Annotated in this window: 55 protein-coding genes and 1 riboswitch (2 of these 56 only partly in view); of the genes, 32 read left to right on the forward strand and 23 right to left on the reverse strand. The window is 72.3% G+C overall.

Features of this window, described 5'->3' with window-relative positions:
• On the reverse strand, positions 1-395 hold the 5' portion of the coding sequence (locus tag KDN32_RS09380; RefSeq protein WP_211731721.1) for a carboxymuconolactone decarboxylase family protein. The gene continues 31 nt to the left of window position 1, outside the view; only the first 395 of its 426 coding nucleotides appear in the window; the start codon lies at positions 393-395; the stop codon falls past the left edge of the window.
• A gap of 160 nt (positions 396-555) precedes the next feature.
• Between KDN32_RS09380 and KDN32_RS09385 the strand changes: the two genes are divergently transcribed.
• On the forward strand, positions 556-1092 hold the full coding sequence (locus KDN32_RS09385; RefSeq protein WP_211731722.1) for a TetR/AcrR family transcriptional regulator: 537 nt from the start codon (positions 556-558) through the stop codon (positions 1090-1092).
• A 70-nt stretch (positions 1093-1162) separates the two neighbouring features.
• On the opposite strand, the gene KDN32_RS09390 is transcribed toward KDN32_RS09385, so the two are convergent.
• From KDN32_RS09390 to KDN32_RS09415, 6 genes are read right to left on the reverse strand one after another with little or no spacing between them, the layout of a single operon-like run.
• Positions 1163-2266, reverse strand: a complete 1104-nt coding sequence (locus KDN32_RS09390) for an alcohol dehydrogenase catalytic domain-containing protein (protein WP_211731723.1) — start codon at positions 2264-2266, stop codon at positions 1163-1165.
• The gene (locus KDN32_RS09395; protein WP_211731724.1) at positions 2263-3114 is read right to left on the reverse strand and encodes a 3-hydroxyacyl-CoA dehydrogenase family protein; all 852 of its coding nucleotides are present in this window, start codon (positions 3112-3114) and stop codon (positions 2263-2265) included. Before KDN32_RS09395 ends, KDN32_RS09390 begins: the two co-directional genes overlap by 4 nt.
• A complete protein-coding gene (locus KDN32_RS09400; protein ID WP_211731725.1) occupies positions 3111-3848 on the reverse strand; it encodes an enoyl-CoA hydratase/isomerase family protein in 738 nt (245 codons plus the stop codon). Before KDN32_RS09400 ends, KDN32_RS09395 begins: the two co-directional genes overlap by 4 nt.
• A complete protein-coding gene (locus KDN32_RS09405; protein WP_249216397.1) occupies positions 3845-5008 on the reverse strand; it encodes a thiolase family protein in 1164 nt (387 codons plus the stop codon). Before KDN32_RS09405 ends, KDN32_RS09400 begins: the two co-directional genes overlap by 4 nt.
• 43 nt (positions 5009-5051) lie before the next feature.
• Positions 5052-6260 (reverse strand): CaiB/BaiF CoA transferase family protein, encoded by a 1209-nt coding sequence (locus KDN32_RS09410; RefSeq protein ID WP_211731726.1) that lies wholly within the window; start codon positions 6258-6260, stop codon positions 5052-5054.
• Positions 6260-7435: an acyl-CoA dehydrogenase family protein gene (locus KDN32_RS09415; protein ID WP_211731727.1), complete on the reverse strand. Its 1176-nt coding sequence runs from the start codon at positions 7433-7435 to the stop codon at positions 6260-6262. The genes KDN32_RS09410 and KDN32_RS09415 overlap by 1 nt, the downstream gene beginning before the upstream one ends.
• Positions 7436-7506: 71 nt before the next feature.
• Between KDN32_RS09415 and KDN32_RS09420 the strand changes: the two genes are divergently transcribed.
• The gene (locus KDN32_RS09420; RefSeq protein ID WP_211731728.1) at positions 7507-8460 is read left to right on the forward strand and encodes a LysR family transcriptional regulator; all 954 of its coding nucleotides are present in this window, start codon (positions 7507-7509) and stop codon (positions 8458-8460) included.
• On the opposite strand, the gene KDN32_RS09425 is transcribed toward KDN32_RS09420, so the two are convergent.
• Entirely contained in the window at positions 8400-8795 is a 396-nt protein-coding gene (locus tag KDN32_RS09425) for a helix-turn-helix domain-containing protein (protein ID WP_211731729.1), read from the reverse strand. The two genes, KDN32_RS09420 and KDN32_RS09425, sit on opposite strands and share 61 nt — an antisense overlap.
• Positions 8796-8896: 101 nt before the next feature.
• On the opposite strand from KDN32_RS09425, the gene KDN32_RS09430 reads away from it, so the two are divergent.
• Together KDN32_RS09430 and KDN32_RS09435 are read left to right on the forward strand one after the other, a co-directional pair.
• On the forward strand, positions 8897-9214 hold the full coding sequence (locus tag KDN32_RS09430) for a hypothetical protein (protein WP_211731730.1): 318 nt from the start codon (positions 8897-8899) through the stop codon (positions 9212-9214).
• An 85-nt stretch (positions 9215-9299) separates the two neighbouring features.
• Positions 9300-10115 (forward strand): alpha/beta fold hydrolase, encoded by an 816-nt coding sequence (locus KDN32_RS09435; RefSeq protein WP_211731731.1) that lies wholly within the window; start codon positions 9300-9302, stop codon positions 10113-10115.
• A 9-nt stretch (positions 10116-10124) separates the two neighbouring features.
• On the opposite strand, the gene KDN32_RS09440 is transcribed toward KDN32_RS09435, so the two are convergent.
• Complete coding sequence (locus KDN32_RS09440; RefSeq protein ID WP_211731732.1) at positions 10125-11906, reverse strand: sigma-54-dependent Fis family transcriptional regulator; 1782 nt, start codon at positions 11904-11906, stop codon at positions 10125-10127.
• A 207-nt stretch (positions 11907-12113) separates the two neighbouring features.
• Between KDN32_RS09440 and KDN32_RS09445 the strand changes: the two genes are divergently transcribed.
• Genes KDN32_RS09445 through KDN32_RS09455 form a run of 3 tightly spaced genes read left to right on the forward strand, consistent with a single transcriptional unit; the run spans position 12114 to position 15006 of the window.
• Positions 12114-12419, forward strand: coding sequence for a hypothetical protein (locus KDN32_RS09445; RefSeq protein WP_211731733.1), 306 nt, complete (start codon positions 12114-12116; stop codon positions 12417-12419).
• 35 nt (positions 12420-12454) lie between these two features.
• Positions 12455-13510: an alpha/beta fold hydrolase gene (locus KDN32_RS09450; RefSeq protein WP_211731734.1), complete on the forward strand. Its 1056-nt coding sequence runs from the start codon at positions 12455-12457 to the stop codon at positions 13508-13510.
• Positions 13507-15006 carry a long-chain-fatty-acid--CoA ligase gene (locus KDN32_RS09455; protein ID WP_211731735.1) on the forward strand — a complete coding sequence of 500 codons (1500 nt, stop codon included), beginning with the start codon at positions 13507-13509 and terminating at the stop codon, positions 15004-15006. Before KDN32_RS09450 ends, KDN32_RS09455 begins: the two co-directional genes overlap by 4 nt.
• On the opposite strand, the gene KDN32_RS09460 is transcribed toward KDN32_RS09455, so the two are convergent.
• Complete coding sequence (locus tag KDN32_RS09460) at positions 14987-15907, reverse strand: alpha/beta fold hydrolase (protein ID WP_211731736.1); 921 nt, start codon at positions 15905-15907, stop codon at positions 14987-14989. The two genes, KDN32_RS09455 and KDN32_RS09460, sit on opposite strands and share 20 nt — an antisense overlap.
• Before the next feature lie 159 nt (positions 15908-16066).
• On the opposite strand from KDN32_RS09460, the gene KDN32_RS09465 reads away from it, so the two are divergent.
• From KDN32_RS09465 to KDN32_RS09480, 4 genes are all read left to right on the forward strand, one after another.
• Positions 16067-16981 carry an alpha/beta hydrolase gene (locus KDN32_RS09465; RefSeq protein ID WP_211731737.1) on the forward strand — a complete coding sequence of 305 codons (915 nt, stop codon included), beginning with the start codon at positions 16067-16069 and terminating at the stop codon, positions 16979-16981.
• A 40-nt stretch (positions 16982-17021) separates the two neighbouring features.
• Entirely contained in the window at positions 17022-18674 is a 1653-nt protein-coding gene (locus KDN32_RS09470) for a flavin-containing monooxygenase (RefSeq protein ID WP_211731738.1), read from the forward strand.
• 98 nt (positions 18675-18772) lie between these two features.
• Positions 18773-19843 (forward strand): alcohol dehydrogenase, encoded by a 1071-nt coding sequence (locus tag KDN32_RS09475; RefSeq protein ID WP_211731739.1) that lies wholly within the window; start codon positions 18773-18775, stop codon positions 19841-19843.
• Positions 19840-21216 (forward strand): NAD-dependent succinate-semialdehyde dehydrogenase, encoded by a 1377-nt coding sequence (locus KDN32_RS09480; protein WP_211731740.1) that lies wholly within the window; start codon positions 19840-19842, stop codon positions 21214-21216. The genes KDN32_RS09475 and KDN32_RS09480 overlap by 4 nt, the downstream gene beginning before the upstream one ends.
• 582 nt (positions 21217-21798) lie before the next feature.
• On the opposite strand, the gene KDN32_RS09485 is transcribed toward KDN32_RS09480, so the two are convergent.
• The 4 genes from KDN32_RS09485 to KDN32_RS09500 all read right to left on the reverse strand — a co-directional run bounded on the left by KDN32_RS09485 (position 21799) and on the right by KDN32_RS09500 (position 26188).
• On the reverse strand, positions 21799-22509 hold the full coding sequence (locus KDN32_RS09485; protein ID WP_211731741.1) for a hypothetical protein: 711 nt from the start codon (positions 22507-22509) through the stop codon (positions 21799-21801).
• A gap of 107 nt (positions 22510-22616) precedes the next feature.
• On the reverse strand, positions 22617-23555 hold the full coding sequence (locus tag KDN32_RS09490; RefSeq protein ID WP_307853889.1) for a threonine/serine dehydratase: 939 nt from the start codon (positions 23553-23555) through the stop codon (positions 22617-22619).
• Positions 23556-23580: 25 nt separating this feature from the next.
• On the reverse strand, positions 23581-24654 hold the full coding sequence (locus tag KDN32_RS09495) for an ArsB/NhaD family transporter (RefSeq protein WP_211731742.1): 1074 nt from the start codon (positions 24652-24654) through the stop codon (positions 23581-23583).
• 4 nt (positions 24655-24658) lie between these two features.
• Positions 24659-26188, reverse strand: coding sequence for a sulfatase family protein (locus KDN32_RS09500; protein ID WP_211731743.1), 1530 nt, complete (start codon positions 26186-26188; stop codon positions 24659-24661).
• 254 nt (positions 26189-26442) lie between these two features.
• Between KDN32_RS09500 and KDN32_RS09505 the strand changes: the two genes are divergently transcribed.
• The 18 genes from KDN32_RS09505 (at position 26443) to KDN32_RS09590 (ending at position 43880) form a co-directional block, all read left to right on the forward strand.
• Positions 26443-27795: a hemolysin family protein gene (locus tag KDN32_RS09505; protein WP_211731744.1), complete on the forward strand. Its 1353-nt coding sequence runs from the start codon at positions 26443-26445 to the stop codon at positions 27793-27795.
• Positions 27792-28856 carry a hemolysin family protein gene (locus KDN32_RS09510; protein WP_211731745.1) on the forward strand — a complete coding sequence of 355 codons (1065 nt, stop codon included), beginning with the start codon at positions 27792-27794 and terminating at the stop codon, positions 28854-28856. The genes KDN32_RS09505 and KDN32_RS09510 overlap by 4 nt, the downstream gene beginning before the upstream one ends.
• A 21-nt stretch (positions 28857-28877) precedes the next feature.
• Positions 28878-29477 (forward strand): cardiolipin synthase ClsA, encoded by a 600-nt coding sequence (gene clsA, locus KDN32_RS09515; protein WP_211731746.1) that lies wholly within the window; start codon positions 28878-28880, stop codon positions 29475-29477.
• Complete coding sequence (locus tag KDN32_RS09520) at positions 29470-30354, forward strand: DUF881 domain-containing protein (RefSeq protein WP_211731747.1); 885 nt, start codon at positions 29470-29472, stop codon at positions 30352-30354. Before clsA ends, KDN32_RS09520 begins: the two co-directional genes overlap by 8 nt.
• On the forward strand, positions 30351-30683 hold the full coding sequence (locus tag KDN32_RS09525) for a small basic family protein (protein ID WP_211731748.1): 333 nt from the start codon (positions 30351-30353) through the stop codon (positions 30681-30683). The genes KDN32_RS09520 and KDN32_RS09525 overlap by 4 nt, the downstream gene beginning before the upstream one ends.
• Entirely contained in the window at positions 30676-31458 is a 783-nt protein-coding gene (locus KDN32_RS09530; protein ID WP_211731749.1) for a DUF881 domain-containing protein, read from the forward strand. The genes KDN32_RS09525 and KDN32_RS09530 overlap by 8 nt, the downstream gene beginning before the upstream one ends.
• Before the next feature lie 67 nt (positions 31459-31525).
• The gene (gcvH, locus tag KDN32_RS09535) at positions 31526-31912 is read left to right on the forward strand and encodes a glycine cleavage system protein GcvH (RefSeq protein ID WP_307853892.1); all 387 of its coding nucleotides are present in this window, start codon (positions 31526-31528) and stop codon (positions 31910-31912) included.
• A 144-nt stretch (positions 31913-32056) separates the two neighbouring features.
• Positions 32057-32569, forward strand: coding sequence for a zinc-ribbon and FHA domain-containing protein (locus tag KDN32_RS09540; protein WP_211731751.1), 513 nt, complete (start codon positions 32057-32059; stop codon positions 32567-32569).
• A 3-nt stretch (positions 32570-32572) separates the two neighbouring features.
• Entirely contained in the window at positions 32573-33313 is a 741-nt protein-coding gene (gene ftsR, locus KDN32_RS09545; RefSeq protein ID WP_211731752.1) for a transcriptional regulator FtsR, read from the forward strand.
• Positions 33314-33356: 43 nt separating this feature from the next.
• The gene (locus KDN32_RS09550; RefSeq protein ID WP_211731753.1) at positions 33357-33824 is read left to right on the forward strand and encodes a bifunctional nuclease family protein; all 468 of its coding nucleotides are present in this window, start codon (positions 33357-33359) and stop codon (positions 33822-33824) included.
• 241 nt (positions 33825-34065) lie between these two features.
• Positions 34066-34635 carry a MerR family transcriptional regulator gene (locus KDN32_RS09555; RefSeq protein WP_372446521.1) on the forward strand — a complete coding sequence of 190 codons (570 nt, stop codon included), beginning with the start codon at positions 34066-34068 and terminating at the stop codon, positions 34633-34635.
• Between the two features lie 108 nt (positions 34636-34743).
• Positions 34744-34849: riboswitch (glycine riboswitch) on the forward strand.
• Positions 34850-34912: 63 nt separating this feature from the next.
• Positions 34913-37768 (forward strand): aminomethyl-transferring glycine dehydrogenase, encoded by a 2856-nt coding sequence (gene gcvP, locus KDN32_RS09560; protein ID WP_211731755.1) that lies wholly within the window; start codon positions 34913-34915, stop codon positions 37766-37768.
• Positions 37769-37797: 29 nt separating this feature from the next.
• Positions 37798-39072: a serine hydrolase domain-containing protein gene (locus tag KDN32_RS09565; RefSeq protein WP_211731756.1), complete on the forward strand. Its 1275-nt coding sequence runs from the start codon at positions 37798-37800 to the stop codon at positions 39070-39072.
• Between the two features lie 39 nt (positions 39073-39111).
• Entirely contained in the window at positions 39112-40443 is a 1332-nt protein-coding gene (locus KDN32_RS09570) for a glycoside hydrolase domain-containing protein (protein WP_211731757.1), read from the forward strand.
• A gap of 87 nt (positions 40444-40530) precedes the next feature.
• The gene (locus KDN32_RS09575) at positions 40531-41712 is read left to right on the forward strand and encodes an SHOCT domain-containing protein (protein ID WP_211731758.1); all 1182 of its coding nucleotides are present in this window, start codon (positions 40531-40533) and stop codon (positions 41710-41712) included.
• Between the two features lies 1 nt (position 41713).
• Complete coding sequence (locus KDN32_RS09580; protein WP_211731759.1) at positions 41714-42991, forward strand: TFIIB-type zinc ribbon-containing protein; 1278 nt, start codon at positions 41714-41716, stop codon at positions 42989-42991.
• The gene (locus tag KDN32_RS09585) at positions 42988-43263 is read left to right on the forward strand and encodes a hypothetical protein (protein WP_211731760.1); all 276 of its coding nucleotides are present in this window, start codon (positions 42988-42990) and stop codon (positions 43261-43263) included. The genes KDN32_RS09580 and KDN32_RS09585 overlap by 4 nt, the downstream gene beginning before the upstream one ends.
• A 284-nt stretch (positions 43264-43547) precedes the next feature.
• Positions 43548-43880 carry a hypothetical protein gene (locus tag KDN32_RS09590; protein WP_211731761.1) on the forward strand — a complete coding sequence of 111 codons (333 nt, stop codon included), beginning with the start codon at positions 43548-43550 and terminating at the stop codon, positions 43878-43880.
• 9 nt (positions 43881-43889) lie between these two features.
• Here the strand turns inward: KDN32_RS09590 and KDN32_RS09595 are convergent, their stop codons facing one another.
• The 5 genes from KDN32_RS09595 to KDN32_RS09615 form a co-directional block, all read right to left on the reverse strand.
• On the reverse strand, positions 43890-45278 hold the full coding sequence (locus tag KDN32_RS09595) for a metallopeptidase TldD-related protein (protein ID WP_211731762.1): 1389 nt from the start codon (positions 45276-45278) through the stop codon (positions 43890-43892).
• Positions 45278-46798 carry a TldD/PmbA family protein gene (locus tag KDN32_RS09600; RefSeq protein ID WP_211731763.1) on the reverse strand — a complete coding sequence of 507 codons (1521 nt, stop codon included), beginning with the start codon at positions 46796-46798 and terminating at the stop codon, positions 45278-45280. Before KDN32_RS09600 ends, KDN32_RS09595 begins: the two co-directional genes overlap by 1 nt.
• Before the next feature lie 25 nt (positions 46799-46823).
• Complete coding sequence (locus tag KDN32_RS09605; RefSeq protein WP_211731764.1) at positions 46824-49835, reverse strand: AAA family ATPase; 3012 nt, start codon at positions 49833-49835, stop codon at positions 46824-46826.
• Positions 49832-51001, reverse strand: a complete 1170-nt coding sequence (locus KDN32_RS09610; RefSeq protein WP_211731765.1) for an exonuclease SbcCD subunit D — start codon at positions 50999-51001, stop codon at positions 49832-49834. Before KDN32_RS09610 ends, KDN32_RS09605 begins: the two co-directional genes overlap by 4 nt.
• Before the next feature lie 77 nt (positions 51002-51078).
• Positions 51079-51906 carry a formate dehydrogenase accessory sulfurtransferase FdhD gene (locus KDN32_RS09615; RefSeq protein WP_307853895.1) on the reverse strand — a complete coding sequence of 276 codons (828 nt, stop codon included), beginning with the start codon at positions 51904-51906 and terminating at the stop codon, positions 51079-51081.
• A 171-nt stretch (positions 51907-52077) separates the two neighbouring features.
• Between KDN32_RS09615 and KDN32_RS09620 the strand changes: the two genes are divergently transcribed.
• Positions 52078-52221, forward strand: a complete 144-nt coding sequence (locus KDN32_RS09620; protein WP_211731766.1) for a hypothetical protein — start codon at positions 52078-52080, stop codon at positions 52219-52221.
• Between the two features lie 42 nt (positions 52222-52263).
• Entirely contained in the window at positions 52264-52725 is a 462-nt protein-coding gene (locus KDN32_RS09625) for an OsmC family protein (RefSeq protein WP_211731767.1), read from the forward strand.
• Here the strand turns inward: KDN32_RS09625 and KDN32_RS09630 are convergent.
• The 3 genes from KDN32_RS09630 to KDN32_RS09640 are packed head-to-tail and all read right to left on the reverse strand — an operon-like array spanning position 52718 to position 55806.
• Complete coding sequence (locus KDN32_RS09630) at positions 52718-53443, reverse strand: peptidylprolyl isomerase (protein ID WP_211731768.1); 726 nt, start codon at positions 53441-53443, stop codon at positions 52718-52720. The two genes, KDN32_RS09625 and KDN32_RS09630, sit on opposite strands and share 8 nt — an antisense overlap.
• 24 nt (positions 53444-53467) lie before the next feature.
• Positions 53468-54307: an aldo/keto reductase gene (locus KDN32_RS09635; protein WP_211731769.1), complete on the reverse strand. Its 840-nt coding sequence runs from the start codon at positions 54305-54307 to the stop codon at positions 53468-53470.
• Positions 54232-55806, reverse strand: a complete 1575-nt coding sequence (locus KDN32_RS09640; RefSeq protein ID WP_211731770.1) for an MFS transporter — start codon at positions 55804-55806, stop codon at positions 54232-54234. The genes KDN32_RS09635 and KDN32_RS09640 overlap by 76 nt, the downstream gene beginning before the upstream one ends.
• Positions 55807-55907: 101 nt before the next feature.
• Between KDN32_RS09640 and KDN32_RS09645 the strand changes: the two genes are divergently transcribed.
• Positions 55908-56564, forward strand: coding sequence for a TetR/AcrR family transcriptional regulator (locus tag KDN32_RS09645; RefSeq protein WP_211731771.1), 657 nt, complete (start codon positions 55908-55910; stop codon positions 56562-56564).
• 4 nt (positions 56565-56568) lie between these two features.
• Here the strand turns inward: KDN32_RS09645 and KDN32_RS09650 are convergent, their stop codons facing one another.
• Positions 56569-56818, reverse strand: partial view of a cation:proton antiporter gene (locus tag KDN32_RS09650; protein ID WP_211731772.1) — the 3' portion only. Its footprint extends 1466 nt past the window's final position; 250 of the gene's 1716 nt are visible here — the last part of the coding sequence; its start codon lies off the right edge, out of view — the gene reads right to left on this strand; the stop codon is at positions 56569-56571.

Genomic DNA, 56818 nt, shown 5'->3' on the forward strand with positions numbered 1-56818 from the left:
TCGGTCATGACCTGCCGGAGCAAGGTCAGGGCGTTGAGCACGCGCGGGAACCCGACGTAGGGGATGCCGTGGATCAGGGCACCGACGATCTGCTCCTGGGAGAGGCCGACGTTGAAGCCGACGTTGATGTGCAGCTTGAGCTGCGGCTCGATGCCGAGAGCCGTGAGCATGGAGATCGTCACTAACGTCTGCTCCTGCTGCGTCACGGAGTCGCGGGAGTAGATGTCGCCGAAGGCGAACGAGACGATGTAGTCGGCGAGGTGCTCGTCGAGGTCGCGGTAGGACTCGACCAGCTTGGCGTGGTCGAAGGTGCCGGCGTGCTCGGTGGAGACGAGCTCCATCATCCGGTCCAACCCTCGCTGGTAACGGTCGGTGGGTGTGTTGATCTCGGTCACGGGGTGCTCCTCAGAAGTAGGGGTTGTGCTATCGCTAGAAAAACGCTACGTTGCGTAGCATTATTCCGTAACATCTGGAGGTCTGCCATTGAACGTGCACCCTGATGCACCCGCGACGCCCACTGGTCACGATCGGCGCCGCGCGAGGTCCGAGCGCCTGGTGCTCGGCGCCGCCCGGGAGGTGCTCGCCGAGAGCGGGTTCTCCGGCCTGACCGTCGAAGGTGTTGCCGCGAGGAGCGGGGTGGCCAAGACGACGATCTACCGCCGGTACCGCTCGAAGTCCGATCTTGCGCTCGGTGTCCTGCTCGACATGGTCGGAGAGGTCAGCACCCAGCCCTACCGGCGAGACACCCGGACCGAGCTGGTCGGTCTGGTGGGCAGAACGGCGGAGCTGATGAGCACCACGGTCCTGGGGCGTGTCATGCAGGGCCTTGTCCCTGAGATCGCGGCGGACCCCGAGCTCGCCCGGACCTACCGCGAGCAGGTCGTAAGCCGACGCGTCGCCGACGTCACTGCACTCGTCGAACGAGGTGTGGCTCGGGGGGAGCTGCGCCCGGACCTCGACCCCGAGCTGGTGACCGACATGCTGCTGGGACCGCTCTACTACCGACTCTTCCTCAGCGGCGAGTCCCTCGGTCCCGGCTTCGCGGAGCAGCTCGTCTCGACCCTGATGCCCGTGTTCGCAGCGCAATCATGAGCTGGAACCCGACAGCGTCGGGAAGCTCAGTCGACTGCGGCATCCTGCGTCGCGGGGTGGGGTGGTGCGCTCAGAGCTCGACGATCTGGCGCAGCGCTGTGCCGGCGGCGAGATCGTCCATGGCCCGGTTGATGTCATCGAGCGTGATGCGCGACGAGACCAGTTCTTCGACGGGGAGGCGGCCTTCGCGCCACCACTGGGCGAACACCGGGATGTCCCTGGCCGGGACCGCTGACCCGAGGTAGCTGCCGACCACGGTTCGTGCCTCGGCGACCAGCTGCAGCGGCGAGATGCGCGCCAGCGCGTCGGGCGGTGGAAGGCCCACGGTCACCGTGCGCCCACCCGGCGCGGTGGCGGCCAGTGCTGCCTCGAACGCCCGGGCGTTGCCGGCCGCCTCGACGACGACGTCGCACCTGATGCCGCTCGACGCGAGGTCGCCCGGGTCGAGCACGGTGGACGCCCCCAGCTGACGGGCCTGATCACGCTTGGCGGGCACCCCGTCCACCGCTACGACGTCCCCGCGGCCGAGGGCGATCGCGGTGAGCAGCGCCGCCATGCCGACGCCCCCGAGTCCCACCACCATGACGCTCTGGCCCGGCTCCGGCGGGGCCGCGTTGAGAAGGGCACCGCCCCCGGTGAGGACGGCACAGCCGAGTACCGCAGCGACGTCGGGCGGCACGTCGTCCTCGACCGCGACGACCGATCGGGTGTCCACCACGGCATGGGTGGCGAAGGCTGACACGCCGAGGTGGTGATGCACCGGGACCCCGTCGCGGGTCAGCCGTCGGCCGCCGCCGAGAAGCTCACCGGCAGCGTTGCTGGCCGAGCCGGCGACACATGGCATCCGCCCGTCCGTCGCGCACCCTTCGCAGTGTCCGCAGCGGGGGAGGAAGGTCATGACCACCTGCTGACCCACGCGCAGTTCGGTCACGCCGTCGCCCAGTGCGACGACCCGGCCGCTGGCCTCGTGGCCCAGCAGCATCGGGACGGGGCGAGGCCGGTTCCCGTTCACCACGGACAGGTCGGAGTGGCACACCCCGGCAGCGGCGATCCGCACGAGCACCTCACCGGGGCCAGGGCCCTCGAGCTCGAGCTCGCTCACGGTGAGCGGTCGGGTCTCCGCCCACGGCCCCGGGCGGCCGAGCTCTTCCAGAACGGCGCCGGTGATCCTCATGCAGGGGGCCAGCTGTAGAAGCCCTGGCCGGACTTGCGTCCGAGGTGCCCGACCGCGACCAGCTCCCGCAGGATCGAAGGTGGCGCGAACCGCTCACCCACCTCCCGAGCAAGATGCTCGGCGATCGCGAGACGTACGTCGAGCCCGACGAGGTCGGTGGTCCGCAACGGACCGACCGGGTGCTTGTAGCCGAGCTCCATGGCGGTGTCGATGTCCTCGGCAGTGGCGACGCCCTCCTCGAGCATGCGCATCGCCTCCAGGGCGATGGCGACGCCGAGACGCGAGGAGGCGAACCCAGGAGAGTCCGTCACCGTGATCGCGGTCTTGCCGAGATCGGCGATCCACCCCCTGGACAGGTCGACGAGCTCCGGGACGGTCTTGGCCCCGACGACGATCTCGACGAGCCGGCTGGCCGGCACCGGGTTGAAGAAGTGCAGGCCGATGAAGCGCTCGGGTCGGGCCAGCGTGGAGGCGAGCTCGTCCACGGACAGGCTCGAGGTGTTGGTGGCGACCCAGGCACCCGGAGCTGCGACCTCGATCGCGGCCAGCACCTGGCGCTTGAGCGCTACCTGTTCCGGCACCGCCTCGACGACGAGGCCGCACCCCGACAGCTGGGCCGGCTCCGTGGAGACCGCGAGCCGTGCGACGGCCGAGGGTGCACCCTCCGCGAGATGGCCCCGTTCGGCCGCGCGCGCCAGCGAGGTCTCGATGCGCTCCCGGGCGGTGTCGGCGGACTCGGTGGATGACTCGATGACCGTGACGTGTGCTTCGGCGACGAGGAACGCGTGGGCGATCCCGGCGCCCATCCGGCCTCCGCCGTAGACGCCGACCTGGGTGGGTAGGGTCATTTCTTGTTCCTCTCCAGGAACGCGGTCATGCGTGCCTGCTTCTCGTCGGTCTCGAAGAGCACGGCCTGGGTCAGGTCGTCGATGTACGGGTGAGCGTCGCGCGGAGCGTGAAGAGCCGACTTGGTGAGGCGTACGGCGAGGCCGGCCTGCCGGGTGATCCGATCCGCCCAGCCGTGGCCGGCCTCGAGCAGGGAGTGCGGTTCGACGATCTCGTTGACCAGTCGCAGGGCCAGCGCCTCCTCGGCGTCGAGGAGCCGGCCGGCGAGCAGGATCTCCTTGGCCACCGGCTCGCCGACGAGCTCCCTGAGCCGCCAGGTGGCGCCCGCCGCTGCGAGGATCCCGAGTCCGGGCTCCGGGTTGCCGATGCGCAGGCGCGGGGTCCCGATGCGGAAGTCGCAGGCGTACGCCAGCTCGGCGCCGCCGCCCAGCGCGTAGCCGTCGAGCAGCCCGACCACCGGCATCGGGAGGCGGTGGATCCGGTCGAAGAGACCGGAGTTGATGCCGCGGAGCGCGTCGTCGCGACGTCGCTCCCGCAACTGGGAGATGTCCGCTCCGGCCGCGAAGTTGTCGCCCTTGCCTGCGAGCAGCAGTACCCGCGGGTCGGCCTCGAGTAGGTCGCACACCGCGTGCAGCTCGGTGACCATCTGGTGGTCGATCGCGTTCCGGACCTCGGGGCGGGCGAGGTGTACGACGACACGGTCGGCGTGCTCCTCCACCTCCACCGAGGCCGTCACGGCCGTTCCACCAGTAGCGCGGTGCCCTGTCCCACCCCGACGCACATGGTGGCCAGACCACGGCTCACGTCGCTGCGCTCCATCCGGCCGAGCAGGGTGAGCAGGATCCGGGCTCCCGAGGCGCCAAGCGGGTGCCCCAGCGCGATGGCCCCACCGTCGGCGTTGACGGTCTCCGAGTCGAGCCCCAGCTCCCGGATGCACGCGAGCGACTGGGAGGCGAACGCCTCGTTGAGCTCGACCGCGCCGAGGTCGGAGGTCGACCAGCCGACGCGCTCCATCACCTTGCGGGTGGCGGGGACCGGGCCGATCCCCATGATCTCGGGGGCGACGCCTGCCGAGGCGGAGGCGACGACCCGGGCGCGGGGCCGGAGGCCGTGCCGCTCGACGTACGCCTCACTGGCGATCACCAGCGCAGCAGCCCCGTCGTTGAGCGAGCTGGAGTTCCCGGCGGTGACGATGCCGTCCGGACCGTTGACCGGGCGGAGACCGGCGAGCCGTTCCAGGCTCGTGTCGCGCCGCGGCCCTTCGTCGGTGTCGACCGCTCCGACGGGCACGATCTCGTCGGCGAAGTGGCCGCTCTCGATGGCCTTGACGGCCCGCTGGTGGGACGCGAGGGCGAACTCGTCGAGCTCGGACCGGGTGAGTTTCCACTGCTCGGCGACCCGCTCCGCGGTCTGCGGCATCGACAGCGTCGTGCTCGCGTCGAACCGGGGGTTGGAGAAACGCCAGCCGATCGAAGTGTCGAAGCTCGCCCCGGGCTTGGCCCATGCCTTCGCAGGCTTCTCCGTCACCCACGGGGCGCGGGTCATCGACTCGACCCCGCCGGCCACCACCACGTCGGCGTCACCGGCCGCGACCAGGGAGCGAGCGGTGGCGACGGCGGTCAGGCCGGAGGCGCACAGGCGGTTGACGGTGAAGCCGGGGACGGTGTCGGGAAGGCCGGCAAGGAGGGCGGCCATCCGGGCGACATTGCGGTTGTCCTCGCCGGCCTGGTTGGCCGCACCGAACACCACCTCGTCGACGTCGACGGGGTCTACGCCCGCCCTCGACACGGCCTCGCCCAGCACCAGCGCGGCGAGGTCGTCGGGCCGGGCGCCGGCCAGTGCGCCGCCGTACCGGCCGATCGGCGTGCGTGCGCCGGCGATGATGAATGCTTCCAAGGGGTTGTCTCCTAGGCGGGTTGAGCTCGGGGGAGGGGCCGGGTCAGGCGACGCCGACGGGGCTGCGAGGGAGCTGATAGGCGACGCCACGGCCGATGGCGGCATCGGCTTCCGCGGGGTCAACGCCCGACTCCACGAGCAGCGCGCGGGTGTGCTGGCCCAGAGCCGGGACAGACCCCATCGGTGCCTCGACGTCGCCGAAGGTCGCGGGAGGCAGCAGCCCCTCGATGCTCGCGCCCTCGATGTCGACACTGCGCCAGCGGTCACGAGCGCGAAGCTGCTCGTGGTCGACGACGTGGGCCAGGGTCTTGATCTCGGCGGCCGGGACGCCGGCGGCGGCCAGGCGCGCGTCGAGCTCCCGCGTGCTCCACAGCCGGGTCCGCGCACCGACCTCCGCGTCGCACTCCGCGCGGTGCGCGACGCGCGCCACGTTGGTGGCGAACCGGGGGTCGTCGGCGAGCGCGGGTGCGTCCAGAACCGCGGTGACCAGGGCGCGCCAGCCGGAGTCGTTCTGCACACCGATCAGGATCTCGCCGTCGCTGGTGGGAAACGCGTCGTACGGCGCGATCGCGCTGTGGCTCACACCCATGCGAGCGGGCTGGCTCCCCGTGTGCATCTGGGTGTAGAGGGCGTGACCCATCCACTCGACGGTCGCCTCCAGCATCGACACCTCGATCGTCGCACCGTCACCGGTCCGGTAGCGGCGCAGCAGGGCTGCGACGACGGCCTGCGAGAGGTACATGCCCGAGGCGATGTCGGCGGTGGGGATCCCCGTCTTGACCGGGTCCTCCGGAGTGCCGGTGATCGAGATCAGCCCGGCCTCGGCCTGGATGAGCATGTCGTAGGCCTTGCGCTCCTCCAGCGGCCCGCCCGATCCGTAGCCGGACAGACTCGCCACGACGAGCGCGGGCCTCTCGGCGCGAAGCTCCTCGGCGCCGAGCCCCAGCCGAGCGGCTGCGCCGGGGGCGAGATTCTGGACGAAGACGTCGGAAGCGAGCGCGAGCCGCCTGACGACGGCACGGCCCTCGTCGCTCTTGAGGTCAACCGCGATCGACTCCTTGCCCCGATTCAGCCAGACGAAGTGCGCGCCGGTGCCGTGGACGACGTGGTCGTAGCCGCGGGCGAGGTCGCCGCCGCCGAGCCGCTCGACCTTGATGACGCGGGCGCCGAGGTCGGCCAGGTTGCGCGTGGCCAGCGGGGCCGCGACGGCCTGCTCGACCGCGACGACCGTGACGCCTTCCAGCGGAAGCATCAGGAGGCCTTTCGAGCTGCGCGGAGGAGGCCGCCTCCGATGATGAGCTTCTGGATCTCGCTCGTGCCTTCGTACAGGCGCAGGAGTCGCACGTCTCGGTAGATGCGCTCGACGGGAACCTCCCGCATGTAGCCCGAGCCGCCGTGCACCTGCACGGCGAGGTCGGCGACCTTGCCCACCATCTCGGTGCAGAACAGCTTGGCGGCCGAGGGGGCGATGCGCCGGTCCTCGCCCGTCACGTAGGCGCGGGCGGCCTCGCGGACCATCCCGCGGCCCGCCAGGACTCCGGCCTGCTGGTCGGCCAGCATCGCCTGCACCAGCTGGAAGTCCCCGATCGGCGTGCCGCCCTGGGTTGCGCTGGCGGCGTACGACACCGACTCGTCGAGCGCGCGCTGCGCTGTACCCACGGCCAGGGCTGCGATGTGGATGCGCCCTCGGGCGAGCGACGTCATCGCCGCGCGGTAGCCGACGTCACCGTCGCCTCCGACGAGCGCGTCGGCGCCCACACGCACCTGGTCGAAGCTGACCTCCGCCGTGCGGGAGCCCTCCTGGCCCATCTTGGCGTCCTTGACGCCGACCTCGACGCCGGGCGTGTCCGCGGGGACGAGGAAGACCGCGACGCCGGTGCTCTTCTCGGTCGCCGGCGCGGTGCGGGCGAACACGACGAACAGGCCGGCCTCGGTGGCGTTGGTGATGAACTGCTTGGTGCCGTCGATCACCCAGCCGTCGCCGTCGGGCGTGGCGCTCGTGCGCAGGCCGGCGGGGTTGGACCCGGCACCGACCTCGGTGAGGGCGAAGGAGGCGACGATCTCACCCGACGCGATGCCGGGCAGCCACCGCTCCTGCTGCTCCTCGGTGCCGAACCCGACGAGCACCTGGCCGGCGATGCCGTTGTTGGTGCCGAACATCGAGCGGAAGGACAGGGACGTGTAGCCCAGGGCCATCGCGACCTCGACGTCCTGGACGAGGTCGAGGCCGAGCCCGCCCCACTGCTCCGGGATGGCGTAGCCGAACAGGCCCATCTCGGCGGCCTGGCGACGCAGGTCGTCGGGGATCGCGTCGGTGGACATGATCTCGAGCTCGCGCGGTACGACGCGCTCGTGGACGAACTCGGTGATCTGCTTGAGGACGTCGGCGAAGACGTCGTCGGGGACCTCTGGGTTGCCGGTGTACATGCCCACGACTATGCGCGTCGTATTGTTGCGCGTCCAATACCTGATCATTCATTCGGTGATACCTTCATCTCATGGATGTCGCCCAGCTGCGCGCGTTCCTCGCCGTCGCCGAGGAGCTGCACTTCCGCAAGGCTGCCGAGCGTCTCCACGTGGCCCAGCCGCCCCTGACGCGCACCATCAAGCAGCTCGAGCGCGAGCTGGGCACGACGCTGTTCGACCGCAACACCCGCTCGGTGGCGCTGACCCCGGCCGGACAGGCGATGGTCGAGCCCGCCCGCGAAGTGATGGAGGCGCTGCGGCGCGCCACCGAAGCCGCGCGGTCGGCCGAGCGCGGGGAGGTCGGTCTCGTGCGGGTCGCGTTCGCCGGCGTCTCGACCCATCCCCTCGTCGCCACCCTCGCCCGCCGGGTGCGCTCGGAGCGACCGGGCATCGAGCTCGAGCTCTCCAGCCAGAACTTCGCGCTGGCGGCGATCCAGAAGCTGGCCACGCGCGAGACCGACGTCGCGATGGGCCGCTGGGACGTCGTCCCGGAGGGCATCGACGCCCGGGTGGTGACGGAGGACCACCTGGTGCTCGCGGTCCCTGCCACTCACCGGCTCGCCGGCGTCGACGCCGTCCAGTTCGCCGAGCTGCTCGACGAGCGGCTGGTCTCCCTGCCTGTCGACGAGGGGTCGGTGCTGACGGACCGGCTACGACGACTGGCCCAGGCGCAGCGCTTCCTGCCCCGCGTCGCGCAGGTGGCGCCTGACACGCAGACCGCGCTCGCCCTCGTCAGCGCCGAGGTGGGCTGCCTTCTCACCTTGGCATCGGTCGCGGCCAACCAGGGGGATCCACACGTCACCTTCGTCCCCATCGCGGCGAGCGAGGCCGAGGGACTTCCCGACGTGCACCTGCGGGCGGCCTGGCGGGCCGACGAGCGCAGTCCCGCCGTGCGCGCGGTGCGGGACTCCCTGCTCGGGATCGATCAGCTGGACGAGCCGTCGGCGCCCGACGGATCGCGGTCGGCCGGCAGCAGGGTGCGGTAGACCGCGAGGAGCGTCTGCTTGGCCTGCTGGGTCAGGCGCGGGTCGGCCTTGATCGCGGCCTCGACGCCGGAGGCCGAGCCCTCGGTCCCGCCGGTGGCTGCGTCGAGCAGACCGGCCTGTGTGAGCAGGGACTCGGCCGAGATGTTGAGCGCCTTGGCGATCGATCTGAGCACTCGTACGGACGGTTGGTGCATGCCGCGCTCGATCTGGCTGAGGTACGGGTTGGAGACCTCGGCGAGCTCGGCCATCTGCCGCAGGGACAGGTCGGCCAGCTGCCGCTGGGTCTTGATGTAGCTGCCCAGCGCCTGCAGCTGCGGAGTCCACGGGTCGGCCATGCGCAAACAGTACCAAGCATCTGCGAGGTACTTGACGCATCGAGCAAGTGCTGCATAAAGTTTGCAAGGTCGTCGTCACCCACACCCAGAGGAGCAAACAGATGACACAGGCACAGGAGTACGTCCAGAAGGTCACCGACCAGGTGCTCGCCAACGTCCGCACCGCCCAGGCGGCGGCGGTCAGCTCGGTCGGATTCTGGACGCAGACCGCCCAGTCGCTGACCCCGAAGAGCTCGCAGCCCGACGCGGCCGCCTGGTCCGAGCGGTTCCCGCAGCCCGCGGCGCTGGTCGACGGCGTCTACGACGCCTTCGAGAAGGTGATCGCCAACCAGCGCGAGTTCGGGCACCAGCTGGTCGCCGCCGCGCAGTCGGCGCCGAAGCCCGCGGGCGAGACCGCATCCGCCGCCAAGAAGAAGTAGCAGCACGCGGCATCCGGTCGAGGTGGCGCCCACGGGGGACGCCACCTCGACCGCGTCATGTCGGGACGAGGAAGAGGTGCTCGAAGTGCAGCTGGTAGACGAGGACGCGCGCGAGGTCAGGGTGGGCGAGCACGCGGTGGTGGTGAGCGTGCGGAAGACAGGCGGGGTGGGGAGCCGGGGCCTGCCCCTGCTCATGTGTCACGGCGTCGGCCTGGACCAGGCGAAGTGGGGGGAGTTCCGCGAGCAGATCCCCCGGACCACGATCGCCTTCGACGTGCAGCCCGAGCATCTCGGCCGGTGGCCCACCGTCATGGGCTACGCGCGCTTCGTCAGCCGGGTGATGGACCGGCTGGGCGTCCAGCGCTTCGACGTGCTGGGTCTGTCCTGGGGTGGTGTCACTGCCCAGCAGCTGGCGCTGACGCATCCGCGGCGCGTACGGCGGGTGGTGCTGGCGAGCACCAGTCCGGGATTCCTGAGCGTGCCGGTCGCGCCAGCCACGGTCGCGAGCTTCTGGCGACCGGACCGCAGCGAGGCGAACCGGGAGGTGCTGGTCCGGCGGGTCTACGGAGGCGACTTCGTCGACGACCCCGAGCTGCTGAAACGACTGGGCCTGGTCCGCGAGGTCGATGCGGGCGCCTACCGACGTCAGCTGCTCGCGCTCGTAGGCTGGACGAGCGTGCCGTTCCTGCCGCTGCTGGCGCAGCGGACCCTGATCATGCACGGTGACGACGACCCGGTCTTCTCGGTCCACAACGCGCGCCTGATGCACCTGCTGGCTCCGCGGTCGACGCTGGAGGTGGTCCCGCACGGAGGCCACATGTTCCTGCTCAGCCGGCCGGAGTCGAGCGCGCGGGCGGTGACCGACTTCCTCGAAGCGGACGGGCGAGGGCACCGCGCCTGAGGGGCGAGGTCAGGAGAGCAGCGCCTCGTCGTCGATCCCGAGGGCGGTCAGCTTGCGGTAGAGCGTCGTACGACCGATGCCGAGCAGGGTGGCCGCCTTCGACCGGTTGCCGTCGACCTGGCGCAGCGCGGCGACGATCTCGCTGCGCTCCGCCGCCTCGATCCGGGTGAGCGGGCGTCGGTTGGCGGTCTCCCACATCCGCTCGGGCAGGTGGTAGGGGCTGACCGACTTGCCGGGCAGCTCGGCGGCGAGGCCCAGGAGCACCTGGCGGAGCTCGGCGACGTTGCCGGGCCAGTCCCAGCGCATCAGTGACTGCATGGTCGAGGCGGAGAGCACCGGTCGGTGCTGCGGATCGATCTCCGCCAGGAGTGCCTGCACGATGGTGGGCAACTCCTGGCTCCTGCTGGCGAGCGGAGGGACGTCGATCCCCACCGCGACCTGGGACAGGATCCGCACTGCGGACTCCGAGCACCTGTCGAGATCCGCGGTGATGACCAGTCGTCCTGGCGCAGCGTCGTCCGCGAGTGCCTTAACGGCGCTGACCTGGCCGGCGTCGAGGTCCTCGAACCGGCGCAGCACCACGACCCCGCCGGACGCAAGTGCGTCCCTTGCGTCGCCCCGCCACGCGTCCTGACCGACGAGCGCGCCTCCGTCGAGGACGAGCGGGGACTCGTGGCCCTCGGTGCGGAGCCACTCGCGCACGACGTACCACTTGCCGGACCCGCCCGGACCGGTCACGGTGATGGCACTTGCCGAGCGAGCAGCGGTGCGCTGCAGGTTGACGACGAACGCGTCGCGGACCGGGGCAGAGCGGCTCGGCCTGCCGGTAGGGCGGGCCTGCTTGCGGTCGAGGATCTCGACGGCGAAGGCCGCGTCGTCGGTGTCGTCGAGGCGGTGGGCGAGCACCCGGGCATGCAGCGACTGGAGGTCGAGCTCCAGCTCGTGGGGTCCTCGGCCCCAGTCCTTCGCGAGCAGGGAGTCCCACAACCGTGCGTGCATCTCGACGTTGAGGAACGACAGTCCGGTGACGTTGGTCATCACGGTGTCGCTGTTGAGCACGATCACGGGTCCCTTGGCCCGGTGGCGCTGGTAGCTCCGCCCGAGCGTGAGCTCACGCCTGCTGACGGTGGCGCTCAGGTTGTCCACGATCTGCTTGGCACCCTCCCGGGTCATCGCCAGCATCATCATCTCGGCCGCGTCCGCGGGGGCTGCCAGCGACAGGGAGCCGATCACCCGACCGGTGACCGGGTGCCGGATCCCCACACCCGCGCATGCGAGACTCTCCAGGGCCTCGTTGAAGTGCTCGGCCCCGCGCACGAAGACCGAGGCACCTTCCTGGATCGGGGTGCCGAGCCCGTTGGTGCCGATGCTCTCCTCGGAGAAGTCGAAGCCCTCCGCGGCGTTCGCGCTGTCGAAGCGGACCTGCTCGGTGTGGCCGGCGACCCGCCGGGCCACGATCTGCCCCGACCGGTCCGCCAGGAAGATCGCCGTGCCCATGTCCTGCAAGGTCTCGGCGAGCCGGTCGAGGACGGGTCGCGCAGCACGAGAGAGCTCGCTGTCCTCGTCGTACTCGTTGACGAACTGGAAGGCGCCAGTGGTGTGGGTGGCCCCGGCGCTGATGGAGCGACGCCAGCTGCGGTCGATCTCGTCGGAGACCCGGGCCGGCTGGGTGTCCGCGCTGTGCAGCAGGCCGAGGGAGATCAGCGTCTCCTTCGCCGAGCGGACGAGCTCGTCGTCGGCCCGCGGGCGTCGTGAGCCGGCCACAGCACTCGGGTCGTCGGCGGGGCTCACCTCACCAGTATGTAACGACGGTCACATCCGGGGCGAGGTGTGTCTGATACCAGTCGGGTTCACATTGTTCCGCGAGCAGTATCACCCGCGCGCCTCGTGCATCTTCGCGACGTCGGGTCCGCGGGTGTTCCACTTCGGTACAGGTCGGCGTGAGGAGGCAGACCTAGGTTCGCCCTGACCGGCCGGGACGACCACGAAGGAACACCCATGACGAGCACCCCATCCTGGCGAAGGACGTACGACGTCGCGGAACGGGCCGTGGCACCGCACGCAGAGCGCTGGGTGCGCAGCGGGGAGTACGCGCAGGTGACCGCCGCCGCGCTCGGGGTGCGGCGCAGGATCGGACGCGTACTGGACAGCGTCGCCACCACCGGGTGGCACCTGGTGAACCTGCCGGCGCGTAGCGACGTCCAGAAGCTTCGGAGGCAGATCGGCGCGCTCGACCGCGACCTGCGACGCCTGTCGCTGCAGCTGGAGCAGTCCCGGACGGACCGCGAGGGCAGCGGGCAGTGACCACCACGCAGACGCAGGCAGGCTTGGGCCCCCTCGTGAGGCAACAGGTCGGACGAGCAGGTCAGCGCGCACGCAACGGTGTCAGGCTGGCCACCGGGGCAGCACGACCCGCCGTCGGCCAGACGCCGAAGGACGTGGTGTGGCGGCACGGCCGCGTCGAGCTCTGGCGCTACCGGGCCGACGGGAACGGCGACGAGGACGTGAGCGCCCGACCGCCGCTGCTGCTCGTCTTCAGCCTGTTCTCCCGCAGCTACGTCCTCGACCTCCGGCCGGGCAACAGCTTCGTCGAGCACCTCCTGGCCGCCGGCTTCGACGTCTACCTGCTCGACTGGGGCGTCCCGGACGAGCGCGACGCCGCCAACCGGCTCGAGGACTACGTCGACGACTACCTGCCGGCCGCCGTCCAGCGGGTCCGAGAGGTCTCCGGAGCAGAGGAGGTCGACATGCTGGGCTACTGCTTCGGCAGCGTGCTTGCCCTGCTCTACGCCGCACACCACCGTAATGCGCCCCTGCGCAGCCTCACCGTGCTGACCACGCCGGTCGACCTCGAGCACCTGGGCCCCTTCAGCAACCTCACGACCAGGGGCGGGCTGGACGTGACGTCGCTGCTCGACCCCGACGGCAACGTCCCTCCCCACGTCATTCACCAGGCGTTCAAGTCCCTCAAGCCGACAACGGCAGTCACGCAGTACGTCGACCTCTGGCAGGGGCTGTGGAACGACGACTACGTGGCGTCCTACCAGGCGCTCATCGGATGGGCCACCGACCACGTGCCCCTGCCCGGCGGCGTCGCGCGCCAGCTGGCGGACATGCTCGACGACAACGCGATCGTCAACGACCGCCTCGTCATCGGCGGGGACCGGGTGCACCTGTCCGACATCACGGTGCCGTTCCTCACCGTGCTCGCCAACCAGGACCACATCGTCCCGGAAGCCTCGGCGTCGCCGCTCATCGACCTCGTCGGATCGACGGACAAGCACGAGCTGCGGCTCGACGGCGGGCACGTCGGGCTGCTGGTGGGGCGCACCGCCGCGAGGACCACCATCCCCACGATCATCGACTTCCTGCTCCAGAAGGGTGGTCCGAGATGACCAACCTCGCCAGCATCCTCACCGCGTCTGCCGCCCGGCACGGACGGCGGGCCGCGGTCCGCCTCGACGCCACAGCCCTCAGCCACGCCGAGCTCGACGACCTGAGCGCCCGAGCCGCCGGGCTCCTGCGCGCTCGCGGTGTCGGCCCGGGGGACCGCGTTGGCCTCATGCTGCACAACGTGCTGGAGTTCCCCGTCCTCTACTACGCCGTGCTCCGCGCCGGGGCCGTCGTCGTCCCGATGAACCCGCTGCTGAAGGCACCCGAGGTGGAGCACCAGCTGCGCGACTCGGGTGCGCGGCTGGTGCTCGTGTCACCCCACGCCGCTCCGGAAGCCCGGCTCGCCGCTGCGGCGGTCGGCACGGAGGTCGTGGAGGCCGACGACGACCTGCTGCGGACGGTCCGGGCGCTGGTGCCCGAGCCGGGGCCGGTGGCGCGCTCCGACGACGACACCGCCGTGATCCTCTACACCTCCGGCACGACGGGTACGCCGAAGGGCGCACAGCTGACGCACGCGAACCTGCGCCTCAACGCGCTGGGCTTCGGCGGGCTCGTCGAGCTGACCGAGCACGACGTCGTCATGGGCTGCCTGCCGCTGTTCCACGCCTTCGGCCAGAGCAACGTGCTCAACGCCTCGATCGCCGTCGGCGCCAGCGTGAGCCTGGTGCCCCGTTTCGACGCCGGTGCCGTGCTCGAGCTCGTCGCACAGGACCGGGCGACCGTGTTCGCCGGCGTCCCCACGATGTACGTCACCATGCTGGAGGCAGGCGCCGCGGCCTCGGACACGTCCAGCCTGCGGGTGTGCGTCTCGGGCGGTGCGTCACTCCCGCTGGAGGTGCTGTGCGGGGTCGAGCAGGACCTCGGTACACCGGTCCTCGAGGGCTACGGCCTGTCGGAGACCTCGCCCACCGCGACGTTCAACCGCCCGGGTCGTTCGAGGGTGGGTTCGATCGGCGTCCCGCTCGACGGCGTCGAGCTCAAGCTCGTCGACCGGCACGGCGTCGAGGTGGGCCCTGGCGAGGTGGGTGAGATCGCCATCCGCGGCCACAACGTGATGAAGGGGTACTGGGACCGACCTGGGGCCACCGCAGCGGCCATCGTCGACGGGTGGTTCTACAGCGGCGACCTGGCCCGGTGCGACGAGGACGGCTTCTACTACGTCGTCGACCGCAAGAAGGACCTGGTGATCCGCGGAGGGTTCAACATCTACCCCCGCGAGATCGAGGAGGTTCTCTACGCGCACCCGGCGGTGCTCGAGGCCGCCGTCATCGGCGTTCCCCACCCCACGCTGGGCGAGGAGGTCGCCGCCGCGGTCACCCTGCGTCCGGGCCGCCACGCGACCGCCGAGGAGCTCCGCGAGCACGTCAGGGCTCGCGTGGCGGCGTACAAGTACGCGCGCCACGTCTGGGTCGTCGACGCGCTCCCCAAGGGGCCGACCGGCAAGATCCTCAAGCGCGAGATCGACGTCCCGCAGGCCGTCACCGCCCTGGCGGGTTGACGGCAGCCCGGGCCGCCTCGGCCGCGCGGGCGTGGGCGGCGACGTCGTCGACCAGCTGCGGCCAGAGCGGCTCGGGGAGGTTGTGCCCCATCCCAGGCACCACGACCAGCCGGGCGCCCGGGACCGCGTCCGCGGTGGCCAGGCCCCCGGCCACCTGGACCAGCGGGTCGTCCTCGCCGTGGATGACGAGGGTCGGCACGTCGAGCTCGCGAAGTCCCGGCCGCCGATCGGGTGACGCCAGGATCGCGGCGTACTGCCGGGCCACGCCGGCGGCGTCGTAGCCGCGGGCGTACGCGCGGCGCGCGACGTCGGCGAGACGGGTCTCGTCGAGTGGGTAGGCCGGGGAGCCGATGACGCGGTAGACCTCCAGTGCGCGCTGGGCGGCTGTGTCCTCGTCGGTCGGTGGTGGCAGGAACAGGGCCGCCATCGCCTCGGGTCGCGGCGCACCGAGTTCGCGTGACGGGGTCGACATGATCGAGGTGAGGCTGCGGACGCGGCCGGGGCGTGCGATGGCGAGCTGCTGGGCGATCATCCCGCCCATCGAGGCTCCCACCACGTGTGCGGACTCCAGGCCCAGCGCGTCGAGCAGCCCCTCGACGTCGCGGGACATGTCGACCAGCGTGTACGGCGGGGGAGCGGCAGCGGGGTCGCCTGTCATCAGCGCTCCGATGTCGGGGACACCAGCCGCGTCGAGGTGCGTGGAGAGCCCCACGTCGCGGTTGTCGAAGCGGACGACGTGGAACCCCTCGTCCGCGAGTCGGGCGCAGAACCGCTCGTCCCAGCCGAGCATCTGGGTCGCCAGCCCCATGACCAGCAGCAACGGCGGGTCGGCAGGGTCTCCGAAGGACTCGTGGGCGAGGTCGACGTCGCCGACGGTCGCACGCTCCACCTGGTCAGTCATGGGCCTTCTCCTCAGGTCGTGGTGTCACGCCAGCGTCCCTCGGCGAGGTGTCGAGTGAGGTGTTCCACATCGGTACAGGTTGTGTCGTCGCGCCAAACCTAGTGTCGCTGATCACACCAGCCATCCCAGGCGAACCACACCAGAGAAAGAAGCAGTGACATGAGTGATCAGCAGCCCGTCGCCGGAGTCGAGCAGGATCCCCTCAAGGCGCTCTACGCCGACTGGTCGGACATCCTGGCCACCACCGAGAACCTGACGATCCGCCTGTTCCGCAGCATCTTCGACGAGTGGCACCAGCCCACCGCCGAGCCGACCGACGTGACGTACTCCGAGGGCGTCGTCGGCGGCGTGCCCGGCATCTGGGTCCACCCGGCCGGTGCCGACGAGTCCAAGGTCCTGCTCTACACCCACGGCGGCGGCTTTGCGGTCGGCTCGGCATCCAGCCACCGCAAGCTGGCGGGCCACTTCGCCAAGGCCCTCGGCGTCACCTCCTTCGTGCTGGACTACCGACGCGCTCCGGAGCACCCGCACCCCGCCAGCCTGGAGGACGCAGTCGCGGTCTTCGACGCGCTGGTCGAGAGCGGTGTCGCGCCGGAGGACGTCACCACCATCGGCGACTCGGCCGGTGGCAACCTCGCTGTCGCCACGGCGCTGTCCCTCAAGCAGCAGGGCAAGCCGCTGCCGGGTGCGGTCATCGCGCTGTCGCCCTGGCTCGACATGGAGAACAAGGGCGAGACGCTGGTGACCAACGACGCCACCGACGCGCTCATCACTGTCGGGCTCCTCGAGGGCATGATCGCCGGTGTCCTCGGCGACCAGACCAGCCCCACGGCGCCGCTGGCCAACCCGCTCTACGGCGACTACGTCGGCTTCCCGCGGCTCTACATCACCGCCGGCGGCGACGAGTCGCTGCTCGACAACGCCACGCGCCTCGACGAGCTGGCCACCGCCGCAGGGGTCGACGTGACCCTTTCCGTCGTCGACGGCCAGCAGCACGTCTTCCCGTTCAACGCCGGCCGCACCGCTGCCGCCGACGACCAGATCGCCGCCATCGCGAAGTGGTACGCCGGCTGACCGCCGGGCCACGTCCACCGACACCCTCACGGAGACTCCCATGACCACCCTGACCACGACCGGGCCCGGCCCGGACGCCACCGCTCCTGTCGACTACGACGCGATCGTCATCGGCGCCGGCTTCGGCGGCATCTACATGCTGCACAAGCTGCGCAACGAGCTCGGCCTCTCGGTGCGTGCCTACGACCGCGCGGGCGGCGTCGGCGGCACCTGGTACTGGAACCGCTACCCGGGCGCCCTCTCCGACACCGAGGGCTTCGTCTACCGCTACTCCTTCGACAAGGACCTGCTGCAGGACTACGACTGGAGCACGCGCTACCTCAAGCAGGCCGACATCCTGGCCTACCTCGAGCACGTCGTGGAGCGTTTCGACCTGGCCAAGGACATCCAGCTCGAGACCGGGATCGCCGCGGCAGTGTTCGACGAGGCGACCAACCGGTGGACGGTCACCACCGAGCATGGCGAGACGGTCACGGCGACGTACGTCGTCACGGCGCTGGGCCTGCTCTCGAAGATCAACATGCCCAACATCCCCGGCATCGAGACCTTCGCCGGCGACATCATCCACACCGGCGCCTGGCCCGACGAGCACGAGTTCGCCGGCAAGCGAGTCGGCGTGATCGGCAACGGGTCCACCGGCCAGCAGGTGATCTCGGCGGTCGCACCCGAGGTCGAACACCTGACGGTCTTCATGCGCACTCCGCAGTACAGCGTGCCTGCGGGTGACCGGCCGATGACCCCCGAGGAGGTCGCCGCCATCAAGGGCGACTTCGACGGGATCTGGGACCAGGTGCGCAGCTCGGTGGTGGCCTTCGGTTTCGAGGAGAGCGCCGTGCCCGCGATGAGCGTCTCGGAGGAAGAGCGGCAGCGTGTGTTCCAGGAGAACTGGGACATCGGCGGCGGCTTCCGCTTCATGTTCGGCACGTTCTGCGACATCGCGACCGACCCCGAGGCCAACGAGGCCGCGGCGTCCTTCATCCGGTCGAAGATCAAGGAGATCGTCAAGGACCCGGAGAAGGCGCGCATCCTCACGCCGACGGACCTCTACGCCCGTCGCCCCCTGTGCGCGAACCACTACTACGAGACCTTCAACCGCGAGAACGTCTCCGTCGCCGACCTCAAGACCCACCCGATCGTCGAGATCGTGCCCGAGGGCGTGCGCACGGCGGACGGCAAGCTCCACGAGCTCGACGTGCTGATCCTCGCCACCGGGTTCGACGCCGTCGACGGCAACTACATGGCGATGGACCTCCGGGGACGCGAGGGCCGGACGATCAACGAGGCCTGGGCGGACGCTCCGACCAGCTACCTCGGGATCACCACCCACGGCTTCCCCAACATGTTCATGATCCTGGGTCCCAACGGTCCGTTCACGAACCTTCCGCCGAGCATCGAGACCCAGGTCGAGTGGATCGGCAAGCTCGTCGCCGAGGCGCAGGAGCGTGACGCCGCAGTCGAGCCGTCCGCCGAGGCCGAGCAGGCCTGGACCGAGACCTGCCAGACCATCGCCGACATGACCCTGTTCCCGAAGGTCGACTCCTGGATCTTCGGCGCCAACGTGCCCGGCAAGACCAAGACCGTCATGTTCTACATCGGCGGGCTGGCCAACTACCGCGCCCAGCTCGACGAGGTCGAGGACGCCGGCTTCAAGGGGTTCGAGTTCACCCCCGCCGTCCAGCCAGCACTCGCCTGACACATCCGGCGGCGGCCCCCATCCGGCGGCCGCCGCCGGCCTCATGGGGCCCGGCCGACTGGTCGATCCCATCCACCCACGAACACCTGCGAGGAACCATGCGCGCATTCGCCGTACCCGAGGCAACCACCACAGACCTCACCGAGATCGAGCTCCCGACGCCCGCGCCTACGGGAACCGAGGTGGTGCTGGAGGTGGTCCGGTCCGGGGTGTGCCACACCGACACCCACCTCCGGGCGGGCTACTACGACCTGGGCCGGCGCGGCCAGATGCGCCTCACCGACCGCGGTGTGCCGTACCCCCTGGTCATGGGCCACGAGGTCGTGGGCGTTGTGATCGCTGCCGGTCCTGACGTCCAGGACGTCGAGGTGGGCAGCACCCGGCTGGTCTATCCCTGGGTGGGTTGCGGTGAGTGTCCGCCCTGCCTGGACGGCCGGGAGAACGCCTGTCCCAGGGGCCGCAACATCGGTGTGGCCCGAGCCGGCGGCTACGCCGAGCAGGTGCTCGTGCCGCACCCCCGCTACCTCGTGGACATCGAGGGCCTCGACCTCAGTTGGGCCGCCACGATGGCCTGCTCCGGGCTGACCGCCTACAGCGCCGCGCGCAAGGTGCTGCCGCTCCCTGCCGACGCGCCGATCGTGGTGATCGGGGTCGGGGGAGTAGGCCTGACGGCCGTGGCGACCCTGAGCGCCCTGGGCCACCGCGCCATCTGCGCCGTGGACACCTCGCCCGCCAACCTCGCAGCCGCGCAGGAGCTCGGCGCCTCTCACACGGTGACGGCCGAGGGCGACGACGTGGCCGCGAAGCTGCTGGCGACGACGGGTGGCCCGGTGCCCGCCGTGATCGACTTCGTCAACAACGACCACACCGCGCCCGTCGCCTTCGAGGCCCTCGCCAAGGGAGGCCACATGGTGCAGGTCGGTCTCTTCGGAGGCGAGATGACCATCCCCACCGCCCTGTTGGCGCTCAAGATGATCACCATCCAGGGGAGCTTCGTCGGAACCCTCCCCGAGCTCCACGAGGTCGTCGAGCTGGCCAAGCGGGGCGACATCCCGCGCATCCCGGTCCACGACGCGCCGCTCGACCTCGCTGGCGTGACGGTCTCGCTGGACCGGCTCGCCGCCGGTGGCGTCACCGGCCGCATCGTCCTGAAGGGAGCGGAGAAGTGAGCAAGTACGTCTCGACCGACCCTGCCACCGGTGTGGTGGTGAAGGAGTTCGACAGCGCGACCGATGCCGAGGTGGACTCGGCTGTGGAGGCAGCCCACACGGCGTACGGCGCCTGGCGGCGTGCCGACGTCGCGGAGCGCACCGGCCTGCTGCAGCGGATCGCGGACACCTACCGCGAGCGCTCCGAGGAGCTCGCTGCACTGATGACCACGGAGATGGGCAAGCCCGTCGCCCAGGCGAGGGGAGAGGTCGCCCTGGCTGCCTCCATCTTCGAGTATTACGCCGCGAAGGGACCGGAGTTCCTCGAGGAGGAGCAGCTGGACATCGCCGGCCAGGGCAGCGCGGTCGTGCGCACCGAGGCCATCGGCGCGCTCGTCGGCGTCATGCCTTGGAACTACCCCCACTACCAGGTGGCCCGCTTCGTCGCGCCGAACCTGCTCCTCGGCAACACGATCCTGCTGAAGCACGCGAGCAACTGCCCGCAGCAGGCGCTCGCGATCGCCGACCTCGTCGAGGCCGCCGGCGCGCCGGCGGGCGTGTACCAGAACGTCTTCGCCACCAACGATCAGGTCGCGCGGATGATCGCTCACCCGTTCGTCCAGGGCGTCTCGCTGACCGGTTCCGAGCGAGCCGGCCAGGCGGTGGGCAGCGTGGCCGGAGCGCACATGAAAAAGTGCGTGCTCGAGCTCGGCGGCTCCGACCCCTTCATCGTGCTGGCCGACGCGGACCCCGCCGCTGCAGCCCGGGAGGCCGCGACGGGCCGCTTCGCCAACGCCGGACAGGCCTGCACGTCGTCCAAGCGCATCATCGTCGAGGACGCCGTCTGGGACTCGTTCCTGGAGGAGTTCCTCCGTCAGGCTGCGTCCTGGCAGCTCGGCGACCCCGCCCGGGACGAGACCAAGCTCGGTCCGATGTCTTCCGTGGCCGGGCGCGCCGACCTCGAGGGGCAGGTCCAGGACGCCGTGGCCAAGGGCGCGACCGTGCATCTTGGCGGATCCGCACCAGACGGACCGGGCGCGTACTACCCGGCGACGGTGCTCTCCGGCGTGGACACGACGATGCGTGCCTACCAGGAAGAGCTGTTCGGTCCGGTCGCCGTTCTCTACCGGGTGAGGTCCGCTGAGGAGGCGGTCGCGGTCGCGAACGACTCGCCGTTCGGCCTCGGTGCCGCGGTCTTCGGCGGAGACGAGGACCACGCGCGTCAGGTCGCCGACCAGCTCGACGTCGGGATGGTGGGCATCAACACCACGATCAAGAGTGCTCCCGACCTGCCCTTCGGTGGGGTCAAGGCCTCGGGGGTCGGGCGCGAGCTCGGCCGGTTCGGGCTCGACGAGTTCGCGAACAAGAAGCTCGTACGCAAGCTGACGAGCTGATACTGGGCGAGGTGCCGATGCGGGCGCTGATCCCGCTGTTGCAGGGTCCGTGGACGTTTACTGGTCGTAAACCCCCGCGAGATCGAGCAGACGCGTCCCCATCAGCGCAAGCGACTGCATGCCCGAATGCGGCTGTTTCGGCAGGTCAGGACCTATTCGGGCACGCTTCGCCAAGTGGGCGCCGACCGCATGGTCAGCGTCAGGGGGTCGCAGGTTCAAATCCTGTCAGCCCGACCGATGTGATGTCGCAGGACATCCCGGACACCCGGACCTACGGAAACGTAGGTCCGGGTGTTCGTCATTTCGGGGTTCGCGGCTGGTAGTCCCTGCTTGGGCGAGCAGAGAACTGACACCACGAACGACGGACCTGACCTGGTCGCAGGGATGTGCCTCGACGCGTTCGTCGTGGTCGCAGCAGTCCTCCGCGCGGTGGTCGGCATCAAGCTGCTGCTCGGTGAGGATCCGGTGACGGCCGTGGCCATCGTGCGCGCTCGTGGCCGGCCTAGTGGTGCGAGCTGAGCCTGGCCTGGCACCGGCCTCGTCAGTGACAGATCCGTCCGCGGACCGCTCGGCCGCGGTTGATCAATCCCGACGTGCCCGCACCAGCCGCACCCCGACCAGCACCAGCCACACGATCCAGGCGGCGTAGCCGGGCATCCCCACGAACAGCAGCGACGAGCCGTCCCCGATCGCCAGGCTCGCCGAGCCCGCCACCACGAGCAGGACACCGGCGGCCACGGCGAGGACCCGGTGCCACGCCGGCACGAGCCCGCTCGCCCGCGCCGCGAGGGCGGCCGCGACGAAGGTGGTGCCGAGCGCCGGGAGCGCCAGGCCGAACGCTGCGGCGTGCATCCGCCACACGACCTCGAGCAGAGGGCTCGGCTCGGCGAGCCCGTCGGCGGCCAGCACCACGCCGCTCCACAGGATCGCGTAGAGCCCGAGCGCGGCGGAGAGCGCCGCACCGGCCGCCAGCGCGAGCCGTGACCAGTCCGACCCCGCCCCGCCCCGGCGTACGACGATGCCGTGCAGCCCGGCGAGGAAGCCGAGGAGCAGCGGCAGGTTGAGCGCCTCGAGCCCCACGGCGACCGCGACGGCCGTCCGGTGGTCGGTGTGGAAGGCGAGGACGTCGGCCATCGGGCTGGCGTAGTCGGGCGCGCTCGTCGACACGACGACCGCGTTCTGGAGCACCAGGGACGCGGCCAGCGCCAGCGCGGCGGCGCCCACGACGCGCAGTCGGGTGTCGGGTGCGGTCGGCGCCACGGGCGTCGGGTCGGCCTTCGACAAGGCGCTCATCAGGTGGTCCTTCGCGTGGTGGGTCTCGGTCTGACCACCCTCGCCGAATCCACGACGACACGGATCGGCCGCACGACCGGACCTCCTCGTCCGATCGGCCGAGGCAGCTACAGCGTCGCGAGGTCCGTGTTCGCCCCGCAGACCACCACGGCCACCCGCTCGCCGGGGGCGAGGGAGTAGGCCCCTGACAGCAGCGCGGCGTAGGCGGTCGCCGCGCCGTGCTCGGACGCGATCCGGACGTCCCGCCACAGCCGGCTGCGGGCCTCGACGATCGCGTCCTCGCCCACCAGGACGGAGACCGGCGCCTCCGCCTGGGCCGCTGCGACGGCCAGGCCGCCGGCGCGCCGGGCGCCCAGCGAGTCGGCCGCGACGCCCGAGACCGCGACGTCGACCGGTCGACCGGCGGCGACGGCGGCGTGCAGCGTCGGGGCGAGCTCGGGCTCGACGGCCACCACGCGCGCCCGTCCGCGAGCGGCCGCGGCGACGCCGGCGTAGAGCCCACCACCGCCGACCGCGACGACGATCGTGTCGGTGCCCGGCTCGTCGGCCAGGAGCTCCTCGGCGAGCGTCCCCGCTCCGGCGACGACGTCGGGCTGGTCGTAGGCGTGGGCGAACGCCGCGCCCTCCACGTCCCCGAAGTCGACCGCTGCGGCGTGCGCCTCCGCGTACTCCCGGCCGGCCCGGCGCACGGTGGCGCCGTAGGACTCGATGCGGGCGACCTTGACCGCCGGTGCCGTCTCGGGCACGAAGACGGTCGCGCGGATCCCCAGCTCGCGCGCGGCGTAGGCCTGGGCGAGGCCCGCGTTGCCGCCCGACGCGACGACGATGCCGGCGTCACCGATCTCGCCGCGCTCCAGCCCGGCGAGCTGGCGGTTGAAGGCCCCACGGGTCTTGAAGACGCCGCAGACCTGGAGGTGCTCGAGCTTGAGCCAGACGGGGTCGTCCCCGACGGGCGCGAGGACAGGGGTGCGCCGCACCCGACCGGAGATCCGGTCCTGGGCGGCGAGCACGTCGTCGCGGGTCACGGGCGCAGGGAGGTCGCTCACCCGGCCCAGTATCGGCCGTCCGCCCTCAGCGGATCGCGAGGGTGGCCGCCGTGACGCACACGACCGCGCAGAGCAGGCCCCACCCGGCCAGCCGCAGCAGCGGCACCTGGAGGCCCGCCGACCGGCAGCGCTGGAGCCACAGCAGGGTCGCCAGCGACGCCCACGGCGTGACGAGCGCACCGGCGTTGACCCCGACCAGCGTCGCGACGAGCCGGCGCACGTCGTCGGCCGCGGCCGGCTCGACGACGAGGTAGGCGGGGAGGTTGTTGATCGCGTTGGCCGTGAGCGCGGACGCGCCGGAGAGGTGGAGCAGGTCGAGCGGCCCGGTGCCGGTCCCGACGAGCGCGCCGACCCAGTCGAGCAGGCCCTCGCCCTGGGCGAGGCGCAGCAGCGCCGACACGAGCACGAAGACGCCGGCCATCAGCCACGGCGGCCGCACCTCGCGCACCAGCGACGGCGCCCGCCACAGCGCGGCCAGCAGCAGCACGGTCGCGGACGCGAGCGCGACGACCGCGGGCTCGAGCCCGACCGCGAACAGCGGACCGATCGCGACGCACACGACGCCGCCGACCACCAGCAGCACCCGGTCGTGCGGCTCGGGGGGCGGGTCGACGGAGTACGTCCCCCGGAGCTGGCGCCGCTGGAGCACCGCGACCAGGACGAGGGTGGCGGCGATCGCCGTGACGGCGGGCAGCGCCGCCGTCCGGACGTAGTCGCCGTGGCTCGCGCCGAGGTCCTCGAAGCGGTGCACGGCGAGCAGGTTGGTGAGGTTGGACACCGGGAGGAGCAGCGACCCCGTGTTGGCGATCCAGAGGGTGGTCAGCGCGAAGGGCATCGGGGCGACGCCGGTCTGGCGGGCGACCGCGAGGCCCACCGGCGTCAGCAGCACCGCGGTGGTGTCGAGGCTCAGCACGATCGTGCAGCCGACCGCGAGCAACGCGAACAGCAGCCAGAGGAGCACAACGCGGTGGCGCGCGCGGCGGGCGAGCGCGTGCGCGGCGACGTCGAAGACGCCGGCGAGCTGGGCGACCTCGGCGGTCACGGTGATGGCGACCAGGAACACCGCCACCGGCAGCACCTGGTCGAGGACCTCTGTCATGGGATCAGGATGGCGGGCGCCGGCCCGCGCCGCGACGGCGCTCGAGGACTGGATCGGGGACCGGCCCGAAGACCTGGTTGCAGGTCCAGCCCGCACAGTCCACGAGCTCGCTGCGCCTCAGCTCGAGGGCGTCGCGCACGCCGGCGTAGGCCGGGTCGCCGATCAGGTTCACCATCTCGTCGGGGTCGTCCTGGTGGTCGTAGAGGAACCCGTCGACGCCGTCGGTGCCGTAGAGGTAGCGGTCGGTCCGCACGCCGCGGTGCGACCAGCCGTCGCCGAGCGTGCGGCCGGTCTGGATCAGCGTGGTGTCGCGGAACGGCTGGTCGCCGCCGAGCAGCGTGTCGGCCAGCGAGGTCCCGTCGACCTGCCACTGCGGCGACACCCCGGTGAGGTCCGCGAAGGTCGCGGGCAGGTCGACGAGGGTGACCGGCAGGTCCGACGTCGTGCCGGGGGCGATCCCGGGGCCGCGCACCAGCAGCGGGACCTGGAGCGCCTCGTCGGTCAGCACGTCCTTGCCGGTGTAGCGGTGCTCGCCGAGCGAGTAGCCGTTGTCGGAGGAGAACACGATGTAGGTGTCGTCGAGCACGCCCTCCTCGTCGAGGGTCCGCACGAGGGAGCCGACGGCACGGTCGACGGCCTGGAGCGACTCCAGACGGGCCGAGTTCTCGGCACGCACCTCCTCGCGGTCGACCGGGGCGAGGTTGCGCAGGTACTTCGGCTGGTCCGACACGTCCGCCTCGTCGAAGGAGGGGGAGTCGAACGAGGTCGGCCGGGCGTCGGCGTAGAGCCCGCGGTCCTGCGCCATGGCCGGCGGGAGGCCGCGGCCGCCCTCGGGGGTGATCCGGTAGTGCGGAGCCAGGTGCCAGGCGTAGACCACGAACGGGTCGCCGCTGCGGGCGAACTCCCGGACGTCGCGGTTGGCGTGGTCCTCGATGACGGAGGTGACGTAGCTGTCGGTGTAGCGCTGGGGGTCACCGTCGCCGGTCATCGAGAAGTTCACGTAGTCGTAGACGCCGCGGGTCAGCGCGTCCCAGCTCGTCCAGCCCGACGGCCGTACGTCGTGCGGGCCGTAGCCGTTGAGGAACTTGCCGACGAAGCCGGTGCGGTAGCCGCTGTCGCGGAACCACGAGCTCGCCTCGCGGGTCGGGTCGAGGGCCTGGAAGCCGCCGTGCACGCCGCGGTTGTGCTGCACGCCGTTGTTCTGCGCGTACTGGCCGGTGGCGAGCTGGGCGCGCGCCGGGCAGCAGAGTGGGTGCGGCGAGATGGCGTCGGTGAACTCCATGCCCTCGTCGGCCAGCAGGCGCCGGGTGATCGGCATCGCGGCCAGGTCGTCGTCGCGCATGTCGTCGGTGAGCACGAAGACCAGGTTGGGCCGCGTCGTGCCGGGCGTCGCCGAGGGCGACTGCGTGCCCTGGGCCATCCGCACCGACCCGGGGCCACCGGTGCGGCCGCCGTCGTCGAACGAGACGGTCGCAAGGGTCGCGACGAGCACCACCAGCAGTGCAGCCGTGATCGACTGCGCCCACGCTCGCATCCGTCGTCGTCCCCGCCCGAGCCCAACGGCCCTTGATCTCTCGCCCGAACCACCGCCACGGGGTGCCACCCCGGGCTGTGGGCGCAACAGTAGGGCGCGGCACCACGGCTCCCCAAGACGACACGTCGAGTGGGGCCGACGAGGTTCGAACCGGTACGCTTCTGCCCTCCTGACGCCGAGATCGAGGAACCCCCAGCACCCGCCATGGAGAGTCAAAGTCCCCGCACGACCGCCCCGTCCACCGGGAGCGCGTCGTGACCCCCGTCGTGTTGTTGCTCGTCGCGCTGGCGCTGATCGCCGCCTGCGGGCTGTTCGTGGCCGCGGAGTTCTCCTTCGTGACCGTCGACCGTGCCACCGTCGACCGCGCCGCCGCTGACGGCGACGAGGGCGCCCGCGGCGTCCAGCTCGCGCTGCGGTCGCTGTCGACCCAGCTGTCCGGCGCCCAGGTCGGCATCACGGTCACCAACCTGGCCATCGGCTTCCTCGCCGAGCCGGCGATCGCGGACCTGATCGACACCCCGCTGGCGTCGCTCGGCGTGCCCGACGGCGTGGTCACGCCGCTGGCGCTGGGACTCGGCCTCGCGCTCGGCACGGTGCTGACGATGATCTTCGGTGAGATGGTGCCCAAGAACATCGCCATCGCCCGGCCGCTGGAGACCGCCCGCACCACCCAGGGCTTCATGCGCGCCTTCACCGCGCTCACGAAGGCCCCGATCCGCGCGCTGAACGGCTCCGCCAACGGGATCGTCCGTCGTCTCGGGATCGAGCCGCAGGAGGAGCTCCGCTCGGCCCGCAGCTCGCAGGAGCTGGCCTCGCTCGTCCAGCGCTCGGCCGACCAGGGCACCCTCGACGCCGAGACGGCGGAGCTGGTCGAGCGCTCGGTCGAGTTCGGCACCCGCACCGCCGGCGAGATCATGACGCCCCGCGTGCGCACCACGACCGTCGAGGACGGCGACCGCGTGTCCGGCGTGATCGAGCTCGCCCGGCAGACCGGGCACTCGCGATTCCCGGTGCTCGACGCCGAGGACACCGTGGTCGGCACGGTCCACGTCAAGCACGCCGTGGCCGTCCCGGTCCACGAGCGGGCGACCACGCGCATCAAGCACATCATGGTCAAGCCGGTCGTGGTCCCCGACAGCCTCCGGCTCGACCCGCTGCTCGCGCTGCTGCGCCAGGACGGCTTCCAGATGGCCATCGTGCTCGACGAGTACGGCGGCCACGCGGGCATCGTGACCCTCGAGGACGTCGTCGAGGAGATCGTCGGCGACATCTCCGACGAGCACGACCGCCTCGGGGCGCGGATCCGCCAGCGCCGCGACGGCAGCTGGACCCTGTCCGGCCTGCTGCGGCCCGACGAGGTCGAGGACGCGACCGACGTCGAGCTGCCCCTGCACGACGACTACGACACCGTCGCCGGCCTCGTCATGCGCGAGCTCGGCAAGATCCCCGCGCCGGGCGACCGGATCGAGGTCGCGGTGCCGGACCGGTCCGACCCGCACGAGCCCCGCGAGCGACTGGTCATGCTGACCGTGGAGCGGATGGACGGCCTGCGCATCGACCGGCTCGACCTGCGCCTGGTGGCGCCGACGACGGGGGAGCGCTCGTGAACGGGGACCTCTTCGGCGTGCTGCTCGCCGTCGTGCTGCTGGCGCTCAACGCCTTCTTCGTCGGCGCCGAGTTCGCCCTGCTGTCCGCCCGCCGCAGCCAGATCGAGCCGCTGGCGCAGGAGGGCTCGCGCGCGGCCCGCACCACCCTGTGGGCGATGGAGAACGTGTCGCTGGTGATGGCGGGCGCCCAGCTCGGCATCACCGTGTGCTCGCTCGGCCTCGGCGCCATCGGCGAGCCGGCGGTCGCCCACCTCCTCGAGCCGCTGTTCCACCAGCTGCACCTGCCCGACGACCTGCTGCACCCCGTGTCGTTCGTCGTCGCGATGTCGATCGTGGTCTACCTCCACGTGGTGCTCGGCGAGATGGTGCCCAAGAACATCGCGCTGGCTGGTCCTGACCGCGCCGCGCTCGTCCTCAGCCCGCCGATGCTCGCCGTGGTGACGGTGCTGCGACCCGTGATCGCCGGCATGAACATGGTCGCCAACGGCGTCCTCCGGATGCTGCGGATCGAGCCCAAGGACGAGGTCAGCTCGAGCTTCACGCGCGAGGAGGTCGCGGCCCTCGTCGAGGAGTCGCGCGGCGAGGGCATGATCGAGGCCGAGGAGTACGACCGCCTCGCCGGTGCCCTCGGCTTCATCGAGAAGTCCGTCGGGTCGATCCTCATGCCGTCGAGCACGCTCGCCACCGTCGCGCAGAGGTCGACCGTCGTCGACGTCGAGCAGCTGTGCGCCGCCACCGGCTTCAGCCGGTTCCCGGTCGCCGCGCCCGACGGCGAGCTGCTGGGCTACCTCCACATCAAGGACGTCCTGGAGACCGACGACGACAAGCGCTCGCGCGTCGTGGAGGACAAGTGGGTGCGGCCGTTCGCCTCGGTGCACCCCGACGACCTGCTGCACGACGCGCTCGAGAGCCTGCAGGTCAAGGGCGCCCACATGGCGCGCGTCGTCGAGCGCGACGGCAGCGTCGTCGGGCTGGTGACCCTCGAGGACGTCCTCGAGGAGCTGGTCGGCGAGATCCGTGACGCCGCGCACCACGACGTGTCCGGCGCCGACGCCGGATGACGGCTGGATAGGGTTCGGGACGTGTCCGAGGAAGCGACCCGCGTCTGGACCGTGCCGAACGTGATCAGTCTGGTGCGGCTCGCCGGCGTACCCCTGTTCCTCTGGCTGGTCCTCGGCCCGGAGGCGGACGCCATCGCGCTCGCGGTGCTGATGGTCGCGGGCTTCACCGACTTCCTCGACGGCTGGCTGGCCCGCCGCCTGGGGCAGTTCTCCAAGCTCGGCGAGATCCTCGACCCCGTCGCCGACCGGCTCTACATCCTGGCCGTCGTGGTCGGGCTGTTCCTGCGCGACATCATCCCGTGGTGGGTGGCGGTCGCCCTCCCGCTGCGCGACCTGTGCCTGTGGGGGCTCGTGCCGATCCTGCGCACGCGCGGCTTCTCCGCGCTGCCGGTCCACTTCCTCGGCAAGGCCGCGACCTTCAACCTGCTCTACGCCTTCCCGCTGCTGCTGCTCGGGGAGGGGACCGGGGTCGTCGCCACCCTCGCCCGCAACTTCGGCTGGGCCTTCGCCTGGTGGGGGATCGGCCTCTACTGGTGGGCGGGCGTGCTCTACGCCTGGCAGGTCCGGACGCTGGTGCGCGAGACGCCGCGTCGTACGTCGCCCGCGACCGACCATGGCTGAGCAGCCCGCGCGGGGGACCGGCGCCCCGCTGCCGCCCCACGTGACGACGCCGCTCCTCACGCTGATCACCGCGCGGTCGATGGACGAGGACTACGCCCACGTCGCCCAGCAGCGCGCCGCTGCCGGCACCGCCACGACCCAACGCGCCCGACCGCACGTCGCCAGCCTGGTCGCGATCGCCGCGCTCGGCGTGATGGCGGCGGTGGTCGCCGCGCAGACCGACCGGCAGGCGGCGGTCGACGAGCTCAGCCGGGCCGCCCTGACCCAGCAGATCGACTCGCGGCGCGACGAGCTGCGCGGGCTGCAGGGCCAGGTCGCCGACCTGACGGCCACCAACCAGGCGATCGTCGGCCGCAGTGCGACCGCGCAGGACCAGCTCGACGACCTCGGCTCGCGCGTGCGCCGCGCGGAGCTGGTCACCGGGTTCGGTGCCGTCCACGGTCCGGGGGTCCGGATCACCGTCGACAACCGCCCCGGGGTCGACGTCAACAGCGAGATCCGTGACGAGGACCTCGCGGTGCTGGTCGACGGGCTGTGGGAGGCGGGCGCCGAGGCGGTGGCGATCAACGACCAGCGGATCAACGCCCTCGGCGGCATCCGCAACACCAGCCGGGCGATCCACGTCAACGGTCGCCCGGTCAACGCGCCCTACGTCGTGTCCGCGATCGGGGACCCGCGCACCCTCCAGGCGCGGCTGCTCCAGACCAGCGAGGGCCAGGAGTGGTTCGCCCTGGTCAACGGCCTCGGATTCGACTACAGGTCGGAGAATGTCGACGACATGCGGCTGCCGGCTGCGCCGACGCGCGACCTCCGTGGTGTGATCGAGCTCGACGCGGATCCCGACGGACAAGGTGGAGGGGAGGGGAGCGCGCCGTGATCGCTGCTCTGGGACTGCTGTTCGGCATCGTGGCAGGGCTGGTCTTCGCCCCGGACGTGCCGCTCGGCCTCCAGCCCTACCTGCCCATCGCGGTGGTGGCCGCCCTCGACGCCGTCTTCGGTGGCCTGCGGGCCTACCTCGACGGCATCTTCGACGACAAGGTCTTCGTCGTCTCCTTCGTCTCCAACGTCGTCATCGCGGCCGCGATCGTCTACCTCGGCGACCAGCTCGGCGTCGGCGCCCAGCTGTCGACCGGCGTGATCGTCGTGCTCGGCATCCGGATCTTCTCCAACGTCGCCGCGATCCGGAGGCACGTCTTCCATGCCTGACGAGCCCGACCAGCCCGACAAGCCCGATCAGCCCGACCGGCCCGACCGGCCCGAGCCCGGGCGCGACCGGCTCCGCGGCGCGCTGAGCCGGCCCTCGCGGCGCCAGGCCGTGGTCGCGGTGCTGCTCGCGGTCCTCGGATTCACCTTCGTGGTGCAGGTGCGCGACACCAAGGCCAACGACACCTACGCCGGGCTGCGCGAGAGCGAGCTGATCCAGGTCCTCGACGGCCTCACCGGCACGGCCGAGCGGGCCCGGCGCGAGGTCGACCGGCTCGAGTCGCGCCGCGACGCGCTGCTCGACGAGAACCAGGCCCGCGCCGCCGCCCTCGACGAGGCCGAGCAGCGCGTCCGCACGCTCAACATCATCGCCGGCCTGGTGCCCGTCGCCGGTGAGGGCCTGCGGATCACGATCACCGAGACGACCAGCCGGGTCAGCGTCGGCTCGCTCCTCGACACCGTCCAGGAGCTGCGCACGGCCGGCGCCGAGGCGATGGAGTTCAACGACGAGATCCGGCTCGGCGCCGACAGCTCGTTCCAGAACGCCGTCGGCGGCATCGAGCTCGACGACCAGCTCCTCGAGCCGCCCTACGTCCTCGACGTCATCGGCGACCCGCACGTCCTGCGGACCGCGCTCACCTTCTCCACCGGCCCGGTCGAGACGCTGGAGACCCTCGACGGGGCCAAGGTGACCATCGAGGAGCCGGAGCGGGTCGAGGTCACCAGCGTCCGCGAGGCGGTCCGACCCGCCTATGCGGAGCTGGGCACCGGCCAGTAGCCTGCCGCCGGAGCGCCCTGGCGGCAGAACGGGTCTGCCGCGTCCCGACCTCGCGAGGAGAGCCGACGTGTATCCGGAGAACCTGAAGTACACCAGCGAGCACGAGTGGGTCCGCACCCCCGGCGACGCGGAGGGCTCGGTCCGCGTGGGCATCACCGACTTCGCCCAGGACGCGCTCGGCGACATCGTCTACGTCTCGCTGCCGCAGGTCGGCGACTCCGTCACGGCGGGGGAGACCTGTGGTGAGCTCGAGTCGACCAAGTCGGTCAGCGACATCTACGCACCGGTCACCGGCGAGGTGGTCGCCACCAACGCCGCGCTCGACTCGACCCCCGAGCTGGTCAATAGCGACCCCTACGAGGCGGGCTGGCTGTTCGAGGTCACGGTGGCCGACGACACCCAGCTCGAGGGCCTCCTCGACGCCGCGACGTACCAGTCGGGCCTCGAGGGCTGAGCCGCTCGTCCGCCGACCGTCCGCCGACCGACCGTCGAGCCCCGGATCCCGGTCCACCCCCACCCGGGGGCTGATAGGTTCGGGGCAACCGTCAACCTCAACCCTCGGCTGAGGGTTGGGCGTCGATCCGCCGAGGAGACATCCATGCCGTTCTGCACCGCGTGTGGCAAGCAGAACCCCGACGATGCCCGCTTCTGCGCCCAGTGCGGCACGAAGCTGCTCGCGGGGGAGGACACCGGGTCCACCCCGGTCGAGACCACCGCGACCATCACCTTCGGGGCGCCGGACCAGCGCGAGTCCTCGGACCGCCAGCTGAGCCCGGTCGACGCCGCCGCGGTCGACGCGCTCCCGGAGGGCCACGCGCTCCTCGTCGTGCAGCGTGGCCCGAGCGCCGGCAGCCGGTTCCTGCTCGACACCGACGTCGTCGGCGCCGGCCGCCACCCCGACAGCGAGATCTTCCTCGACGACGTGACCGTCTCGCGCCGGCACGCCGAGTTCCGCCGCTCGGGTGCTGGCTACACGGTCAGCGACGTCGGCAGCCTCAACGGCACCTACGTCAACCGCGACCGGATCGACTCCGTGGAGCTCACCGACGGCGACGAGGTCCAGATCGGCAAGTACCGCCTGGTGTTCTTCTCCTCCCACCCGGACAGCTGATCCGTGGGTGCCTCCCCGTCCGCGGGACACCACCGCGGCGCCCGGTTCAACATCGGGCAGGTGCTCGACCAGCTGCGTCCTGACTTCCCCGGGGTGACCATCCCCAAGATCCGGTTCCTCGAGGACAAGGGCCTGGTCAAGCCCGAGCGCACCGCCGCCGGCTACCGCAAGTTCTCCGGCGACGACGTCGCGCGTCTGCGCTACATCCTGCTGATGCAGCGCGACCACTACCTCCCGCTCAAGGTGATCGGCGACCACCTTGACGCCATCGACCGGGGCCTCGAGCCCCCGCCGATCGAGTCGGTCGTGCCGACGGTGCCGAAGGTCGCGCTCAGCGCCGACGGCCTGCCGAGCCCCGAGTCGTTCCGGCGCTCCAGCGACCTGCGGCTCTCGCGCCGCGAGCTGCTCAAGGTCGCGGAGATCTCCGAGGACCTCCTGGTCCAGCTCGAGCAGTTCGGCCTGGTGCGCGCGCTGTCCGGGACCGGCCACTTCGACAGCGACGCGCTGGTGGTCGCCCAGACCGCCCGCGAGCTCGCCGACTACGGCTTCGAGCCGCGCCACCTGCGCGCCTTCAAGACCGCCGCCGACCGCGAGGTGGGCCTGGTCCAGCAGGTCGTCGCCCCGCTGGCGCGCGGACGCGACGCCGCCGCGCGCGGGCGCGCGGAGGACGCCACCTCCGAGATCGCGGCCCTCTCGGTGCGGCTGCACGCCACCTTGGTGAAGGTCGGCCTCGACCGCGGCTGAGCCCGGCCCGGGTGCGTGGGGGGACCTGAGTAGGGTGGTCGGCATGCGGGAGATGGACGTCGTCGGAGTACGGGTCGAGATGCCCTCGAACCAGCCCATCGTGCTGCTGCGCGAGGTCACTGGTGAGCGCTACCTCCCGATCTGGATCGGAGCGGTCGAGGCCACCGCCATCGCGTTCGCCCAGCAGGGGGTGACGCCGCCACGGCCGCTGACCCACGACCTGATGCGCGACGTGCTCGCCGCGACCGGTCAGCGCCTCGAGGAGGTGCGGATCGTGGACATGCAGGACAGCATCTTCTACGCCCAGCTCGTCTTCGAGGGTGGCGCCGAGGTCGGCGCCCGGCCGTCGGACTCGATCGCGCTCGCCCTGCGCACCGGGACGCGGATCGTCTGCGCGGAGTCGGTGCTCGACGAGGCGGGCCTGGCGGTCCCGGTCGAGCAGGAGGACGAGGTCGAGCGGTTCCGCGAGTTCCTCGACCACGTCTCGCCCGACGACTTCGAGTCGCCCTGACCCTGCCGCGCCGAGGACTCACCCTCAACCTGAGGTTGAGGGTTGCGACACGCCGCCCCGTGGATGGACAACCCCCGGGTGCGGGCTTACGGTGAACTGTCTTCGTTGTAACTCCACCGTTGTGGTGCCCCCGGGCCGATCCGCGGATCCTTCCCCCTAGGAGTTACTGCACAGCGGAGGATCAGACCTGGAGGGTCGCGTGGGTACCAACGAGAACGAGCACGGCGCTGACGCCGCCGGCATCAAGGCCGCGGCCGATGCCGCCGAGCTGGCCGAGGAGCAGGGCCTGCTCTTCGACGACGACGTGTCGCCGCTGCCGAGCGACACCGGCTACCGCGGCCCGACGGCCTGCAACGCGGCCGGCATCACCTACCGCCAGCTCGACTACTGGGCCCGCACCGGCCTGGTCGAGCCGAGCGTCCGCGGCGCGGCCGGCTCCGGCTCGCAGCGGCTCTACTCCTTCCGCGACATCCTGATCCTCAAGGTCGTCAAGCGACTCCTCGACGCCGGCATCTCGCTCCAGCAGATCCGCACCGCGACCGCCCACCTGCGCGAGCGCGGCACCGACGACCTGACCCGCGTGACGCTGATGAGCGACGGGGCGTCCGTCTACGAGTGCACCAGCAACGACGAGGTCATCGACCTGCTCCAGGGCGGCCAGGGCGTCTTCGGCATCGCCATCGGCGGCGTCTGGCGCGAGATCGAGGGCACCCTCGCCGAGCTGCCCAGCGAGCGCGCTGCCCAGGACCCGACCGCCTCGGTCCCGGGTGACGAGCTGGCCGCGCGCCGCGCAGCCCGCCACACCGGCTGAGCACCCGGGCGCGACACAGCACCACCGCGATCCTCTCGACGAGGGCCACCCGGACACCGGGTGGCCCTCGTCGATTTCCGGCGTCGGCGGGTTAGAGTGGGGGTGCTGACATCCCGTGCGGGAGAGTCACCGCGGTCCGCATCTCGGGCCGTACGTGCGCCGAAGGGGCAATTCCTCCCCGGAACCTCTCAGGCACCCGGACCGCACGGGTTGGCACTCTGGAGGCCACCGGGCCGACAGAGGGGGAGGCCACCTCCGTGACCTCAGGGAGCCCCACGTGCCGGACGCCAGCCACGCCCCGACCGCCGCCGAGACCGGCGAGTTCGTCGCTCGCCACATCGGCCCCGACGACGCCGCGGTTGCGCACATGCTCCGCGCCGTCGGGCACGAGTCGCTGGAGTCGCTGATGAGCGCCGCGGTGCCGGGCGGGATCCGCACCGCCGCCGCGCTCGACCTCCCGGCCCCGCTCGACGAGGAGGCGACCGCGCGGGCGCTGCGCACCCTGGCCTCGCAGAACCGTCCCGCCGAGGCGATGATCGGGCTGGGCTACCACGCCACGATCACCCCGCCGGTGATCCGGCGCAACGTGCTCGAGGACCCGTCCTGGTACACCGCGTACACGCCCTACCAGCCCGAGATCTCCCAGGGCCGGCTCGAGGCGCTGCTGAACTTCCAGACCGTCGTCGCCGACCTGACCGGCCTGCCGACGGCCAACGCGTCGCTGCTCGACGAGGGCACCGCCGCCGCCGAGGCGATGACGCTGGTGCGTCGGGCCAAGCGCGGCGCGACGGGCGCGTTCGTCGTCGACGCCGACGCGCTGCCGCAGACCATCGACGTGGTCCGCACGCGCGCGGCCGGGATGGGCATCGAGGTGGTCGTGGCCGACCTGACCGACGGTCTGCCCGAGGGCGACGTCTGCGGCGTGCTGGTCCAGTACCCCGGTGCCTCCGGCGAGGTCCGCGACCCGCGGCCGGTGATCGACGCCGTCCACGAGCGCGGCGGGCTCGCCGTCGTCGCAGCCGACATCCTCGCCCTCGCGCTGATCGAGGCGCCCGGGACGTTCGGCGCCGACGTCGTGGTGGGCTCCTCCCAGCGCTTCGGCGTCCCGCTGTTCTACGGCGGCCCGCACGCCGGCTTCATGTCCGTGTCCGCCGGCCTCGAGCGCCACCTGCCGGGCCGCCTGGTCGGCGTGTCCGTCGACGCCGAGGGACGTCCGGCCTACCGCCTCGCGCTGCAGACCCGCGAGCAGCACATCCGCCGCGACAAGGCCACCTCCAACATCTGCACGGCGCAGGTGCTGCTGGCCGTGGTCGCCTCGATGTACGCCGTCTACCACGGCCCCGACGGCATCCGCCGGATCGCGCAGCGCACCCACGACCACGCCTCGCGCATCGCCGCGGCGCTGTGCGCGGGAGGCGTGGAGGTCGTCAACAGCACGTGGTTCGACACCCTCACCGTCGCGGTGCCCGGCCGGGCGGCCGAGGTCGTGTCCGCGGCCCGCGCGGTCGGTCTCCACCTGCGCCTGGTCGACGAGGACCACGTCGGCGTCTCGACCTCCGAGCGCACGTCCCCGGCCACGGTGTCGTCGGTCCTGCGCTCCTTCGGCGTCGCGGCCGTCGAGGAGGCTCCCAGCGGCCTGCCCGCCGACCTGGCCCGGACCACGGACTTCCTCACCCACGAGGTGTTCAGCTCCCACCACAGCGAGACGCAGATGCTGCGCTACCTCGCGAAGCTGTCCAACCGCGACTACGCGCTCGACCGCGGCATGATCCCGCTCGGCTCGTGCACGATGAAGCTCAACGCCACCACCGAGATGGAGCCGGTGAGCCTGCCGGGCTTCGCCGACCTGCACCCGTTCGCCCCCGCCCAGGACGCGACCGGCTACCGAGAGCTCGTCGACGACGTCGAGCGCTGGCTCGCCGAGGTCACCGGCTACGACCGCGTGTCCGTCCAGCCCAACGCGGGCTCCCAGGGCGAGCTCGCCGGCCTGCTCGCGATCCGGGGCTACCACCACGCCAACGGCGACACCGGGCGCGACGTGTGCCTGATCCCGTCGTCGGCCCACGGCACCAACGCGGCCTCGGCCGTGATGGCCGGCATGAAGGTGGTCGTGGTCAAGGCCTCCGACGACGGCTCGGTCGACCTCGACGACCTGCGCGCGAAGTGCGAGCAGCACGCCGAGACGCTCGCGGCGATCATGGTGACGTACCCCTCGACGCACGGCGCCTACGAGGACACCATCACCGACCTGTGCAAGATCGTCCACGACCACGGCGGCCAGGTCTACGTCGACGGCGCCAACCTCAACGCGCTGCTCGGCCACGCCCGGCCCGGCGAGTTCGGCGGCGACGTGTCGCACCTCAACCTGCACAAGACCTTCTGCATCCCGCACGGTGGCGGCGGCCCGGGCGTCGGCCCGGTCGCGGTCCGCGCCCACCTCGCGCCGCACCTGCCGTCCCACGCCGCACACCCGGAGGAGGACAAGCGCGCCGGGATCGGCGCCATCAGCGCCGCGCCCTACGGCTCGGCCGGCATCCTGCCGATCACGTGGGCCTACATCCGGATGATGGGCGCCGAGGGCCTCACCCGGGCCACCGCCGTCGCGGTCCTGTCGGCCAACTACATCGCCCACCGCCTCGAGGAGCACTTCCCGGTGCTCTACCGCGGTCACGGCGACCTGGTCGCCCACGAGTGCATCCTCGACCTGCGCGGCATCACCAAGGCCAGCGGCGTGACGGTCGACGACGTGGCCAAGCGGCTGGTCGACCACGGCTTCCACGCCCCGACCATGTCGTTCCCGGTCGCCGGCACCCTCATGGTGGAGCCGACGGAGTCCGAGGACCTCGCCGAGATCGACCGGTTCTGCGACGCGATGATCGCGATCCGCGGGGAGATCGCGCGGGTCGAGGCGGGGGAGTGGACCCCGGAGGAGTCGCCGCTGCGGCACGCGCCGCACACCGCCCGCGCCCTCGTCGGCGAGTGGGACCGGGCGTACTCCCGCGAGCTCGGCGTCTTCCCGCGGGGCATCGACCCGGACAAGTACTGGCCGCCGGTCGCGCGCATCGACCAGGCCTACGGCGACCGCAACCTGGTCTGCTCGTGCCCGTCGCCGGAGGCGTTCGCGGAGGACTGAGCCCGCTCCCAGGTCGTAGGGTCGCCCGCGTGAGTGACCAGAGGCAGCGACTGCTGGACGTCGCGCAGGCCGAGGGCCGGCTGACGTCGGTCGTCGGCACGGTCTTCGACCGCTACGGCGCGGTGTGGGCCGGGGGAGCCGGACGTGCCCCCGGCCTCGACGGGCAGTACCGGATCGGGTCGATCACCAAGACGATGACCGCCGTGCTGGTGGTGCAGGCGCGCGACGAGGGGCTTCTCGACCTCGACGACCGGCTCGCCGACCACCTCGGTGACGTCGGCTACGGCGAGGTCACCCTGCGCGACGCGCTGGCGCACACGTCGGGGATGCAGAGCGAGCCGCGCGGCCCGTGGTGGGAGCGCAACCGCGGCGGCGACTTCGCCGCCCTCGTCGCGGCCAACGACGGGTCCGGCCGGGTCGCGGCGCCGGGCGACTGGTTCCACTACTCCAACCTCGGCTACGGTCTGCTCGGTGAGGTCGTCGCCCGGCGGTGGGGCGTGCCGTGGCGCGAGCTGGTCGCCCAGCGGCTGCTGCGACCGCTCGGGATGCGCGCGACGTCGTACCTCCCGCGGCCGGGCGCGCAGCCGGGGTGGAGCGTCGACCACTTCACCGGGATCCGGGTCCACGAGCCGCTGACCGACACCGGGGCGATGGCGCCCGCGGGCCAGCTGTGGTCGACCCTCGCCGACCTCGTCACGTGGGGGCAGCTGCTCGGCGGCGCGCGCCCTGACGTGCTCGCACCCGCCAGCCTCGCCGAGATGCAGCGGCCGGTCTCGCCCGACTACGGGCTGGGCCTGATGCTCGGCGTCCACCCCGGCGGGCGACTGGTCGGCCACAACGGCTCGATGCCCGGCTTCCTCGCCGCGCTGCACGTCGACCCGGACAGCGGTATCGGCGCCGCGGTGCTGGCCAACGCGACCACCGGCACCGACCCGCGGGCCCTGGCGGTCTCCCTCATCGAGGGCGACCCGGACGCCGACGACGACCGGCCGGAGCCGTGGCGCCCGACGATCGCCCTGCCGCGTGAGGCCGAGGGCGTCCCGGGCCTGTGGTTCTGGGGCAACTCCGCCCAGGACGTGCGCTGGCACAACGACGGCCTCGAGCTGCGGTCGATGGCGCGCGGCGGCGTGGTGACCGACCGCTTCGAGCTGCGTGACGGCGCCCTGGTCGGGGTGGGCGGCTACCACCGCGGCGAGCGGCTCGAGGTGGTGCGCCGCCCGGACGGGTCGGTGCGCAACCTGGAGTGCGCGACGTTCGTCTACACCCGCACGCCCTACGACCCCGAGGTCGGTCCGGTCGGCTAGGGTGCCGAGCGCACACACGTACTCGGGGGAGAACACCACATGCACGCCACACCCGCGCGCCTGCGCGCACTCGTCCTGGCCGCGCTGACCGGCCTCGTCGCGACCCTGCTGGTCACCGGCGGTCCGGCCTCGGCCGCGCGCCAGCGCGACGGCCTCAGCGGCTACGCGTTCGACGCCCGCTGCGCGCCGACCCAGGACCAGATGGACGCCTGGCTCGCGTCGTCGCCGTTCTGGGGCGCCGGCATCTACATCGGCGGGTCGAGCATGTCGTGCCGGACGACCACGACCGACCCCGGCCAGCCCCACCTCGACGCCACCTGGGTCTCCCGGCAGCGCGCGGCCGGCTGGCGGCTGCTCCCGATCTGGGTGGGCCCGCAGGCCTCCTGCTCGAGCGGCTACACCGACGTCATCGACGCGACCCCCGCCGGCGACTACGCGGCGGCCGACGCCCGTGGCCGTGCCGAGGCCGTGGCGGCGGTCGCCCGGGCCCGCGAGCTCGGGCTGCCCCGCCGGAGCACCCTCTGGTACGACCTCGAGGGCGGCTTCGACGTCGCCTCGGACGACTGCCGCCGCTCCGCGCTGCGGTTCCTCAGCGGCTGGACGCTGGCGCTGCACGACCTGGGCTACCGCTCGGGCGTCTACTCGAGCATCTCGGCCGGCATCCACGCCCTCGACAACGCCGACAACCTGTCGCCCGGCTCCTACGCCATGCCCGACCAGGTCTGGTACGCCTGGTACAACGGCCGCCCCGACACCGAGGTCGACGCCCAGTGGGTCCGCGGGTCGAGCTGGGAGGGCGAGCGGGTGCACCAGTACGAGGCGCACACGACGGCCACCTACGGCGGCGTACCGCTCACCATCGACCGCAACTTCCTCGAGCTCGACGGCGGCTCACGCGCGCCGAAGAACCTCCGGGCCTGCGGTGGGAGGCGGATCGACCTGCCGCGCTACCCGCGCCTGCGCAGCGGCAGCCGGGGAGCCAGGGTCGAGGTGCTCCAGTGCGTGCTCCGCACCCAGGCGCGCTACCGCGGCCGGCTCGACGGGGCCTACGACCGCGACGTCGTGCGTGTGGTCACCGCCTTCCAGCGTCGCGCCGGCCTGCGGGTGACCGGGAAGGTCGATCCCCGCACCTGGACCGCCCTCTTCGCCCGCGGCGGCACCCCGCTGCTCAAGGTGGGGTCCGCGGGCCGTGACGTGCTGCGGCTCGAGCGCGCGCTGCGCGCCGGCGGGCTGGGCTCGATCAAGGTCACCGGGGTGCTCACCGACCGCACCTCGCGCGGGGTCGCGCGCTACCAGAAGCGCGTCGGGCTGGTCCCGACGGGCGTGGTGGACGACGCCACCTGGCAGGCGCTCCAGACCGGCGAGCGGTAGGTCCAGAAGCCCTGACCCGGTGGGCCACCGGGCGCTAGTGTGTCGGCCGGGCGGACCGCCCGGCACCGGATTCGGAGGGAACGGACCATGGGACTCATCCAGGCTGTGAGCGGCGCGATCGGCGGCACGCTCGCCGACCAGTGGCTGGACTTCTTCGGGGTGCCCGACGGCCTCCCGCCGACGGCCGCGCTGTTCCCGGCGGTCCGCAAGGACCAGAACACCGGACGCGGCGCCAACGCGGGTGCGTCCGAGGGCGTCATCACCAACGGCTCGAAGATCGTCGTGCCCGAGGGCTACGGCCTGGTCCTGATGGAGGACGGCGCCTTCACCGGCTTCGCCGCCCAGCCCGGTGGCTACATCTGGAACTCCGACGAGGCCGCGTCGCAGTCGGTCTTCTCCGGCGGCGGCCTGGTCGACTCGATCATCAAGCAGAGCTGGGAGCGCTTCAAGTTCGGCGGACGCCCCGGCTCGCAGCAGAACGCGATCTTCGTGTCGCTCAAGGAGCTGCCGAACAACAAGTTCGGCACCCAGTCGGAGATCTACTGGGACGACGCCTTCCTCAACACCCAGGTCGGCGCGATCACCCGCGGCACCTACACGCTGCGGATCACCGACCCGCTCACCTTCATCCGCAACTTCGTCTCGGCCAACGTGATCAGCGGCCGCGCCGTCTTCGACTTCACCGACATCGACAACCCCGCCGGCGAGCAGCTGTTCAACGAGGTCGTCGGGTCGCTCGCCCCGGCGTTCTCGATGTACACCAACGACCCCGCCAAGGGGAACCGGATCGCCCGGCTCCAGCAGGACTCCATCGGCTTCGCGCAGTCGCTGTCGGCCGCCGTCGAGCAGAACTACCAGTGGCGCACCGACCGCGGCCTGGAGATCGTCAAGACCGCGATCATCTCCATCGAGTACGACGCCACGACCCGCGAGCTGCTGAAGAACGTCCAGCGTGCCGACGCGCTGTCGGGCCAGCGCGGCAACTCCAACCTGCAGGCCTCGGTGGCCGCCGGGTTCGAGAACGCCGGCGAGAACGCCGGTCCCGGTGGGCTGATCGGGATGGGCATGGCGGCCGGCGGCGCCGGTCTCGGTGGCCTCCAGCAGCCCGTCCAGCAGGCTCCCGCGGCACCGGCCGCGCCGGCTGCGCCCGCCGCGCCGGCTGCCGAGGACCCGATGGCGGTGCTCAAGCGCGCCAAGGACATGCTCGACGCCGGGCTGATCACGCAGGAGGACTACGACGCGGCGAAGGCGAAGGCACTCGGTCTCTGACATGACCCAGGACGACCAGCACAGCGACGCCCCCGCCGCCGAGCCCCGCAAGCCCGTCTTCGACGGCCCGCCCCTCTCGCTGGAGGAGGAGCTCGCCGCCGCGCGCGCCGAGCCCGAGGCGGGGCCGACCATCGAGACGATCAACGATTCCCTCGCCGACGGCGTCAACCGGTGCCCGAAGTGCGGCTCGACCGACGTCCAGCTGCGGGCGTCGACCGGGATGCTGGTCTGCCTGTTCTGCCGCCACCAGTGGCAGGAGGAGCGGGTCGAGGAGGAGTTCGGGCTCGGCGTCGGCATCGACGAGCTCGAGGGCACCGTCATCGCCAGCGGCGCGCAGGAGATCGCCGAGGGCGCCGACGACATCGTCACCCTCACCTGTGGCGGGTGCGGCGCCGAGGTGGTCGTCGACACCGCGCACGCGATGAACGCGCGCTGCCACTGGTGCCGCCACACCCTCAACGTCAACCAGCGCACGCCCAACGGTGCGGTCCCCGACGCGGTGCTGCCGTTCAAGCTCACCCGCGACGAGGCGGTCGAGAAGATCCGCGAGTTCGCCGGCAAGCGGCGGCTCTTCGCGCACCCGCGCTTCCGCAAGGAGTTCGTCCCCGAGAACGTCCTCGGCGTCTACCTGCCCTACCTCGTCGTCGACGCGCGGGCGGAGGCGTCGTACACCGGGCGGGGCGAGGTGCAGACGCGCCGCTGGACGGAGAAGAGCGGCGACAACTCGGTCACCTACTACGCCGCCGACGTCTACCAGGTCGACCGGTCGGTGTCGTTCACCGTCGACGACCTCACCATGGAGGGCGCGGCCGACCGCGCGCAGTTCGACTCCAGCACGACCAACAACATCGTCAACACGATCCTGCCGTTCGACACGAAGAACGCGGTGCGCTGGAACTCCAGCTATCTCGTCGGGTTCACCAGCGAGAAGCGCGACCTCGACGTCGCGGACCTGTCGCCCAAGCTCGAGGACCAGCTGCTGTCGATCGGCCGCTCGCAGGTGCACGGCTCGCTCGACCGCTTCGACCGCGGCGTGCGGTGGGAGGGCGAGAAGGTCGACGTCGGCGGCTCGCGCTGGGTCTCGATGTACCTGCCGGTGTGGATCTACTCCTACTACCAGGAGAACACCAAGATGCTGCACTACATCGCGGTCAACGCGCGCACGGGGGAGACCATGGGCAGCGTGCCGGTCTCGCAGTGGCGCCTGATCCTGGCCGCCCTCACGGTCGGCACGTTCCTCGAGGGCATCGCCGGCGCGATCCTGGTGGGCACCGCATGAGCGCGCTCGTCACGGTGCTCGCGAGCGGCGACGGCGCCCCGCTGTGGATCCTGGCCGCCGGACCGGCCGGTGCCCTCGGCACCTACTGGGCGATCTACCGCTACTACCGCAACACCGACAAGTCCCACGCGTTCGAGCGCGACACCCTCATCGAGGCGCAGCCGGTGCAGGGACACGAGGAGAAGGTCGACCACATCTCCCGCACCCGCGACCCCGACATCGACGGCGACAACTCCGCGAAGTACCGCGAGCGGGTCCGCCGGCTGCGCTGACCGCCCGCCTTCGGCGCGCCCGGCCGCCGGGGAGCGGTGTGTGAGCGACGTTATGCGCGCGCCGAACGTGGGTGGGCCACCGCCGGTGGCGTGGCGTACGAGTGACGCGCCAGTGGGCGGTGTGTGAGCGACGTTCTGCGCGCGCCGAACGTGGGTGGGCCACCGCCGGCAGGTCGTCGCGCTGATCTCCGGCACGTGGTCCGGGCAGGCTCCGCGTCCCTGATTGGGGGTACGTCGCGCGCATCGGCGCTGCCCGGGGCTCGGTGGCGCCTACGTTCGCGCCCATGACGGTGCGGGTGGGCGCGGACGAGGTGTCACGGTCGCTCGTGGCGCACCCTGCGACCCCGACCGCCCTGCCTGCCGTGCCTCGTCCGCGCCAGGTGATCGAGATCGACCTGCGCCAGCAGGTGGGGGTGGATGCACGTCGGGAGGCACGGGCCCGTGAGGCCGCCGCGCGGTACGCCGCCCACGGCACCGACCTGCTCGCTCACGTGCAGGCGCACGGTCCCGTGGCGGAGGCCGGTCGTACTGACACCACCGACGGGTGGATGCTGGTCGGGCGATGGCTGACGCTCGTCGCCGTGCTCAGCCTGCTCGTGGTCGCGTTCGCGGTGTAGGGCCGCCCCTCAGACGCCCTGGGAGACGCTCGACATGTTGAAGTCGGGGATGCGCAGGGCCGGCGTGGCGGTGCGCGAGAAGTAGTCGTCGCCCCACTCCCGGCTGAGGCTCGGCACCGTCGCGCTCGCCGCGCTGAAGCGGTTGAGCAGGTCGATCGGCGACTCGTTCCAGCGGAAGTTGTTGGCGGCGCCGACGATCTCGCCGTCCTCCACGACGTAGACGCCGTCGCGGGTGAGGCCGGTCAGCAGCATGGTCTGCGGGTCGACCTCGCGGATGTACCACAGGCAGGTCAGCAGCAGGCCGCGCTGGACGCCCGCGACCATGTCCTCGACGGTGCCGGCGCCGTCGCCGACCTCGAGGACCAGGTTGTCGATCATCGGGGTCACCGGCTGGCCGGTCATGCCGGCGGAGTGGCGCGTCTGGAGCAGGCCGGTGAGCAGGCCGTCGCGGATCCAGTCGGTGCGTTCGAGGCGCAGGCCGTTGTCGAAGACCGAGTCGGTGTTGTCGGACGCGCCCGCGACCGCGAACGGCGCGCACTCCAGCCCGGGGTGCGCCGGGTCGGAGAACAGCGTGACGCCCGGCGCGGCGACCTTGTCGCCGATCCGGGTCCCGCCGCCGCGGCGGCTGTAGACGGACTCGCCCTCGTGGGCGACGCGGGCGCCGGCGCTCCAGTAGGCGTCGACCATCAGGTCGGCGACCGACGAGGGCGGCAGGATCGTGTCGTAGCGGCCGGCCGGGAGGTCGATGCGCCGCTCGGCCCACGCGAGCCGGCGTGCGACGTTGGAGGCCATCGCCGCGGCGTCGACGTCGCGGAAGTCGCGGGTCGCGCCGCCCACCCACGCGCTGCGGGTGAGCGAGGTGTCCTTCGCGGTGCAGGCGTAGTGGCCGGTGGGCTGGGCGTGCCGCAGTCGCAGGCCGCGCGACGACCCGAGGTAGGTGGTGGTGACGTCGTGGTTGACGAAGCCGTAGAGCAGGCGGCCCTCCGCCCCGGCCTGGCCGAACGCCTCGCCCAGAGCGGGCGCGAACGCGTCGTAGACCCGGATGTCGGTGGTGGCAGGCTCGTCGTCCCAGTCGGGGGACGTGATGGCCTCAACGAGGTCGGCGGCATCCTCGGCGGGCGACCCGGCGCGGGCCGCGGCGTCAGCCGCCTCCACGAGCGCCGTCACCTGCTCGGGCGTCGAGGCGCTGCCGGACACCGAGCCGGTCGCGATGCCGCCGCCCACCGCGGCGAAGCTGACGACCGTGACCGACACCTCGGTCATCACGCCGTTGGTGGTGAGCGTGTTGTTGGCCCAGCGCAGGTTGGCGCTGGTGACGTCGCGCACGATCGCGACGCAGTCGTCGGCGGTCGAGGTCGCGAGCGCGTGCTCGACGAGCTGCTGGGGAGAGGTCGTCATCAGTGGCCTGCCTCGTCGATGGTGTTGAGGATGTTCACGCCGCGGAACAGCGCGGACGGGCAGCCGTGGCTGACCGCCGCGACCTGGCCCGGCTGGGCCTTGCCGCAGTTGAAGGCGCCGCCCAGGACCCAGGTGTCGGGACCGCCGACCGCCTCCATGGAGCCCCAGAAGTCGGTCGTGGTGGCCTGGTAGGCGACGTCGCGGAGCATCCCGTCGAGCCGGCCGTCGGCGATCTTGTAGAACCGCTGGCCGGTGAACTGGAAGTTGAAGCGCTGCATGTCGATCGACCACGACTTGTCGCCCACGACGTAGATGCCGCGCTCGACCTTGCCGATGAGGTCGTCGGTGGACAGGTCGTCGGTGCCGGGCATCAGCGACACGTTGGCCATCCGCTGGATCGGGATGTGGCCGGGGGAGTCGGCGTACGCGCAGCCGTTCGAGCGGCCGTCGTTGAGCTCGGGCTTGAGGTGGCCCATGCTCCGGTCGAGCTGGTAGCCGACCAGCACGCCGTCGCGGACGATGTCCCACTCCTGGGTCTGCACGCCCTCGTCGTCGTAGCCCACCGTCGAGAGGCCGTGGGGCGTGGTGCGGTCGCCGCGGACGTTCATCACCGGCGAGCCGTACTGCAGGGTGCCGAGCTTGTCGTAGGTGGCGAACGACGTGCCGGCGTAGTTGGCCTCGTAGCCCAGCGCCCGGTCGAGCTCGGTGGCGTGTCCGATCGACTCGTGGATGGTGAGCCACAGGTTCGACGGGTCGACGACCAGGTCGTAGGACCCGGCCTCGACGCTCGGGGCGGCGAGCTTCTCGGCGAGCAGGTCGGGGACCTCGGCCAGCTCGGCGTCCCAGTCCCAGTGGCTGCCGTCGAGGTACTCCCAGCCGCGACCGACGGGCGGGGCGATGGAGGCCATCGTGTCGAAGAGCCCGCTCTTCTCGTCCTCGCCGCTGGCCTCGAAGCCGGGCTGGAGGCGTACGCGCTGCTGCGTGGTGCGCGTGCCGGTGAGGTCGGCGTAGTACTTGTTCTCCTGCACCTGCTGGAGGAACGCGGTGGCGTGGGAGACCGCGTCGGCGGCCCGCAGCCGCTCGGTCCAGTCGACCAGCAGTGCCGCCTTGTCACGCGTCGGGACCTCGAGCGGGTTGACGTCGTAGCTCGAGACCCACGTGACGTCGTCGTGGACCGGCTCGGGTGCGAGCTCGACGGGAGTGGTGGTCATCGCCGCAGCGACCTTCGCCACCGCGACCGCCGTCTCGGCGACGCGGCGCGCCTCGTCGTCGGTGAGCACGACGCCGGAGGCGAAGCCCCACGCGCCGCGGTGGACCACGCGGACCGCGAACCCGAGGTCCTCGGCGTCGCTGGCGGTCTGCAGCACGCCGTCGCGGGCGCCGAGGTACTGGTACCGGTTGCGCTCGAAGCGGAAGTCGGCGTGGCTGGCGCCGAGCTCCTGGGCTCGGGCCAGGGCCACGTCGCCGAGGCGGCGGTGCGGCAGGTCGCTGAAGGTCGGGTCGAGCCCGGGCGCACTCATGCGGACGAACCTACCGAAGTCGTCCTCACCCGACGCGCAGGGACACCCGGCTGCCGTGTCGTCCGCGGTGGACCCGCAGCTGGGTGGGGATGCGGGTCTGCAGCTCCGGCACGTGGCTGACCACGCCCACCACCCGGCCGCCGTCGCGCAGCGTGTCGAGGGTGTCCATGACGTCCTCGAGGGTGTCGGCGTCGAGGGTGCCGAAGCCCTCGTCGACGAACAACGTGTCGAGATCGGCGCCGCCCGCCTCGGCGGTGATCACGTCGGCGAGGCCGAGCGCGAGGGCCAGGGACACCACGAACGTCTCCCCGCCCGAGAGGGTCGCGGGGTCGCGGCTGTCGCCGGTCCAGTCGTCGCGGACCAGCAGGCTCAGCCCGCCGCGCGTCTCGCCGGCGCCGCGGCGACCGGTGTGGACGAGGGAGTAGCGGCGGTCGCTCATCGTGGACAGCCGCAGGTTGGCGGCCTCGACCACCTGTCCGAGCCGGTGGGCCAGGACGTAGGCGGACAGCCGCATCTGGAGCTGGTTGTCGGCGTGCTTGCCCTCGACGGTCGCGGCCAGTCGGGCCACCACGTCGAGGTCGGCCAGCAGCGGGTGCCAGGCGGACAGCGCGGAGTCGACGTCGGCGGCCAGCCCGTCGAGGCGGGCGGCCCGGTCCTGGAGCCGGGCCTCGCGCTGCCGGGCGGCCTGTGCCTCGGCGCGGGCACGGTGGAGGTCGCGGGCGAGGGCCTCGAGGTCGGGCGCGGTGGTGGCCGCGGCCTCGACGAGCGCCGGGTCGGCCAGTCGCGCACGGACCCGCGCGAGGTCGTGGCCGTGCTGCTCGACCCGACGACGGAGTGCGGCGAGACGGTCGGTGTCGAGCCAGGCGTGCGCGGCCTCCTCGGCAGACCCGAAGCCGTGCTCGCGGGCGGTGTCGGCCGCGGCGTCCCCGGCCCGCAGGGACTCGCCCCGGGCACGGTCCAGCTCGGCCACGGCCGTCAGCAGCCGGCCCGCGACGCCGTCGACGCGCTGGTGGTGCGCGACCAGCGCCTCGAGGTCGGCGTCGTCGGCCAGCACGTCGCGGACCCGGGAGCGCAGGTCGTCGAGCCGCGAGGTCACGACGGCGACCTCCGTGGCGAGCCGGGCGGCGTCGGCGGTGGTGCGGTCGAGCTCGTCGGCCGTCGCGGCCTGGTCGTCGCGCAGCGCCGCCACCCGCCGCTCGAGGGTGGGGACGTCCGCCGCGAGCGCCGCGGCGTCCTCGAGCCGGGCGCGTACGTCGTCGCGTGCGGCGATCAGCTCGTCCCGGGTGCCGCCGGCCTCGACGACGGCGGCGGTGCGGCGCGCCTCGAGCCCGCGCACCTGCTGGGCGTGGGCCTCCACGACGGCCTCGAGGTCGTCGACCTCCCGGCGGGCCGCACGCTCGGCGGCCTCGTCGGGCGCTCCGGGAGCGGGCGCGGCGGGGGAGGGGTGGTCGGCGGACCCGCACACCGGGCAGCAGCCGCCGACCGCGAGCCGGGACGCGATCTCCGCGGCCATCCCGTCGAGGCGCTGCTCGCGGATCTCGACCAGCCTCTCGCGCGCGACGAGCCGGGCGGACGCCGCGGCGCGCTGCTCCTGCTCGGCCTCCTCGAGCCGCACCGTCAGCTCCGCGGCGGTGCGTGCGGCGCGCAGCCGGACGTCGAGCGCGGCGAGCTCGGACTCCAGCGCGGGCACGAGCGTTGCCGCGTCGACGGCGCGGGCGAGGCGCGGGGCGAGGTCGTCGAGCAGCGCCGGGAGCTCGGCGGCCCGGGCGGCGAGGCCCTCGACCCGGGTGGCCGCCGTGTCCCGGTCGCGTGCGAGGCGGTCCAGGTCGCCGGCGAGGGCCGCGGCCTGCTCGCGCAGGGGACGCACGCGTGCGAGGTCGGTGAGCGCGCGGACGGCGACCCGCTGGTGCTCGGCGACCTGCTGGTCGTCGGGCTCGGCGCCGTCGTCGTCGGGGCCGTCGTCGTCGGGGCCGACGAGGTGGGCGAGCTCGCGCCGGAGACCGACGACCTCGCGCTCGGCAGCGTCCTCGGCCGTCCGTGCGGCGACGGCGACCTCCTGGAGCGGTCGGACGGCGAGCGCACGCTCGGCGGCCGCCGCGGCCGCGACGTGACGCTGGTGCTCTTCGGCGGCGCCGAGGAGGCCGGCGAGCTCGCGCTCGGCCGCGGCGTGGTCGGCCCGTCGGCCCGCGAGCTCGGTGCCGGCGGCTGCCGCGTCGGTGGCCGCCTGCTCCGCCGCGGTCGACGCGGCGACGCTGGTGGTCTCGGCGGCGGCGAGCGTCGACGTCGCGCTCGCGAGGCCACGCGCCCACTCGACGAGCAGGTCCGGCTCGTCCGCCCACTCGTCCGGGGCGGGCTCGCCGCTGACCTCGCTGACGCGGCTGGCGAGGTCGGCCAGCGCGGAACGGTGGTCGTCGGAGGCGCGGCGCAGCTCCACGCGCCGCTCGCGCAGCCAGCGCTCGACCTGGTCGAAGCGCCCGGTGCGGAAGACCTGCTGGAGCAGCGCGTGGCGCTCCTCCGAGCGGGCGCGCAGGAACGCCTGGAAGCGCCCCTGCGGGAGCAGCGCGACCTGGCAGAACTGCGGGAGGGTCATGCCGACGAGGCGCGTGACGAGGTGGCCGGTCTCGTCGAGGCGGGTGCTGAGCGGGTGCCAGGCCTCGGTGCCGTCGGGGTCGCGCCGCCGCTCCGAGATCACCACGCGGGCCTGCTCCGTCGTGGTGCCGGTGCCGCGCTTCTTGGGACGACGCCACGCGGGGGACCGGTCGATGCGGAACCTACGCCCGGAGAGCGTGGCCTCGAGCACCACGCGCGGGACGACGTCGTCGCCGGCGTGGTCCGAGCGCAGCCGCTTGGCGGTGGCGCGGTCGCCCGGCACGTCGCCGTAGAGCGCGAAGCAGACGGCGTCGAGCACGCTGGACTTGCCGGCGCCGGTCGGCCCGCTGAGCAGGAACAGCCCGGCGTCAGACAGCGCGTCGAAGTCGATGCGGGCGGGGTCGGCGAAGGGTCCGAAGCCGGTCACCTCGAGGTGGTGGAGCCTCACGACGCGGCCCCCGTCCCGACCAGGACGTCCTGGTCGGGGTCGTGGCAGCACGCGTCGACGGCCTGCTGGAGCAGCTCCGACTCCTCGGGCGTCGCGGGCGCACCGCGCACGTGGCGGAGGAAGTCGAGGGTGACCTCGTGGTCGCTGCGCCCCGCGGCCGGGGCGGCGGGTGCGTCGTCGCGCACCACCGGCGCGGGGAACTGCAGGACGAGCGTGTGCGGGAAGCGGCGCCGCAGCAGCTCCATCGCCCGGGGCGGGCGGGGCACGTCGGTGACGGTCGCCTGGATCCAGTGGTCCTCCAGCACGGTGAGTGCGGGGTCGGCCAGCAGGTCGTCGAGGCGACCGGCGATCCGGGACAGGCGGCGCGGCACCGGTGCGTCGATCCAGTGGGCCGCGGAGAAGCCGCGTGCGTCGAGCTCGACGAGCCAGGACCCCTTGGCCTGGTCGGCCTCGGAGAACGAGTACGCCAGGGGCGAGCCGGAGTAGCGCAGGGCGGGGGCGAGCTCGTGGGGACCGTGGAGGTGGCCGAGCGCGGTGTAGTCGATCCCGTCGAAGAGGCTGGTGGCGACCCGGGAGACGCCGCCGACGCTGATGTCGCGCTCGGACTCGCTCGGCGTGGCCCCGGCGACGAACGCGTGGGCGAGGACCACCGACCGGGTCCCGGAGGAGCGGACGGCGAGGTCGCGGCGCACGCGCGTCATCGCCTCGGCGAGCGCCGCCTCGTGGCTGCGGCGCGGCAGCGACCACGGCTCGAGCAGCGCCGACGGATCGAGGTAGGGCAGGGCGTGGAAGGCCACGTCGCCGTGCTCGTCGCCGAGGACGACCGGCGTGCCGATGCCGGCGGCGTCGGTGCGGACGAAGACGCCAGCGGCATCCATCAGGCGGGAGCCGAAGCCGAGCCGGCGGGCGCTGTCGTGGTTGCCGCTGCTGACCACCACCGAGGCGCGCGACGCGGCGAGCCGGGCGAACGCGTCGTCGGCGAGCTCGACAGCGTCCACGTGGGGCAGGGCCCGGTCGTAGACGTCGCCGGACACCACCACGACGTCGACCCGCTCCGACTCCACGACCTCCAGCAGGTGGTCGACGAACGCACCCTGGTGGCCCAGGAGCCCTTCGCGGTGGAAGGACCTCCCGAGGTGCCAGTCGGAGGTGTGGAGGATGCGCACGCGACGAAAATAGGCGGCCCCACCGACAGCCGCGTGCCCCCACGCCGGAGGGCGGTCCGGCGGGTGGCGGGCGCCACTCAGCAGTAGCGGACGGTCCGCCCGGGCGAGGTGAAGCCCCACAGGTCGATGCCGGCCTCCTCGGCGAGGCCCGCGGCGAGGCTCGTGGGCGCGCCCACGGCGACGATCGAGCCGATGCCGCTGGCCGCCGCCTTCTGGACCAGCTCGAACCCCACCCGCCCGCTCAGGACGAGGCACGCCGTGGCGGTCGGCTCGCCGGCCAGCACGCGGGCGCCGACGACCTTGTCGACCGCGTTGTGGCGACCCACGTCCTCGCGGACCACGCGCAGCGTGCCGTCGGCGTCGGCGAGCCCGGCCGCGTGCACCCCGCCGGTCCGGTCGAAGAGCGCCTGCTTCTCGCGCAGGGCGTCGGGCAGGCGGCGTACGACGTCGGCGTCCGGCCGTGCTCCGGCCCACGGCGCGGCGGACCGGGTGGTGAGCGCGTCGCTGACGCTGTCCTTGCCGCAGACCCCGCAGGCCGACGAGCCGGAGGAGGACGCGACGTGGCGGTGCGGGACCGCGGCGCCGTCGGCGAGGTCGACCGTGACGACGTTGAACTCCTGGTCGGCCGAGAGGTCGGCGTCGGTGCAGTAGGCGACCCGCTCGATGCCCGCGCCGGTGGTGAGTCCCTCGTGGACGAGCCAGCCCGCGGCCAGCTCGAAGTCGTGCCCGGGCGTACGCATCGTCACCCACGCGCGGCGGGGCGCGACGCCGCGCGAGCGCACCCGGATCTCGAGCGGCTCCTCCGTGACGAGCCGGTCCTCGCGCGGCTGCTCGCGGTCGTCGGAGTGCTCCACGACGCGGGTCCGCACGGAGGGTCCGGGGCGTCGGGCTCGGGTGTCGCTCACGCCCCCGACACTAGCCGGGTGGGTGGTCGAGATCACCACGTCGTCGATGCCGTGGACGGCTCCGACAGACGTAGAATGTAAGAGCCGCAACGGAGCGGCCGACTCTTACACATCGGAGTCGTCACCAGTGCCAGAACTCAGGGCCGGACGCCCTCGAAAGGACAGATCTCCATGACCACGCAGCTGCACCTCGCCTTCAGCCTCGTCGACTCGCGGGCGCACTCGGCGGAGGACCGCGCCCTCCTGCGCAACGTGGAGATCGCCCGTCGCGAGGAGCGCCGCGCCCGACGCGCCGCGCGCCGCAAGACCCGCTGACCCCGGCCGGCCCCCGGGGCCGGCTCTGGCAGGCTGTCGCGCATGAGCGACGACTCCCTGCGCAGCATCGACCTCACCCGGATCGGTCCGGCCCGCTTCAAGGCCACGAACGCCCGGGGCGGGGAGACCTTCTTCGGCACCGGGGGAGACGACCCGGACTTCACGCCGGTCGAGCTGCTGCTGGCCGCCATCGCCGGCTGCAGCGCCCTCGACGTCGAGGCGATCACGCACAAGCGGGTGTCGAGCACGACCTTCGACGTGCACGCCGAGGGCCACAAGGTCCGCGACGCCGACGGCAACCACATGACCGGGCTGCGCGTGTCGTTCGACGTCGCGTTCCCCGAGGGGCCGGACGGCGACGCGGCACGCGCGCGCGTCCAGAGTGCGATCGAGATGTCGCGCGACCGCCTGTGCACCGTCTCTCGGACGGTGCAGCTCGGGGCGGACGTCGTCTACGACGACCACCCCGAGCCCGCGACGACGTCCGGGGACGACGTCAGCTGACGGTCACCTTCTCGATCGTGACCTCCTTGTTGGGCTGCCCGCCGCCGGCCGGGTTGGAGGCGTCGTTGCCCTCCTTGGCGATCGCGTCGATGACCTTCAGGCCGGCCTCGTCGATCGTGCCGAACGTCGTGTAGCTCGGCGGGAACTGCGAGTCGCGGAAGACCAGGAAGAACTGCGAGCCGTTGGTGTTCGCGCCCGCGTTGGCCATCGCCAGCGTGCCGGCCGGGTAGGTCTCGTCGCCGCTGAGCTCGTCGTCGAACGAGTAGCCCGGGCCGCCGGCGCTGGTGCCGGTCGGGTCGCCGCACTGCAGGATGCCGAAGCCCTCCTGGTCGCCGATGCGCGGGCAGGTGGTGTCGTCGTAGAAGCCCTGCTCGGCCAGCGACACGAACGAGTTGACCGTGCACGGGGCGTCGGCCGCGTCGAGCGTCAGGCCGATGTCGCCGAAGTTGGTGGTGATGGTCGCCGCGACGGTGCCCTCGGCAGGCGCCTCCGCGTCGGGGGCGTCGACCTCGCGGGCCGGCTCCTGGCCGTCGGAGGGGTAGTCGCACGTGGCGGTCTTGCCGGAGGCGGCCGAGGAGTCGGACGACGGCGACTCGCTGGTCGACTCCTGCGCGGTGTCGGAGGAGCCGTCGCCCTCGTTGCCGCACCCGGCCAGGACGAGGACGGACAGGCAGGCCAGCACGGCGGCGGGACGGGACAGTGAGGGTCGCTTCGACATGGCGCCGATCGTAACCAGCACCCGTCACATCTCCTCGTGGGTGTCGGGGTCGCCGCCGAAGAGCCGGCCGTCGTCCTCGGCCAGGGCACCGATCGCGTCGACCTCGTCGGGGGCCAGCTCGAAGCCGAACACGTCGAGGTTCTGCCGCTGGCGCTCCGGGTCGGCGGACTTCGGGATCGGCAGCGTCCCGAGCTGGACGTGCCAGCGCAGGATGACCTGCCCGGGCGTCACGCCGTGGGCCCGGGCGGCCGACGTGACGGCGTCCTCGTCGAGCGGTGCGCGGCGCTTGCCCATCGGGCTCCACGCCTCGGTGACGATGCCGAGCCGCGCGTGCACCTCGCGCATCCGCTCCTGCGGGAACCGCGGGTGCAGCTCCACCTGGTTGACCGCCGGGACCACGCCGGTGTCGTCGATGATCCGGGTGAGGTGCTCCTCGGTGAAGTTCGAGACGCCGATCGAGCGGACCAGCCCGTCGCGCTGCAGCTGCACGAGCGCCCGCCACGCCTCGACGTACTTCCCCCGGCCCGGGTTGGGCCAGTGGATGAGGTGGAGGTCGGTGCGCTCGACGCCGAGGCGCTCGAGCGAGCCGCGCACCGAGGCGATCGCGTCGTCGTACGCGTGGTGGCGGCCCGGGATCTTGCTCGCGACGACGACCTCGTCGCGGGGGAGGCCGGAGCGGCGCAGCGCCGCCCCGACCTCCTCCTCGTTCTCGTAGTTCACGGCCGTGTCGAGCATCCGGTAGCCGGCCTCGAGGGCGCCGACCAGCGCGGTGGTGCCGTCCTCGCCCGTCAGCGGGTAGGTGCCGAAGCCGACTGCGGGGAGGGTGGTGCCGTCGTTGAGCTCGTGGACTGGGGTGTGGGCCATGCGTCCAACCTAGGCGAGCGGCGTCCGGGCAGCGCGAGCAGCGCACCCAGTGCTCCGAGCAGGCACAGGACGCCGATGACCGTGCACCCGACGGCGAGCCCGTCCATGAACGCGGTGGCGAGGGCGTCCTGCACGGCTGGGACCCGGTCGCCGATCGCGGAGGCGACGGCGACGCCGTCCTGGGCGGCCTCGAGCTGGCCGGACGGCAGGCTGCCGGCCAGCAGCTCGGCGAGCCGGTCGGCGTACACGCTGGAGAAGATCGAGCCGATGACGGCGACGCCGAGGGTGCCGCCGAGCTCACGGGTCGCGTCGTTGACCGCCGAGCCGACGCCGGCGCGTGCCGGCGGCAAGACCTGGAGGATCGACTCCGTCGCAGGTGTGCTGACCAGGCCGAGCCCGATGCCCATCAGGACCATCTGCGGGACGATCACGGTGGCGTAGTCGACGTCGACGCCGCTGCGCGAGATCCACAGGAACGAGGCGCCGAGCATCGCCAGCCCGGTCGAGACCACGGCCTTGGTGCCGAGCCGGGGTGCGAGCACACCGCCGAGGGCCGACGCCACCGCGATGGCCAGTGCGACCGGGATCGTGCGGGCGCCGGCACCGAGCGGGGAGTAGTCGCGGACGAACTGGAAGTACTGCGTGATCAGGAAGATGAAGCCGAAGAGCGCGAAGAAGGCGACCGTGACGGCCCCGGAGGCGGCGCTGAAGCGGGGATCGGCGAAGAGGGTGACGTCGAGCATCGGGTGCTCGACGCGGCGCTCGATCCGGACGAACAGGGAGATGAGCGCCAGCGCGCCGGCGAAGCCCGCGAGGGTCGCGGCGCTGGACCAGCCGCGGTCGGGTCCCTCGATGATGGTGTGGGTCAGCAGCCCCAGCGCGGCGACCGACACGGCCAGCCCGGGGAGGTCGAGCCGGGGCACGGCCGGGTCGCGCGACTCGGGGACGAAGGCGAGGGTCATCGCGGTCGCCACCAGCGCGACCGGCACGAGCGCCCAGAAGACCGAGTGCCAGGTGAAGTGCTCGAGCAGCCAGCCGCCGCTGACCGGGCCGAGCGCGACACCCAGCCCGGTGCTCGCGCCCCAGGCGCCGAGGGCGGCGGCCCGCTCGCGGCGGTCGGGGAAGGTGTTGGCGATGATCGAGAGCGTCGTGGGGAAGATCAGGGCGGCGCAGACGCCCATCGCGAAGCGGAGCGCGACCAGCTGGCCGGCGGTGGAGGCGAGCGCGGCGACGCCGGTGGCGATCGCGAACCCGAGCAGGCCCAGGACGAGCGCGGGGCGGCGCCCGAACCGGTCCGACAGGCTGCCCATGGCGAGCACGAGCGCGGCGAACGCGAGGTTGTAGCCGTCGACGATCCACAGCAGCTCGCGGGTGCCGGCGTCGAGGGAGGTGGCGAGCTCGGGGAGCGCGACGTTCACGATCGTGGTGTCGAGGTTGATGCTCAAGGTGGCCAGGCAGACCGTGACGAGCACGAGTGGCCGGTGGACGGGTCGGGACATGGGTTCCTCGCTGGTGGGTGTTGTCGGTGTCAACATCCCGATGATGGGACCCTCATGTGACCGCTGTCAACATTTCCGTCGCGGTGGGTTAGCCTCTGCCCGTGAGCACCGCGCGCTACCACCACGGCAACCTGCGAGCCGCCCTCGTCGAGGCGGGGGTCGCCGCCGTCCGCGAGTCCGGGCCCGACGGCGTGGCGCTGCGCGACCTGGCCCGCCGGGTGGGGGTGAGCCACAACGCGGCCTACCGGCACTTCGCCGACCGCGAGGAGCTGATGGGGGAGATCGCCGGCGCCGGGATGGCCGCGCTCGGCGAGGAGGGTCGTCGACGCCTGGACGCCGTGGGGGAGACGGACCCCGTACGCCGCTCGCGGCTGCGGCTGCGCGCGCTGGGTCGGGGCTACGTCGCGTTCGCCCGGGCCGAGCGCGGGCTGTTCCGCGTCGCCTTCGCCGACCACCCGTCACTGGACGGGACGCCGACCATGGACGTCGAGGCGGAGGCTGCCGCCTGGGAGGGTCCTTTCGGCCAGCTGGTCGGCTGCCTCGACGAGATGGAGGCGGTGGGCTTCCTGGCGTCGTCGGCGCGCCCGGGCGCGGAGTACACCTGCTGGGCGGCGGTCCACGGCCTGTCCATGCTGCTGCTGGAGGGGCCGCTGCAGAAGCTGCCGGACGAGGCGGCCGAGGCGGTCGTCGAGGAGGTCCTGGCGTCGCTGGACCGCGGGCTCGGCGCGACCACCGGGACGTACGCGCCCCTCGACTGACGCGTCAGCCGTTCTCGAGGCGGAGCTCCTGGGCGTCGATCATCTGCGACGCCTGGCGCAGTGCGTCGGTGCTGTAGGCGCCGATCGCCTGCTCCTCGTGGAGCGCGTCGCGCATCCGGGCGACGAACTCGCGGTGCAGCAGGACGCGCTGCGAGGCCTGCGAGAGCGCCTCGGGGGAGTCATCACCGCGGTCGCGGGCCCGGGTGAGCCAGCCGAGCATCTCCTCGGCCACGGCCGGGTCGATCGGGCGGCCG

This window comes from Nocardioides palaemonis, assembly GCF_018275325.1.
Taxonomy (GTDB): Bacteria; Actinomycetota; Actinomycetes; order Propionibacteriales; family Nocardioidaceae; genus Nocardioides; species Nocardioides palaemonis.

Excerpts from the sequence above, each read along its gene's own strand:
- KDN32_RS09445 (WP_211731733.1), top strand. The coding sequence starts at position 12,114 with ATGACGAGCACCCCATCCTGGCGAAGGACGTACGACGTCGCGGAACGG.
- KDN32_RS09410 (WP_211731726.1), bottom strand. The coding sequence starts at position 6,260 with ATGCTTCCGCTGGAAGGCGTCACGGTCGTCGCGGTCGAGCAGGCCGTC.
- KDN32_RS09485 (WP_211731741.1), bottom strand. The coding sequence starts at position 22,509 with ATGAGCGCCTTGTCGAAGGCCGACCCGACGCCCGTGGCGCCGACCGCA.
- KDN32_RS09570 (WP_211731757.1), top strand. The coding sequence starts at position 39,112 with ATGCACGCCACACCCGCGCGCCTGCGCGCACTCGTCCTGGCCGCGCTG.
- KDN32_RS09460 (WP_211731736.1), bottom strand. The coding sequence starts at position 15,907 with ATGACTGACCAGGTGGAGCGTGCGACCGTCGGCGACGTCGACCTCGCC.
- KDN32_RS09465 (WP_211731737.1), top strand. The coding sequence starts at position 16,067 with ATGAGTGATCAGCAGCCCGTCGCCGGAGTCGAGCAGGATCCCCTCAAG.
- KDN32_RS09425 (WP_211731729.1), bottom strand. The coding sequence starts at position 8,795 with ATGGCCGACCCGTGGACTCCGCAGCTGCAGGCGCTGGGCAGCTACATC.
- KDN32_RS09395 (WP_211731724.1), bottom strand. The coding sequence starts at position 3,114 with ATGACCCTACCCACCCAGGTCGGCGTCTACGGCGGAGGCCGGATGGGC.
- KDN32_RS09420 (WP_211731728.1), top strand. The coding sequence starts at position 7,507 with ATGGATGTCGCCCAGCTGCGCGCGTTCCTCGCCGTCGCCGAGGAGCTG.
- KDN32_RS09500 (WP_211731743.1), bottom strand. The coding sequence starts at position 26,188 with ATGCGAGCGTGGGCGCAGTCGATCACGGCTGCACTGCTGGTGGTGCTC.
- KDN32_RS09595 (WP_211731762.1), bottom strand. The coding sequence starts at position 45,278 with ATGACGACCTCTCCCCAGCAGCTCGTCGAGCACGCGCTCGCGACCTCG.
- KDN32_RS09470 (WP_211731738.1), top strand. The coding sequence starts at position 17,022 with ATGACCACCCTGACCACGACCGGGCCCGGCCCGGACGCCACCGCTCCT.
- KDN32_RS09495 (WP_211731742.1), bottom strand. The coding sequence starts at position 24,654 with ATGACAGAGGTCCTCGACCAGGTGCTGCCGGTGGCGGTGTTCCTGGTC.
- KDN32_RS09530 (WP_211731749.1), top strand. The coding sequence starts at position 30,676 with ATGCCTGACGAGCCCGACCAGCCCGACAAGCCCGATCAGCCCGACCGG.
- KDN32_RS09640 (WP_211731770.1), bottom strand. The coding sequence starts at position 55,806 with ATGTCCCGACCCGTCCACCGGCCACTCGTGCTCGTCACGGTCTGCCTG.
- KDN32_RS09550 (WP_211731753.1), top strand. The coding sequence starts at position 33,357 with ATGCGGGAGATGGACGTCGTCGGAGTACGGGTCGAGATGCCCTCGAAC.
- KDN32_RS09475 (WP_211731739.1), top strand. The coding sequence starts at position 18,773 with ATGCGCGCATTCGCCGTACCCGAGGCAACCACCACAGACCTCACCGAG.
- KDN32_RS09590 (WP_211731761.1), top strand. The coding sequence starts at position 43,548 with ATGACGGTGCGGGTGGGCGCGGACGAGGTGTCACGGTCGCTCGTGGCG.
- KDN32_RS09430 (WP_211731730.1), top strand. The coding sequence starts at position 8,897 with ATGACACAGGCACAGGAGTACGTCCAGAAGGTCACCGACCAGGTGCTC.
- KDN32_RS09575 (WP_211731758.1), top strand. The coding sequence starts at position 40,531 with ATGGGACTCATCCAGGCTGTGAGCGGCGCGATCGGCGGCACGCTCGCC.
- KDN32_RS09625 (WP_211731767.1), top strand. The coding sequence starts at position 52,264 with ATGAGCGACGACTCCCTGCGCAGCATCGACCTCACCCGGATCGGTCCG.
- KDN32_RS09455 (WP_211731735.1), top strand. The coding sequence starts at position 13,507 with ATGACCAACCTCGCCAGCATCCTCACCGCGTCTGCCGCCCGGCACGGA.
- KDN32_RS09580 (WP_211731759.1), top strand. The coding sequence starts at position 41,714 with ATGACCCAGGACGACCAGCACAGCGACGCCCCCGCCGCCGAGCCCCGC.
- KDN32_RS09620 (WP_211731766.1), top strand. The coding sequence starts at position 52,078 with ATGACCACGCAGCTGCACCTCGCCTTCAGCCTCGTCGACTCGCGGGCG.
- KDN32_RS09585 (WP_211731760.1), top strand. The coding sequence starts at position 42,988 with ATGAGCGCGCTCGTCACGGTGCTCGCGAGCGGCGACGGCGCCCCGCTG.
- KDN32_RS09540 (WP_211731751.1), top strand. The coding sequence starts at position 32,057 with ATGCCGTTCTGCACCGCGTGTGGCAAGCAGAACCCCGACGATGCCCGC.
- KDN32_RS09520 (WP_211731747.1), top strand. The coding sequence starts at position 29,470 with ATGGCTGAGCAGCCCGCGCGGGGGACCGGCGCCCCGCTGCCGCCCCAC.
- KDN32_RS09600 (WP_211731763.1), bottom strand. The coding sequence starts at position 46,798 with ATGAGTGCGCCCGGGCTCGACCCGACCTTCAGCGACCTGCCGCACCGC.
- KDN32_RS09630 (WP_211731768.1), bottom strand. The coding sequence starts at position 53,443 with ATGTCGAAGCGACCCTCACTGTCCCGTCCCGCCGCCGTGCTGGCCTGC.
- KDN32_RS09635 (WP_211731769.1), bottom strand. The coding sequence starts at position 54,307 with ATGGCCCACACCCCAGTCCACGAGCTCAACGACGGCACCACCCTCCCC.
- KDN32_RS09390 (WP_211731723.1), bottom strand. The coding sequence starts at position 2,266 with ATGAGGATCACCGGCGCCGTTCTGGAAGAGCTCGGCCGCCCGGGGCCG.
- KDN32_RS09415 (WP_211731727.1), bottom strand. The coding sequence starts at position 7,435 with ATGTACACCGGCAACCCAGAGGTCCCCGACGACGTCTTCGCCGACGTC.